Here is a 57,671-nt window from a genome sequence, read left to right as displayed (position 1 = left end):
CAAATCACCTGACGTAGACGGGTTGCATCCACTTCAATTGCTTTTGGCAAATCGCTTAAACGTTCTAAGTCAAAGCGTAACCCTTTTTGTTCTGCCATCAGAGCTGAGATGCTTTCAATCTCTGCGACGAAGTCTTCGAAGTTAAGTGGCGCAGGTAATAGTTCTAACTTACGGCGATCAAATTTATCCATATCGATAATATCGTTGAAGATATTACCTAGCGTAATCGCACTCACATTGATGGTCTGCATGTGTTTACGCTGCTCTTCTGTCAACGGACTATCTAGAAGCATACGACTTAAGCCTACAATGCCATTCAGCGGCGTTCGCAGCTCATGACTGATGGTTGAGATGAAGGTAGTTTTGTCGCGGCTTGCTTTCTCTAACGACTCTTCATGGCGCTTACGTTCAGTGATATCACGACCGAACCCAACGAGACCAAGGTGGCGGCCATCTTTGCTGTAAAATGGCACTTTACGCAGCTCAAAGTAATGCTTGCGACCATCTGGGTATTCGAGCCATTGCTCGTAAGTAATTGCTTGATTATCGGCAAAAACCTTTTGGTCAGTATCAACGATATGCTCGGCGATTTCTTTGCTATACACATCCCAAGGGCTTAATCCGACTAACTGGTGCTCTTTCTTGCCCGTTAGCTCTTCCATCGCGCGGTTACAGCCAGAAAAAACACCATCCGCATTGCGGTAGTAAATTAAGTCTGGTGAGGCATCAATAAATGAACGCAGTAATGCAGTACGTTCTGCCAACTCTAATTGAGTACGTTCGCGTTGGAACACCTCGTTTTCGAGGTCTTGCATCGCCTCTTCACGTGCTTCTTCCGCTTTAATACGCTCTTCAATTTCTTGGTTAAGCTTTTCAATGTTTTGTTGAAGTTGGTAATTCAACTCTTGATCTCGCGAACGCATGTCCTTCAGTTTGGACACCAGCTTAGTTAAACGCTGGCGAGACTCTTCTAGTTGATCGACAACCACAGAGAGGAAGTAAACCGCCCAAGGGGTGATCAATAGACCAAAAAACACCGAACGGACAATGTCGATATCATCTACTCGCCCTTTGAGAGCTAAAGTAATCCCTACCTGCACCACAACAGCTAATGCCACCAGCGCAAGGGCTAGCAAAATAGAGAAGCGAACAATCCCCAGTTTGACTAGCAAGTCGACATAATACTGGGCGAGGTTTTTCATGGGTTTCATTAACTACTCCATGGTGGTGGCTAGATTGCGCCATTCGATGATGAAAAACAGGTAAATGCACTCGACCTAACGCAATTTAGGTCTGTTTGATTAGTGAAAAACACACGGTGCGATCTGCGCTTGTGACACGAGATAGAAAGATAAACCAACGAGCACACAGGCTTCTGTAATTTTAACGTGTTTAATACGGTGATTTAAACAATCAGCTATCAACTTAGAGCAAGCGGTCACAAAGCGTTAGCAAGAACTGGGGTGAATACAGGTGCGATTACGTCCATCAGCTTTAGCTTGATATAACGCACTGTCAGCCATAGCGATGCCCATTTCGGGTTCATCACCATGCTGAGGAATGTAAGAGACCAGACCGATACTGACGGTAAGGCGTTCAGATGCTTCTGAACTGTCGTGTTCCATATCAAGCTGTAGAATTTTCTCATGAATACGCTGCGCTACGTTGCGCGCACCTTCCGTGGTGGTATTCGGCAAGATAAAACCAAACTCCTCGCCACCATAACGCGCAACACAATCCGAAGAACGATTGATGACTTGTGTAAACACGGTAGCGACACTGACTAACGCTTCATCACCTTGTTGGTGACCGTAACAGTCGTTGTAATCTTTGAAAAAGTCGATGTCACATAACATGATGGTGAGCGGCAGCTTTTCTCGAGCGTGGTGGTACCACAATACCTGCAGTTGTTCGTCGAAACGGCGTCGGTTCGATACTTGAGTTAAGCTATCCATAAAGCTCAATTTTTCTAACTCTAGGTTGGCTTTTTCCAACTTTTGTTCTGCAAGATAACGCTCAGAAATATCACGCGCCATGATCAGCACACCATTCGTTCCTGATGCTTTATCTTTAAAAGGCGATTTCACCACATCAAACCACGTACTTTTACCATCACTACTCACGACTTTATCTATGTATCGAACTGGCTCTAACTGGCGTAATGCTTCTAAGTCACTGTCTGCTAAGCGCGCGTACATCTCTTTAGGAATCACGTCTTGGAGGCGCTTACCTATCAGATCAGAAATTTTTGAAATGCCTAACGCCTTAACAAAAGGCTGATTACACGCTTGATAGACCATGTTCTCATTGAAAATACCAATAGAGTCCGGACTGGCATCCAGAATCGTTTGTAAGATAGTATCTCTTTGCGCTAGCGCCACCTCTGTATCTTTGCGACGCTCCATTTCATCTCGCAGATTCTGTTGCATCTTGTGCCATTCAGTCACGTCATGACTAATAGACAGCGTACCGATAAGCTCACCACTCGGCGAAACAAGAGAGTTTTGATTGACTTCCAATAAGCAACTTCGACCTTGTGGATCCGTTGTCCATTTACGTTCGCTTTTTCTAGTCATCTCACCCAAGGCCTTGGATGCGCAAGCTTCTTCCCTTCGCCCTTGCCAGAATTGATCAAATGCTCGATTGGTCGTTAATAGATTGCCTTGGCGGTCTTGGGTACAAATCAGCTCTGAAAGTGAGTCTAATGCCGAACGTGCGATGATTAACTGGGCAAGTTCTTGTTGCTGCTCTTGGTGAGTGGCTTGATATGGCTGAGCATAAAGAATCCAAACTCGATGATTGCGCAATAAACTCTTTCTGCCTGACAGCTCCACTTTAATAGATTCACTATCAGATAGTCGCCAGTCAAAAGCCTGCTGACGAAAATGACGACTAGAGAAGCGATCGAGAAACTGCTCAAGCTCATGAATATCGAATAAAGCAGGATACAAATACCCCGTTCCCAAAGAGCGAATGCCTAATAACTGCATCGCAGCCTGGTTAGATAGCAAGAGCTGAGCATGGCTAGTGTCCACCACTATGACTGGATAGGGAGAATCCGTTACTAGTTGCTTAAGTGACGTCTGAAAGTGCAAATAGATCAGTGCTAACGCGCACACGCCTGCGATTAACAACAAGACGACATAGCCATAACCGCCTTGACCACCCCAAAGCCAATTGAGTAACTGATCCATCGTTTAAACCTTCAAAGAACACTGGTTAAAATATATCAGTTATTTATTGAGCGATCTGCTATTAATTCCGGTTTAGTATAGATAAAGGTATTCCCCGTAAGACTCCCTTGAGCACCATGAGCACTGAGATCTCGACCAATTTCCGTCATCGCTAGCCAACGGTTTTCACACCACAGAGGCGATAATAACGTGGGCCTCCTGGCTGCTGATGAAACGCGATGATAAATCACATCTGGTGGTGTCATACGAATCATTTCACTGGCGATCGCAACATATTCTTCTAATTCAGGGGCTTCTAGCTTTCCAGCACGCCAAGCTTTCGCCATGGTGCTACCTTCGACAATATGCAAGCCATGTAACTTGATGCCATCCGTTCCCACGGCCAACACTTTTTGCAGCGTTTCAATATTTTCGGCGCGGGTTTCTTTGGGTAAACCCACAATTAAGTGAGTACAAACCTTGATTCCGAGTGTTCGAGCACGCTTAGTGATTTCGGCATAACACTCAAAGTCATGACCACGATTGATACGTTTGAGGGTGTCGTTGTTGGCGGTTTGAAGACCTAGTTCTAGCCAAATTTCATAACCTTGCTGTACATAGCCCGACAGTAAATCCAATACCGCATCAGGGACGCAATCAGGACGCGTCCCCACACAAAGACCAACCATGTCTGCAGCCTTTAGTGCTTCCTCATACATGTTTTTGAGAACTTGTACCTCGGCATAGGTACTGGTGTAGGCCTGAAAATAAGCGAGATACTTCTTCGCTCTGTGAATTTCACCTGCGCGATCTTTTAACTGTTCGTGAATGCTTTTTATCTGGACTTCTTCATCTGCAAACGAAGCCACATTGCAAAATGTACATCCTCCCCGCCCAATCGTGCCATCGCGGTTAGGGCAACTAAATCCACCGTGCAATGTTAACTTATGAACCTTTTCACCGTATCGACGCTGAAGATCTTGGCCGATTGTATTGACCAACTCATGTAACTGCATAAATTCTCACCAACAATAAATCGTAATCAATCTCACTACGATCTGTGTAAATAAATTACATCCCTGCAAGAAAAAACACACAATATTAATCAATTCAAACACCCATCATGCAGGTCAAAATCAATAAACTTGCATAATTAAAGACAAAAATCGTTCATGTTGCGTAAATGTTAAACTAAAAATGCATAATTAAACGAAAAAATTGGGTCACAACGCCGACTTTTTCATTGCATTCTGAAGTGACAAAATTGTAGGATACTTACACAACCCCGTTATTTTTGTGACTTTTATTACAAAGCACACTGCGGGATTTGTCGGTGTTATCCCACTCCTACCTATATAAATCACTAGATAGTGATAATAAATAAAGGGATACCACCAAGGATTGTTTTTCTCGCAAAACTTTTCCTGCGAGATACGGAAAGGAATCAAGACCGGTCAACCTAGATCGGTGGCGATAATAAATATAAAGGACAAGACGTAATCAATAGTCTAGGTAGTATTTGCTGCCCGGTACTTTTGCGTCGACATTGAACTGGAAGGATGTATCTATGGTAGATAGAGAGCAAAATCCACAGGGTCTGTACACTCCGGAACTGGAGCATGACGCTTGTGGTATCGGTTTTGTTGCTCACCTTAAAAACCGTAAATCTCATGAAGTAGTGACTCAAGCATTGGATATGCTGGCTCGCATGGAACACCGTGGTGGTCAAGGTTGTGACCCATGCAGCGGTGACGGTGCGGGTATCTTGCTACAAAAACCTCATGAATTCCTATTAGAAGAAGCCGTTAAGCTAGGCATTAAACTGCCTTCGTTTGAAAAGTATGGTGTTGGTGTCGTTCTTTTCCCGAAAGACGAATACAAACGCGAACAATGCCGTGACATTCTAGAACGCAACGCACAGCGTCTAGACCTTGAAGTTATCGGCTACCGCGTATTACCAACCGACAACTCCATGATTGGTGCCGACCCTCTAAGCACAGAGCCTCAATTTGAGCACGTGTTTATCTCCGGCGGCCCTGGCATCACGCCTGAAGAGCTAGAACGCAAACTGTACGTACTTCGTAATTACACCGTACGCGTTTGCCTAGAAAGCGTTTCGAACATTGGTGACGACTTCTACATTAACTCCATGTCTTACAAGACATTAGTGTACAAAGGTCAGTTAACGACCGAGCAAGTACCTCAGTACTTCCTCGATCTGCAAAACCCGACCATGGTGACTGCACTGGCACTGGTACACTCTCGTTTCTCTACCAACACCTTCCCGAAATGGCGTCTTGCACAGCCTTTCCGTTACATTGCCCACAACGGCGAAATCAATACAGTTCGCGGTAACTTGAACTGGATGAAAGCCCGTGAAGCAATCCTAGAATCAGACCTGTTCACTCAGGCTGAAATCGACATGCTTCTTCCAATCTGTCAGGAAGGCAGCTCGGATTCATCTAACTTTGACATGGCACTTGAGCTCCTAGTTCTGTCTGGTCGCAGCCTGCCACACGCATTGATGATGATGATTCCTGAAGCATGGCAAGAAAACAAAAACATGGATCCTAAACGTCGCGCGTTCTATCAGTACCATGCGAACATCATGGAACCATGGGATGGCCCGGCTTCCGTATGTTTTACTGATGGTGTTCAAGTTGGTGCGACACTAGACCGTAACGGTTTGCGCCCTTCTCGCTACACAGTGACCAAAGATAACTTCCTAGTGATGGCATCTGAATCTGGTGTTGTGGATATAGAACCAGAAAACGTTGAGTTCCGTGGTCGCCTACAGCCAGGTCGTATCTTCGTTGCAGACCTAGAACAAGGTCGAATCATCTCTGATGAAGAAGTGAAAGACACCATCGCAACGGCGCAGCCTTACGAGAAGTGGGTAGAAGAAAACCTACTGAGCTTGAAGAAGCTGCCAGATGCGAGCAACCAGTTCAGCCAACCTAAGCCAGAACACCTTCTACACCGCCAACAAGCGTTTGGCGTAAGCACTGAAGAAGTGAACGAAATCATCGTTCCAATGGCGAATGACGCGAAAGAACCATTATCAGCAATGGGTGCCGACTGGCCTCTTGCGGTTCTATCTCATCAGTCTCAGCACCTTTCAAACTACTTCAAGCAGCTGTTTGCACAAGTAACTAACCCACCGATCGACCCGATCCGTGAGCGCATGGTTATGTCGCTGAACACTTACTTGGGTAAAGACCAAAACCTTCTGACTGAAACACCACTTCACTGTCAGAAAGTAGAATTGGAATCGCCTGTTCTAGCCAACTCTGAGCTTGAAAAATTGCGTGCGATCGATAACGAGCACCTACAAGCGAAAACGTTGGATATCGTATTCCAAGCTAGTGAAGATCAAGGCAAACTTGAGCGTGCATTAAAACGTATCTGCCAATACGCAGAAGACGCGGTTATCGATGGTTATTCAATCATCCTACTCACTGACCGCGCAGTGAATTCAAACCACGCGGCGATCCCAGCAATGCTGGCAGTTGGCGCAGTACACCACCACTTGATCCGTAAAGGTCTACGTGCGAAGTGTGACATCGTGGTTGAAACTGGTGACGCGCGTGAAACGCACCACTTTGCAACGCTACTTGGTTACGGTGCGAATGCGGTTAACCCTTACCTAGTGATTGAAACCATCATTGAACTTCAACGTACGAAGAAGTTGGATCCAGAAGCGAACCCTCGCGATCTGTTCAACAACTACCGTAAAGCGATCAATGGCGGTCTTCTGAAGATCTTCTCGAAGATGGGCATCTCTACGCTACAGTCGTACCATGGTGCGCAAATCTTCGAAGCATTGGGTATCCACAAATCCGTGGTCGACAAATACTTCACAGGGACGGTTTCTCGTATCCAAGGTCTAACCCTTGATGATATCGCCAAAGAAGTACTTATCCGTCACCGCATCGGTTACCCACAACGCGAAATCCCAATTCAAATGCTGGATGTTGGTGGTGTTTACCAATGGAAACAGCGTGGTGAGAAGCACCTATTCAACCCAGAAACCATTTCTCTACTGCAAGAGTCTACGCGCAACAAGAACTACGATCAGTTCAAGCAATACGCGACTGCTGTAGATAAGCAAGGTGACAACGCGGTAACCCTGCGTAGCCAACTTGAGTTCATTAAGAACCCCGCTGGTTCTATCTCTATCGACGACGTCGAGCCAATTGAAAGCATCGTGAAACGCTTCGCGACGGGTGCAATGTCATTCGGTTCTATTTCTTACGAAGCACACTCCACACTAGCTGTTGCGATGAACCGTCTTGGCGCGAAATCGAACTCTGGTGAAGGTGGTGAAGACCCAATGCGTTTCGAGCGCAAAGAGAACGGCGATTGGGAACGCTCTGCAATCAAGCAGGTGGCTTCAGGTCGTTTCGGCGTAACCTCTTACTACCTAACTAACGCTGAAGAGCTGCAAATCAAAATGGCTCAAGGTGCGAAGCCAGGTGAAGGTGGTCAGCTACCAGGCGATAAAGTAGATGACTGGATCGGTGCAACACGTCACTCGACTCCGGGCGTTGGCCTTATCTCGCCACCACCACACCACGATATCTACTCAATCGAAGATTTGGCTCAGCTTATCTACGACTTGAAGAACGCGAACCGCGCGGGTCGTGTAAACGTGAAGCTGGTATCAGAAGCAGGCGTAGGTACGATCGCTTCTGGTGTAGCGAAAGCGAAAGCGGACGTTGTACTAATCGCAGGTTTCGACGGCGGTACTGGTGCATCACCAATGTCTTCAATCCGTCATACCGGTCTTCCTTGGGAACTTGGCTTGGCAGAAACGCACCAAACGCTACTAAAGAACGGTCTACGTAACCGTATCGTGGTTCAAGCGGATGGTCAGATGAAGACACCTCGCGACCTTGCAGTGGCAACACTACTCGGTGCAGAAGAATGGGGCGTGGCAACCGCAGCATTGGTGGTTGAAGGTTGTATCATGATGCGTAAGTGTCATAAGAACACCTGTCCTGTTGGTATCGCGACTCAAAACAAAACACTTCGCGAGCGCTTTGATGGTCGCGTAGAAGACGTCGTAACCTTCTTCCAATACATGGCACAAGGTCTACGTGAAATCATGGCTGAACTTGGCTTCCGCACTATCGATGAGATGGTCGGTCAAGGTCAGAAGCTGAAGATTCGCCAAGACATTTCTCACTGGAAATACAAGAACCTAGATCTGTCTCCTGTTCTCCACGTTGAGCAACCACGTGAAGCTGATGGTGTATTCAACCAAGCTCAACAGAACCACAACCTAGAAGAAGTGCTAGACCGTAAGCTGATTCAAGCAGCGATTCCTGCACTCGAGAAAGGCGAAGCGGTGAATGCCGAGTTCCCTATCGTTAACACGGACCGCTCTGCAGGTACCATGTTGTCGAACGAAATCTCGAAAGTGTACAAAGATGCCGGTCTACCTCAGCCAATGAACGTGAAGTTCAAAGGTTCTGCGGGTCAGTCATTCGGTGCATTCCTCGCTAAGGGCGTGAAGTTTGAAGTGGAAGGCGACGCGAACGACTACTGGGGTAAAGGCTTATCTGGCGGTACCTTAGTACTTTACCCAGATGCGAAATCAAGCATTGTCGCGGAAGACAACATCGTGGTTGGTAACGTGTGTTTCTACGGTGCAACTTCGGGTGAGTCTTTCATTCGCGGTATGGCTGGTGAACGTTTCTGTGTTCGTAACTCAGGCGCGAAAGTAGTAGTAGAAGGCGTCGGTGACCACGGTTGTGAATACATGACTGGCGGTGCAGCAATTATCCTTGGTTCAACAGGTCGTAACTTTGCCGCAGGTATGAGTGGCGGCGTGGCTTACGTATGGGATAAATCAGGTGACTTTGAGTCAAAACTGAACCCAGAATTAGTAGACCTAGATCCAATCGAGCAAGAAGACAGAGATCTATTACTCGACATGCTAACTAAGCATGTTCAATTCACAGGAAGTGAAGTCGCTCAGTCTTTCCTAGACAACTTTGAAGCAAGCCTAGCCTCTATGGTTAAGGTAATGCCGCGTGACTACAAAGCGGTTCTTCAAAAGCGTAAAGCTGAAGCACAGTCTCAAGGAAACGAAACTCAAGTGGAGGCCGTATAATGGGTAAGCCTACTGGATTTTTAGAGCATGGTCGTGAACTACCACAGAAAATCGACCCAGCTGAACGCATCAAGAACAACAAAGAGTTCGTTCTAAACGAGGAGTTTGGTGACAAGATCAATACTCAGGCTTCTCGTTGTATGGATTGTGGTGTGCCGTTTTGTCATAACGGCTGCCCTATCGGTAACATCGTCCCAGAGTTTAACGATGCGGTTTATCGTGATAGCTGGGAAGAAGCTTGGAACATTCTAAGCTCAACCAATAACTTCCCAGAGTTCACTGGTCGTGTTTGCCCTGCTCCGTGTGAAAGTGCTTGTGTACTTGGCATCAACCAAGACCCAATCACTATCTGTAACATCGAGAAAACCATCGTAGAAACGGCGTATCGTGAAGGGTACGCCAAACCAAAAACACCACGTTCTCGCACAGGCAAAACCGTTGCGATCATCGGTTCAGGTCCTGCTGGCCTTGCGGCAGCAGAGCAGCTAAACAGTGCAGGCCATACTGTGACGGTATTCGAGCGAGACGAGAAAGTGGGCGGTCTGCTGCGTTTTGGTATCCCAGACTTTAAACTGAGCATGGAAGTCATTGATCGCAAGATCAATCTAATGGCAGAAGCTGGCATTGAGTTTAAAGTAAACCAACACGTCGGTGTTGATGTAAATGCTCAGCAATTGCGTCAAGAGTTCGATGTGGTTCTACTAACCGGTGGCTCAACGGTTCCACGTGATTTGCCCGTTCCGGGTCGTGAACTAAAAGGCGTTCACTTCGCAATGGAATTCCTAGGTCAAAACAACCGTCGCGCCAATAACATGGACCTGAAAACGGAAGAAATTCACGCTGCGGGTAAACATGTTGTGGTTATCGGTGGTGGTGATACGGGTTCAGACTGTGTGGGAACATCAAACCGTCACGGCGCAGCAAGCGTAACTCAAGTGGAAATCATGCCGATTCCACCAGAGAAGCGCCCAGCCAATATGCCTTGGCCTCAATACCCAATGATCCTACGTACTTCGACCTCTCATGAAGAAGGTGTCGATCGTCACTGGAACATCCTGACCAAAGAGTTCATCGGCAATGACAAAGGTGAAGTCACAGGCCTTCGTCTTGCTGATATCGTTTGGCAAGATGCAAAACCAGGCGAGCGCCCAAGCTTCAAAGAAGTAGAAGGCAGCGAGCGTGTGATTCCATGTGATATGGCATTTCTAGCGATGGGCTTCCTACACCCTGAACCAACAGGCGTACTTGCTCAACTGGATATCGCACTAGACGATCGCGGTAACGTAGCAACTCAAGATTTTGCTACTAACCAAGAAGGCGTATTTGCTGCTGGTGATATGCGAACAGGCCAATCTTTGGTGGTTCGTTGTATCAATGAAGGCCGCGAATGTGCCCGTGCTATCGATGATTATCTAATGGGTAGCACAAACCTAGAAGCAAAAGCAGATTCACTGATGCTTTCTGCTTAACGAAGCAGTCATGCTTCTCTCTTTCAATTGCCTAATAGCCATCAGCAATATCGATGGCTATCGGTGAAGAAAGAAAACAATTCCTTCCAATCTTTCTATTTTGACCAGCATTTTATGCTGGTCTTTTTTATCTCCCACAGAATCAAATGTTACTTTTTTGTAACAATCAATTTTCTATCTATTTGAAATTATTAAACTATTTTAGCTTATTAAATGGTAAATCGTATATTCACGTGATGATCCACTAATAACTTGACCTTTTTTACAATAAGCTATAGCTTGTGAAGTTGATGAAAATAAAACACTCAAAAAATGTTAAATATTTCACAACTTTTACTGAATAATTATACATAAAGCTATAAAGATGACGCATAGTTAGTCATCGATATCAACGTAAGCAGTGTTGATATATCTGTCGGGATGACGGATAAGCAAAGGGAGAATTGCAATGGCTCTTTATGATCCAAGTCTTGAGAAAGACAACTGTGGATTTGGCTTGATCGCGCATATGGAAGGCGAACAAAGCCACAAGCTGGTACGTACAGCAATTTCTGCACTTGACCGCATGACTCACCGTGGTGGTATCGCCGCCGATGGTAAAACTGGTGATGGTTGTGGTCTTCTATTACAAAAGCCCGATTCCTATTTACGTCTTATTGCCGAAGAAAATGGTTTCAACCTTGGCAAGCAATACGCCGTAGGGATGATTTTCTTCAACCAAGATCCAGTCAAAGCTCAACTCGCTAAAGACATCGTCAACAAAGAACTGGCGCAAGAGACGCTAACTGTGGCTGGTTGGCGTGAAGTACCAACTAATTCAGAAGTACTCGGTCCAATTGCGGCCAACTCGCTTCCAAATATTCAGCAAGTCTTTGTCTCTGCACCGGCAGGTTGGCGCGAACGCGACATTGAACGTCGTCTCTACATCGCACGCCGTCGCATCGAGAAACAAATCACCGAAGATCCGGATTTCTACATCTGTAGCTTATCGACTCAAGTTTTGGTGTACAAAGGCCTATGCATGCCTGCGGACTTACCGCGCTTTTATCTTGATCTTGCCGATCTACGTATGGAATCTGCTATCTGTCTGTTCCACCAGCGTTTTTCTACCAACACTCAACCGCGTTGGCCATTAGCTCAACCGTTCCGCTACCTTGCTCATAATGGTGAGATCAATACCATTGAAGGTAACCGACAATGGGCACGCGCTCGTGCTTACAAGTTCTCGTCACCACTGCTGCCTGACCTACAAACTGCAGCACCGTTTGTGAACGAGACAGGCTCAGACTCGTCTAGCTTAGATAATATGCTAGATCTCTTTTTAGCTGGCGGCATGGATATCTTCCGTGCCATGCGTATGCTCGTACCGCCAGCATGGCAAAACCACCCGGATATGGATCCGGATTTGCGTGCGTTTTACGATTTCAACTCCAAACACATGGAACCATGGGATGGCCCAGCAGGTATCGTACTGTCCGATGGTCGTTATGCTGCTTGTAACCTAGACCGAAACGGTCTACGTCCTGCGCGTTATGTAATTACCAAAGACAAGCTGATCACTCTGGCATCTGAGGTAGGGATTTGGAATTACGCCCCAGATGAAGTTGCCAAAAAAGGTCGTGTAGGTCCGGGGGAATTGCTCGTCATCGACACTCGTAAAGGTAAGCTTTGGCAGTCTAGCGAGATCGATAATGACCTGAAATCTCGTCACCCTTATCGCGAATGGATGGAGAACAACGTTCGCAAACTAACACCGTTCTCTCAGCTACCTGAAGATCAAGTAGGTGAGCGCAGCTTTGATGAAGACTTGCTTAAGACTTATCAAAAGCAGTTTGCCATGAGCAATGAAGAAGTCGATCAAGTATTGCGTGTCCTCGGTGATATGGGGCAAGAAGCCGTCGGTTCGATGGGTGATGACACCCCGATGGCGGTTCTTTCTTCGAAAGAGCGCTTGGTGACTGATTACTTCCGTCAGAAGTTCGCGCAGGTCACCAACCCACCAATCGATCCGCTGCGTGAGAAACACGTCATGTCGCTAGCGACCAGCATCGGCCAGGAGATGAACGTCTTCTGTGAAACCGATGGCCACGCGCATCGTGTAACCTTTGATTCTCCAGTACTGCTCTATTCAGACATGCAGCAACTACTAGAGCTGAGTGACGATCATTACCGTAATACCATTCTCGATATCAACTACGACCCACAACAGAAAGATCTCAAACAAGCCATTGATGATCTGTGTGAGCAAGCAGAACAAGTGGTGCGTGAAGGCACGGTTCTAGTCGTGCTTTCAGATCGCGCTTTAGTCAAAGGCAAGCTGCCAATTCCTGCAGCAATGGCGGTCGGTGCGGTTCAAACTCGCTTGATCGATGCCAACTTACGTTGTGATGCCAACATTGTTGTTGAGACCGCAACAGCTCGTGACCCACACCAATTTGCTGTCTTGCTTGGCTTTGGTGCTACTGCGGTTTACCCATACCTTGCTTATGAAGCTTTAGGTAAACTGATTGATGATAAAGCACTAGAGAAAGACTACCGCGATGTGATGCAAAACTACCAATACGGCATCAACAAAGGCCTGTACAAGATCATGTCGAAAATGGGGATCTCAACCATCGCCTCTTACCGCTGCTCACAACTGTTTGAAGCAGTTGGCTTGAGCCAAGATGTGGTCGATCTGTGTTTTAAAGGCGTCACAACTCGAATTGAAGGCGCGAATTTTGACGACTTCCAGCAAGATCTTACAAACTTATCTCGTAAAGCATGGGCGAAACGCAAATCGATTGATCATGGCGGCTTGTTAAAGTACGTCCATGGAGGTGAGTATCATGCGTACAACCCGGATGTTGTCGGCACGCTGCAACAGGCCGTTAAATCTGGCGAAAGTAACGACTATCAGAGCTTTGCTAAGCAGGTAAATCAACGCCCTGTTGCCATGCTGCGTGACTTAATGTCGCTGAAAAAATCAGACTCACCGCTGCCACTTGAGCAAATAGAACCACGCACTGAACTGTTCAAACGCTTTGACTCTGCGGCAATGTCCATTGGCGCACTTAGCCCAGAAGCGCATGAAGCACTTGCAACGGCGATGAACCGTCTTGGTGGTTACTCTAACTCGGGTGAAGGCGGTGAAGATCCTCGCCGCTTCGGTACTGAGCGTAACTCACGTATCAAACAGATTGCTTCTGGCCGATTTGGTGTAACGCCTCATTACCTGACTAATGCGGATGTACTGCAAATCAAGGTGGCACAAGGTGCGAAACCGGGTGAAGGTGGACAGCTACCAGGACACAAAGTCACCGCAGAAATCGCAAAACTGCGTTATTCGGTACAAGGCGTGACTCTGATCTCCCCTCCTCCGCACCACGATATCTATTCGATTGAAGATTTGGCCCAGCTGATCTTCGACCTTAAACAAGTCAACCCAAATGCGCTGGTTTCGGTAAAACTCGTCTCCGAGCCAGGTGTCGGCACCATCGCAACGGGCGTAGCCAAGGCTTACGCTGATCTTATTACCATTTCGGGTTACGACGGTGGTACCGCAGCAAGCCCATTAACTTCGGTAAAATACGCTGGTAGCCCTTGGGAGTTGGGGTTGGCAGAGACACAACAAGCTCTGGTTGCTAATGGTCTGCGTCATAAGATCCGCTTACAGGTAGACGGTGGTCTAAAGACTGGTTTAGACGTAGTTAAAGCCGCAATTTTAGGTGCAGAAAGCTTCGGTTTTGGTACTGCGCCGATGGTCGCTATGGGTTGTAAGTTCCTACGAATTTGTCACCTCAACAACTGTGCAACTGGGGTTGCGACTCAAGACGAGACACTGCGTAAAGAATACTTCAAAGGTCTACCAGAAATGGTGATGAATTACTTCATCGGCTTGGCAGACGAAGTGCGCGGATTACTCGCCGAACTTGGCGTTGAAAAGCTGACGGACTTGATTGGTCGTACCGATTTACTTGAGGCGGTAGAGGGATTTACAGCGAAACAGACCAAGCTGGATCTATCCAATATTCTAGAAGCTCCAGTATCACCTGAGGGTCATCCGCTATTTTGGACAGAGCCAAACAAACCGTTTGATAAAGCTGAGCTCAACCAAAAGATCATTGATGATGCCATGCATGCGGTCGAAAACGGTCAATCGGCAAGTTTCTTCTACAATGTCATCAACACTGATCGTTCTGTTGGTGCACGCTTATCTGGCGAAATAGCAAAACGCTATGGCAACCAAGGATTGGCGGCTTCCCCTATCAAAATCTATCTTGACGGCACCGCAGGTCAGTCCTTTGGTGTTTGGAACGCAGGTGGTGTAGAGCTTTACCTCACGGGCGATGCGAACGACTACGTGGGCAAAGGCATGGCGGGTGGTAAAGTGGTTATCAAACCTCACCTTGGCACCGCATTTAAATGCAATGAAGCAACTATCATTGGTAACACCTGCCTGTACGGCGCGACCGGCGGTAAACTATTTGCAGCCGGTAAAGCAGGTGAGCGTTTCGGCGTACGAAACTCAGGTACGATAGCCGTCATTGAAGGTGCTGGCGATAACGCTTGTGAGTACATGACTGGCGGTATTGTTGCCATTCTTGGTGCGACAGGTGTGAACTTTGGCGCGGGTATGACTGGAGGCTTTGCCTATGTTCTGGATGAGAACCAAAGCTTTGAAGGTCGAGTTAATACTGAGTCTGTCGAAGCCATCTCATTGTCCGATCTTTACATCCACCAAGAACATTTGCGTGGCCTAATTGCGGAACACCTTGAAGAAACAGGGTCGAGTCATGCAGAAAATATTTTGGCGAACTTTGATGAATGGATTCCAAAGTTCTATTTGGTGAAACCACAAGCGGCAGATCTTCGCACGCTACTTGGTCACCAGAGCCGCAGTGCCGCAGAGCTGCGTGTTCAAGCACAGTAATCATGGAGGATGTTTGAATCATGAGCCAGAACGTTTATCAATTTATCGATGTGCAGCGTGTAGATCCTGCGAAAAAGCCTATCAAAGTTCGTAAGATCGAGTTCGTTGAAATCTATGAACCGTTCACTAAACAACAGGCGACTGCACAAGCGGATCGCTGCTTAGATTGTGGCAACCCATATTGTGAATGGAAATGCCCAGTCCACAACTACATCCCTCAATGGTTAAAACTTGCCAATGAAGGTCGTATTCTTGAAGCGGTTGAACTATCGCATCAAACCAATAGCCTACCGGAAGTATGTGGGCGCGTTTGTCCTCAAGACCGCCTATGTGAAGGTTCATGCACGCTTAATGATGACTTTGGTGCCGTCACCATCGGCAACATAGAAAAGTACATTACCGACAAAGCGTTTGAAATGGGCTGGAAGCCAGATATGTCCAAGGTGGAATGGACCGACAAAAAGGTTGCAATCATTGGAGCTGGCCCAGCTGGCTTGGCTGCCGCGGATATCCTAGTGCGCAATGGCGTTAAGCCAGTCGTGTTTGACCGCTACCCTGAAATTGGAGGCCTTCTGACCTTCGGTATTCCTTCATTCAAGCTTGAAAAAGGCGTGATGGAAAACCGCCGCCGTGTGTTCACTGAAATGGGCGTCGAGTTCCGCATGAACATGGAAGTAGGCAAAGATGTCCAAGTGCAAGAGCTACTTGATGAATACGATGCTGTTTTCTTGGGCGTTGGCACCTATAAATACATGCGTGCAGGTCTAGATAATGAAGATGCGCCGGGTGTGTATGACGCGCTGCCATTTTTAGTTTCGAACACCTACAAAGTCATGGGTCTTGAGAGTAACCAACCCTTTATCGATATGGCAGGAAAGAAAGTCGTCGTACTGGGTGGTGGTGATACCGCAATGGACTGCGTTCGTACCTCAATTCGCCAAGGTGCCTCCAACGTAGTTTGTGCTTATCGTCGTGATGAGGCCAACATGCCAGGCTCTCGTCGCGAGGTAAAAAACGCAAAGGAAGAAGGCGTGAAGTTCATGTTCAACCTTCAGCCTTTGGGAGTGGAAGTGGATGCGTCAGGCAAAGTCTCGGGGGTCAAAGTGGTGAAAACCGCACTTGGTGAACCTGATGAAGCAGGTCGCCGACGTCCAGAGCCCGTTGAAGGCAGCGAGCACGTTCTACCAGCAGACGTTGTTATCATGGCGTTTGGTTTCCAGCCGCACAAAATGGACTGGTTAGCACCGTTTGATGTCGATTTGGATCAATGGGGTCGTATCAAAGCCCCAGCGAAGCAAGAGTTCCAGTTCCAGACCAGCAACGAAAAGATCTTCGCGGGTGGCGATGCGGTACGAGGTTCTGATCTTGTCGTAACCGCAATTGATGAAGGACGAAAAGCGGCAGAAGGCATTCTCGATTACCTCGAAGTTTAATCACTGTTAACGTCTCAAAAAGGATCCTACTATTGGATCCTTTTTTCTTTTATTACATATAATTAAATTCCTATGATAAGGGATAAAACCAATGAAAAAAGCCGCTCTCCTTTCCATTACTTTGCTCGGCTTAACCGCTTGTAGCCAAGGAGTCAAAACCATGACGGATCGTTCTCAATCACCTTGTGGTGACAAACCAAACTGCGTCTCCACCCAAGACACGCGAGAAAAATACAACCTAACGCCATTCATCTTAGTGGATTCAGCGAACATCGACGCTATTGAGCAAGTTGCGCTTGAACTGCCAGGCGCGAAAACCGCGGTGAAAGAAAGCAACTACCTTCGTATCGAGTGCACATCTAAAATCATGCGCTTCGTGGATGACCTCGAACTAAAAATAGCAGGAGACCAACTGATTGTGCGCTCGGAATCTCGTGTGGGCTACTCTGACTTTGGCGTAAACAGAAAGCGCGCCGATCAATTACGAGAAAAGCTCACTCAAGCTAAGCTCATCAAATAGAAAACTGCCAACGGGGAGTGCTATACTCTCGGCCAACTAAAATATTTACCTAAAGAGAGTGTTATGAAAGTTGGTATCATCGGTGCGATGGAACAAGAAGTGACCATCCTGAAGCAAGCAATTACAAACTGCAAAACTGTAAATAAAGCAGGTTGTACGTTTTTCTCTGGTCAAATTAACGATGTTGAAGTCGTCGTACTACAATCGGGCATCGGTAAAGTTGCAGCGGCAGTGGGCACGACAATCCTTCTTGATGAATACCAACCAGACGTTGTGATTAACACAGGCTCTGCTGGCGGTTTCGATTCAAGCTTAAACCTTGGCGATGTAGTTATCTCTACAGAAGTTCGTCATCACGATGCAGACGTAACCGCTTTTGGTTATGAGATTGGCCAAATGGCCGGTCAACCAGCTGCATTCAAAGCGGATGACAAGCTAATGGACTTAGCCGAAAAAGCCCTAGCACAAATGGAAAACACTCATGCGGTTCGCGGCCTAATTTGTACTGGCGATGCGTTTGTTTGTACTGCTGAGCGTCAAGAGTTTATTCGTAAACACTTCCCGTCAGTTATCGCTGTAGAAATGGAAGCATCTGCTATCGCTCAAACTTGTCATCAATTCAACACTCCGTTTGTTGTTGTGCGTGCAATCTCTGATGTCGCTGATAAAGAATCACCAATGAGCTTTGATGAGTTCCTACCTCTAGCAGCAAAAAGCTCTTCCGAAATGGTATTCAAAATGCTGGAACTCATTAAGTAAACGACTCATTCATGGAAGAAGTTTTTCAGTCATTTTATGCCAACGGTGCGCTCCTTATAATGTGGGGCGCACTGATCTTGCACCTTCTAGTGCCAATCCCCCATTCAGCGCACCCCATCACTTTATGGCGAAAGCTAGCAGAACAGCTAGCCAACAAAGTGAACAATAATCACAATTACTCACAGAGTGTAATCTCAGGCAGTCTTGCATTAGGCTTGATGCTGTTTCCTTGCTTGATATTACTGATTGCAGTAAAGCCATTTGTTTGGCAAATCCCTTTATATGAACTGGTTCTATTGATCATTGCGCTAGACTGGCGTAACAGCGAAACGTTAACGAAACAGCTCGTCACAAGTATCTCTTCGGAAGACAAAGCTCAGTGTCGAGCATTACTGAGACCATATCTTAATCGCGATACTGGTAGCCTCTCGATCGTTGGCATAGGTAAAGCTGGCTCAGAAACCCTGATTATGGGATACAGCCGCAACGTGATCGGCGTGCTATTTTGGTACGCACTAACAGGTGGTATTGGTGCGTTAATGTATCGACTCACAACAGAATTAGCGCGAGTGTGGTCCCCTAGCCGACGCCAATATTTGCCCTTTGGTAAACCTGTGATTCAACTGGTTGCTACTCTGGATATTATTCCACTTCGTCTCTTTGCCATACTTTTAGCTGCCGGAAAGAATACAAGTAATGTGCTCTCTGGAATACTACAGCAAGCGAAGTCTTGGCCCTTACCAGGACCTAGCTGGGTGTTATGTACTATCGGACACAAACTACAACTATCCTTATGCGGCCCTGCTATCTATCAAGGTGTGCGTGCAGAGCGCGCAAAAATCGGTGGGCGCATTGCGCCATCGGCTATTCACCTTTCACAAATACATACGCTGCTCGTTTGGCGCGTCCTGGCTTGGATCGCAATACAAAGTTTGCTTTTAGGAATAATTTATCAAGGATTATGATGAATAAATTATGCTTCGCATTAACGCTGTTTGTTTCGACAGCGACCTTCGCTCAACCCGCTCAACGCATTATAAGTTTAGCTCCACATGCCACCGAAATTGCCTTTGCAGCAGGGCTAGGAGAGCAGCTTGTTGCTGTCAGCGAAATGAGCGATTATCCAGAACAGGCAAAGCAGCTAGAAAGAGTCTCAAATTATCAAGGAATTAAATTAGAGCGCATTATTGCTCTTCAGCCGGACTTAGTGATTGCTTGGCCAGCCGGAAACCCCGCTAAAGAGTTGGAGAAAATTAAACAGTTCGGTATTCCTATCTATTACTCCACTACAGGTTCATTAGAAGATATCGCCAATAATATCGAGCAACTCAGCCAATACAGCGAAACTCCACAAGTAGGAAAAAAGGCCGCTGAAGATTTTAGAACGCAGCTGAGTACACTAAAAGAACAGTACAACACGAACGAGAAAGTTAGTTACTTTTATCAGTTGAGTGAAAAGCCTATCATCACTGTCGCTGGAAAGAACTGGCCAAGTGAAGTCTTTACTTTTTGCGGTGGTGAGAACATTTTCGCCGCATCTAGCGCGCCTTATCCTCAAGTTAGCATCGAGCAAGTCATTACTCGCCAGCCAGAGGTTATTTTTACTTCTCGTCACGCAATGAGTAACGATGGTATGTGGGCTGAGTGGAGTAATGAGCTTCTTGCTCTTAAAAACAAACACATCTGGTCCCTAAACTCTGATTGGATTAACCGTCCGACACCACGCACATTGAACGCGATCAAGGAAGTGTGTGAGCACTTTAAAAGCGTTCGTCAAAAACGCTAACGATTTCGTGGCAAATACCGTACAATTTCCGCCCATTTTTTCTCACACTATTTAAAGGTACTAAGTAACATGGACTCCATGCTGCTTTATATGATCGATTTGTTCGGTACCGCTGTTTTCGCTATCTCTGGCGTATTACTCGCGGGCCGTTTAAAAATGGATCCATTCGGCGTTATCGTGCTCGGCAGTGTGACTGCTATAGGTGGCGGAACAATCCGAGACATGGCGCTTGGTGCCACTCCCGTATTTTGGATAACAGATACGACTTACTTATGGGTGATATTTGTTACGTGTCTACTAACCATGCTTGTTATTCGAAGACCCAAGCGACTCTCATGGTGGGTATTACCCGTTTGTGATGCCATCGGTCTCGCTGTATTTGTGGGAATAGGAGTAGAAAAGGCACTCGCCTACAATGCATCTGGGATGGTCGCGGTGATAATGGGGGTTATTACTGGCTGTGGCGGTGGCATTATACGAGACGTGCTGGCTCGCGAAGTTCCTATGGTATTAAGAAGTGAAGTCTATGCTACGGCATGTATTATTGGCGGCATCTTCCATACGATGGCGGTAAACATGGGTTATGACCACTCAACGGCTTTGCTCGCTGGTGTAATCTCAACGCTCATTATACGTCTCGGTGCGATTCGTTGGCATCTATCCCTGCCAACTTTCGCCATTAACCGTTAAACACCAACAACATCACTCATTATGGAGTCGACCAAGTGTCGGCTCCTCTCATTTATGCTCATTTGATTCGCCAATTCTTGGGCAATTCGCTAAATTATCTCAACCATTCCTAACTTTCATTAATCATTATGTTGCTTGAAGGTATTGAAACGTTACTTGTCCTCAGTAAAGAAAAAACCATGAGCCGCACGGGCAGTCAACTCTATATTAGTCAATCTGCCGTGAGTAAACGTATTTCAAATCTAGAGAAGAAGTTAGGAAAAAAATTGATAGAGCCAAATGGTCGGCACATAAAGCTGACCTCCGATGGCCTTGCTCTCATACACACAATAGAACCCACGTTCAATGAGTTAAGAGGAAAAATCTACGATCAACAACAAATAGAAGATACTTCTTTGATCAAGATAGACTGCTCTGAAACCTTAGTCGCTGGATACCTCAGCATGATCATGGCAGAACACTTTGCCCATGATCAGTACATACGAATATCGACCAATCATACGCCACGCATTATTGAGAATGTGAAATCAGGTAAAGCAACATTGGGATTTTGCGCTGGCTATCTACCACCTCATCATGGATTAATGAGCCTTCACCTCGCCGATGAACCTTTCTCAATTGTCAGTCGACATTCACTTTCACAACTACCTAAAGCTATTTTGACCAATGACCTAACTAACCCTGCCAACACATATCAACAAGCTATTTTATCCAAACACGGAATCGAACCTTTGATGGAAATGGATTCGTATACTGCGGCAGCACAACTGGCTTTGGGAGGTATGGCTCCCGCTTTAATCCCTAAATCTATCCTAACGACACTTAATATCGCACCTAAGTTCTGCTATGACTTTGAAGAGATAGATCAGTTAGTTCGACCAATACATATCTGCTTACGTCACAGCACATATCGTAGCGAGCGAGTTAAAGCACTGACAGAATCCATTGCTGATGTTGTTGCCAAAGAAGTTTCGTTGCCATAAGCATCGACATCACTATAACTAGAGGACGAATCCATTTTTGCCCTTTACTTACCACGACCTTCGCCCCTAACTGAGCACCAAGAAAACCGCCAACAGCCATAGTTAAGCCAAGCTTCCACACTGGCAACCCAGCTAAGATAAAAAAGAGTAGTGCCGCTATGTTTGACGTGAAATTGAGGATTTTGGTTCTAGCTGTGGCTTCGACCAAAGAAAAGTGACCTAGTGCAACAAAACAAACAGTAAAAATAGATCCAGTCCCAGGGCCAAAAAAGCCATCATAGAAGCCAATCCCGCCACCAATGCATAGCGCAAACATCGCTTCAGATAACTTTGGTTCTCCATCGATTTTTCTCGTACTTGGCGCGAGTAAAAAATAGAGGGAAATGGCTATCAAAAGAACAGGGATCAAACTGGTGAGTACGCTAGCATCAATAAACTGCACAGCCTCGGCACCGATCGCTGCACCAATAAAAGTACAGAGTATCGCGAAACGTATTTCCTTTAGGCTGACAATACCGTTACGCACGAAATACCAGCTAGCAGAGAAACTGCCAAACGAACTTTGTAACTTATTGGTTGCTAGAGCTTGAGTCGGACTCAACCCCGCAGCCAAAAGCGCAGGGAGCGTAATGAGCCCTCCCCCACCAGCCATCGCATCAATAAAGCCTGCGGCAGTCGCAACCAAAAATAAGGCCAACAAAATCTCAACCGTGATTTCCACTACACTTCCTTTTTGAAGAGGTATCAAAGAGGAAGAAACGGTAGCACTTATTCACAAAACTACCAATGGAAAGTCAAGACACCAATCTATTCCTAATTTTCATAGAATTAATGCTTAAACTTGACTCCAAACTTTTATATAAAATTTAGTTGTCAGAAAGAATTGAATCACTGTCACAAATCTATTCCTGATAATGAGATCAAACGCTTACCTTTAAATATAAAACTAGACGAATATGAAAGATCTGTTCAGCATGTAGAGTTTACATTGTCAGCGCTCAAGGCCCGATATCTGAGGAAAATACATGACTAGCAACTACCCTTTATCACGACATCAATCCTCAAAAAATAGTGCTAGTATAAGCACCTACCCACTTTATAAATCAAATCATCAACATCGAAATCAAGAAACCATTATCTTATCTATCGAGAGCTTCGATATCGTTGTCAAGAACAATGTAAAAGATAAAGCGAAATTAGAACGTTGGGAAAAGATAAAGGGAATGTTTGAAAATACAGCAAACTATTATGCTACAGGACAGGACTTAGTTTTTATAACCAACTTATCAAACTATTTGTACGGAAATAATAGCTCTGTTATCGTTAAAAATTATTCTGGAGCTCCACATATCATACTCACAGGCTCCCCTGCTATGCACTCAAAGCTTTCTGGATTAGGAAAATTTCTTCCCACTCCAACTGTGGCAAAGTTCGCTGTTGGACCAGAAGGGGCATTACAATCCATTAGAAGTGGGGGCATAATAACAATTATCTTAATATCCACATACAGAGTGATTGACTTTTTCCTCAATGACCGTCAAACCTTAGCCAAACTATTTGGTACTTTAGCTAGTGATATAATCACTATCGGGTTATCGTCAGCTGCAGCAGCTATATTTGTAAACTTTGCCGCAGCAGTGGGTGGCAGTGTTGTAACTTTAAGTGCTGGCCCATTATTAGGGGCTATTTTGATAAGCTCGGCTGTAGGTCTTTTATTGAATAGAGAAAATGATAAACGAGGTTTAACACAGAAGTTAATAGCCTCTATAGATATTTACTTAAAGCAAAGAGATATAGAAGCAAAGAGAAGAGCAAAAGAAGAATATAATGAGATTCAACGTAAAACTCAAAGTATGATTTTCTCGCAAGAAATACAGCGAGGTTTGTTACGATGAAAAAAGGGAGTTACGACCGAACGCAAGTGTTTTTTTATTTAATAATTTTATTAGCATCAGCAATATCACTGTTAATATATGGTTTTGATGGATTGTCAGAATTTTATCTTAACATCTATAATAATGAAAGTTATTCATCTTTTGATCAGGCTGATATTTTGATTATAGGCTCTAGTTTGATCTTATTTGAATGCTCTAGAATGTCCGTAAAAACATTAAAATCAAATAATTTCCTAACTAAAAGTGAGTTTAAAAGCTCTAGTAAGATATTCCTAACTATATCGGTAACTAGTTTTTTTCTTCTTTATCCCTCGCTACTAGCAGCAGATGTTTTTGCAAAAAGTAACGGATACTCTCTTGATACTGAAAAATCAACTTATAACTTAGTCTTAGAAAAAAGAACCTATCGAAGCACTCCATAGTTAGTATGTTTTTAAGCTCGACACTGCTTATTTTAACTTTTTCTAATTACCTATCTGCTTAAAGAGTTATGGTCGGCTTAATATCTCAGTCCTACAGCATTAATTTTGTTGCAGCAAGTGGTAGTACTATTTCTTCATCTTTGGGTACATCGCTTGCCATCATTAGCTTGATGATCTTCAAAAGCGAAGCATACCAGTCGTTCCTAGCACACTTTAATGCTCTTCATTTTAGAAAAACCTCGATATAAAAAAGCCCGCTCAAATGAGCGGGCAATGAGGTTGTCATGTAAGCCCTGATTAATGAGCTTACTGATTTTTATCTGTTACGCGTCTAGACTCGCTTTCACTTTAGCGTGTAACTCTTGAACCGAAGTTACTGACGCTTTTGCGTCTGCAGTATGAGACATACATGTAGCGAACGCTGCATTCAGTGTCGTTGTGTAGTTCACTTTTTCTGCCAGTGCACCACGGCGTAGAACTTTCGAATCTTCAATCGCTTGACGACCAGCAGCCGTGTTTACGATGTAGGTGTATTCGTTGTTCTTGATGCGGTCAAGAATGTGTGGACGACCTTCGTGTACTTTGTTTACCAAACGTGGGTTAATACCCGCTTCGCCCAGAATTACAGCAGTACCGTGTGTCGCATCCAACTGGTAACCCAGTTTCACTAACTTAGAAGCTAGGTCAACAACACGCTCTTTATCACCTTCACGTACAGACAGTAGCGCACGACCACCTTCAGGATAAACCGCACCACAACCTAGCTCTGCTTTCGCGTAAGCTTCTGCGAACGTTGCACCCACACCCATTACTTCACCTGTTGAGCGCATTTCAGGGCCCAATAGAGGGTCAACACCAGGGAATTTGTTGAACGGCAGAACCACTTCTTTCACTGAGTAGTAAGGAGGGATAATCTCTTTAGTAAAGCCTTGTGACTCTAGAGATTGACCCGCCATTACACGTGCAGCGATTTTCGCTAGAGGAGCGCCTGTCGCTTTCGATACGAATGGTACCGTACGAGCAGCACGAGGGTTCACTTCAATTAGATAAACGTCGTTATCTTTCACAGCAAACTGCGTGTTCATCAAACCGCGCACACCGAGTTCGAATGCTAACTTCTCAACTTGCTCACGCATCTTGTCTTGAATTTCCTGACTTAGCGTGTATGCAGGCAGTGAACATGCAGAGTCACCAGAGTGAACACCCGCTTGTTCGATGTGCTCCATGATACCGCCGATAACGACGCGTTCACCGTCACAGATAGCATCAATATCAACTTCGGTTGCATCATCCAAGAAACGGTCTAGCAGAACTGGAGACTCGTTCGATACGCTTACTGCTTCGTTGAAGTAGCGACGCAGGTCTTGCTCGTCGTACACGATTTCCATCGCACGACCACCGAGTACATAAGATGGACGAACAACTAATGGGAAGCCAATTTCTTTCGATTTCTCAACCGCTTGCTCCATCGTTGTTACTGTCGCGTTTTCTGGCTGAAGTAGACCTAAACGGTCAACAGCGGCTTGGAAGCGTTCACGGTCTTCCGCACGGTCGATAGCATCTGGGCTAGTACCAATGATTGGCACACCAGCCGCTTCTAGAGCACGAGCCAGTTTAAGTGGCGTTTGACCACCGTACTGAACAATCACACCTTTTGGTTTTTCAACGCGAGCGATAGACAGTACATCTTCCAGAGTTACTGGCTCGAAGTACAGACGATCAGACGTATCGTAGTCAGTAGATACCGTTTCTGGGTTACAGTTAACCATAATGGTTTCGTAACCGTCTTCACGCAGCGCAAGTGATGCATGGACACAACAGTAATCGAATTCGATACCTTGGCCGATACGGTTTGGACCGCCACCAAGAACCATGATCTTATCTTTGTCTGTTGGGTTTGCTTCACATTCTTCATCGTAAGATGAGTACATGTAAGCCGTGTCAGAAGAAAACTCTGCTGCACATGTATCCACACGTTTGTAAACCGGATGAATATCAAACTGCTCACGAGCACGGCGAATTTCACTTTCAGCGACACCAAGCAATTTAGACAAGCGAGCATCAGAGAAGCCTTTGCGTTTCATCTGACGAAGCACTTCTTTGGTCAAACCTGCGTAGCCGCCCGCCTTGACTTGTTCTTCGAGTTTTACAATTTCTTCGATTTGAACCAGGAACCAGCGGTCGATTTGAGTCAAGTTGAACACACCGTCGACTGACATACCCGCTCGGAATGCATCGGCGATGTACCAGATACGCTCTGCACCTGCTTCTTTAAGTTCGTGACGAATCTTAGTCAGTGCATCTGGCGCTTCCAGATCGACCATCTCATCAAAACCAGTTGCGCCAACTTCTAGGCCACGCAGTGCTTTATGAAGAGATTCTTGTTGGTTACGACCAATCGCCATTACCTCACCAACCGATTTCATCTGAGTTGTCAGACGATCGTTTGCACCAGCAAATTTCTCGAAGTTAAAGCGAGGGATCTTAGTTACGACGTAGTCGATAGTTGGTTCAAATGACGCGGGTGTTGCACCACCTGTGATGTCGTTTTGTAGTTCGTCTAGCGTAAAGCCAACAGCCAGTTTCGCGGCAATTTTCGCAATTGGGAAGCCTGTTGCTTTTGATGCTAGCGCAGAAGAGCGAGATACACGCGGGTTCATCTCGATGATGACCATACGACCATCTTTCGGGTTGATACCAAACTGTACGTTTGAACCACCTGTTTCAACACCGATTTCACGCAGAACAGCTAGCGATGCATTACGCATAAGCTGGTATTCTTTGTCAGTCAGTGTTTGTGCTGGAGCAACCGTGATTGAGTCGCCCGTATGGATGCCCATTGGGTCAAAGTTCTCGATTGAACATACGATGATACAGTTGTCCGCTTTGTCACGAACGACTTCCATTTCGTACTCTTTCCAACCGATTAGTGACTCATCGATAAGAAGTTCGTTGGTCGGAGATAAGTCCAGACCGCGACGACAGATTTCTTCGAACTCTTCTTTGTTGTACGCGATACCACCACCAGTGCCACCCATGGTGAACGATGGACGAATGATACAAGGGAAGCCAACCATATCTAAAACTTTGTAAGCTTCTTCCATGCTCTTCGCTGTATCTGCGCGAGGACACTCAAGGCCGATAGACTTCATCGCTTTATCAAAACGAGAACGGTCTTCCGCTTTGTCGATTGCATCAGCCGTTGCACCAATCATCTCTACGCCAAACTCTGCGAGAACGCCGTGCTTCTCTAAATCTAACGCACAGTTAAGTGCTGTCTGACCACCCATAGTTGGCAGAACTGCATCAGGACGTTCTTTCTCGATGATCTTGCGTACAACTTCCCACTGAATCGGCTCGATGTAAGTCGCATCTGCCATCTCTGGGTCAGTCATGATGGTTGCTGGGTTAGAGTTAACCAGGATAACTCGGTAGCCTTCTTCGCGAAGAGCTTTACACGCTTGTGCGCCAGAGTAGTCAAACTCACATGCCTGACCGATAACAATCGGACCAGCACCAAGAATTAGAATACTTTGAATGTCAGTACGTTTTGGCATTATCTACTACTCCGAATTAAGCGCTGTGTTTTTTGATTAGTTCGATAAAGTGGTCAAATAGCGGTGCCGCGTCATGTGGACCAGGGCTCGCTTCTGGGTGACCTTGGAAGCTAAATGCTGGCTTGTCTGTGCGGTGGATACCTTGCAAAGAGCCATCAAATAGCGATACGTGAGTAGCACGTAAGTTTTCCGGTAATGTTGCTTCATCTGCCGCAAAGCCGTGGTTTTGCGAAGTGATCATCACAACGTTACGCTCTAAATCTTTTACTGGGTGGTTTGCACCGTGGTGACCAAACTTCATTTTCACCGTTTGCGCACCTGATGCTAGCGCCAGAATTTGGTGACCTAGACAAATACCAAAAATTGGCAGGCCTTTTTCTAGGAACACTTTGGTTGCTTCAATCGCGTAAGTACATGGTTCTGGGTCACCAGGGCCGTTCGATAAGAATACGCCATCTGGATTTAGTGCCAGAACTTCTTCCGCTGACGTTTCTGCAGGTACAACCGTTAAGCGGCAGCCGCGGTCAACCAACATTCGTAAGATGTTGCGTTTTGCGCCAAAGTCGTAAGCGACAACGTGGTATGGCAGCTCGCTGTCATCTTTCGCCTCTGGAAGTCCACCTTCAAGCGTCCACGAACCTTGCTTCCATTGATACGCTTCTTTTGTTGTAACTTCTTTCGCAAGGTCCATTCCTTTTAAGCCTGGGAATTCTTTTGCTTTCGCTAGTGCCAAAGCTTCGTCTAGGTTGTTGCCCGCAACAATACAGCCGTTTTGAGCACCTTTTTCACGCAGGATACGAGTGAGCTTACGAGTATCGATATCAGCGATGCCAACGATATTTTGAGACTTAAGATAATCAGAGAGGGATTGTTCGTTACGGAAGTTAGAAGCGATTAGAGGAAGATCGCGAATCACAAGGCCTTGTGCATGAATGGAAGAGGATTCTTCATCTTCGGAAGTGGTTCCGGTATTGCCAATATGAGGATAAGTGAGAGTGACGATTTGCTGAGAATAGGAAGGATCAGTGAGGATTTCTTGATACCCCGTCATCGAGGTATTAAAAACGACTTCACCAACGGAAAGACCATCTGCCCCTATGGACACTCCGCGGAACACTGTCCCATCTTCTAGGACCAACAGTGCTAATTTACCCAAGACAACCTCCAGAATAAAAATGCAAAAAAAATAAATCAAACTGCAAACATGCCTTCCTTTACCTATAAAATCTACATAAATAGGTATTTCAGACAAATTGGCGGTATTCTAAAGTTGGACTCGAAACCTGTCAACCTACAATCAAAAATAAATGATTATTTTCTAGCGAGTAAGGTCATTTTGAATCAGTAAGGCCCAAAAAGATAACTTTTACATGCTATTACATAGAGAGGCATAGAGGTTTAATGAATTTTACAAATTTGAACTTTTTAGAGTTCACAAAAAAGTATGAGTTTTTCACGCAAACGTTCACCCAACAAAAAAGACATTAGTTTTTAGACATCAAAACCCAAAACACCCACAAAACAACCAAAACAACAACAAAAGTAAGCACCAAAATACTTTCTGTTAGAATCATTTCATTTACAACTAATTCTATAGATATAAAAAAGCCGGCTACCGCCGGCGAATAATTATGTATTTAGAGTTCATTCAATCCCAAAACATCTGTCATGGTATAAAAGCCCGCTGGTTTGGCACTCAACCAAACAGCGGCCTTGACGGCGCCATTAGCAAACGTCATACGATCGGTCGCTTTGTGCGTTATCTCCACTCGTTCCCCGATATCAGCAAACATGGCTGTGTGCTCACCGACAATATCGCCAGCGCGAATTGTAGCAAAGCCGATCTCATCTTTAGTACGTTCACCTGTGATACCTTCTCGCGCATAGACAGCTACATCATTCAGCTTGTTGCCCATCGCACCAGCAATGGCTTCGCCCATCCCGATAGCGGTACCAGAAGGAGCATCAACTTTATGACGATGATGTGCTTCGACAATCTCAACATCACAGTAGTCGCCCATCACTTTGGCTGCTTTCTCAAGAAGCTTAAATACTAGGTTCACACCAACAGAGTAGTTAGGAGCCATGACAACAGGCACTTGCTTAGCGGCTTCGTCAATCAGTTCACGCTCTGCATCACTGAAACCAGTCGTCCCAATCACAATACTCTTTCCATGCTTCTTACACAGTTCAAGATTCGCCAACGTACTTACTGGGGCAGTAAAATCGATGATTACATCAAAATTATCGACGTCTTTAGCAAGATCATCCGTTAAGAACACATCGAATTTGCCTTCACCACAAAGTTCACCGATATCGACACCGACAAGTGAGGACTCAGGTCGTTCTGATCCCGCGCTCACTGTCGCCTCTGGGTTAAGGTGTGAAGCTTTAACCAAATTACGGCCCATTCGGCCTGCTGCTCCTGCGATTGCAATACGAACCATTGCGCTTTCTCTCCTTCTCTGGATAACGAGGTTTGCTCTCGTTCTCTCGTTTCGCTTAATCTATTTAAACTAACAACATACCGTGGTTACCACAAGCAAGTTCATCAGGCTTAAGCGAACTCTTTTACGACACGCTCCAAGATAGGCACGTTCGCTTCAGGAAAGGCATAGTTACCCAATTCTCTTATCTCAACCCAGCAACCTTCTTGACCTTCTCGGCCGTAAGGCTCATTACTGAACTTAGATACCGTAATAAAATCAAACTTAAGTGATTTGTCTGGATAGTCATATTCCAAATGCTCGAAAAGGGCTTGCTCAGTAACTTCAATTCCTACTTCTTCTTCAAGTTCTCTTGCTAGAGCATGTTCAATACTTTCTCCTGACGCGACTTTCCCGCCGGGAAACTCCCAAAACCCGCCTTTATGCTTGTCGTCTGGACGCTTTGTAATAAAAATTTTTGATTTGTCTTGGTTAAAAATAATAGCCGCGACTATGTGAATTCTTTTCATAGGGGTTCCTAACTCTCAAGCCGTTACACTTCAACGGTCTTTGCATCTCTAAAACTATCCGATGCTATCAAAACTTATGAAATTCGACAGCCACAGAATTTGCTTAAAAAAAGAGCCGCCTAGGCGACTCTTTAAAAAATTATCTGACTAATACGTTAGTCGATCTTGCCGTGGCACTGTTTATACTTCTTACCACTACCACAAGGGCAAGGCTCATTGCGACCTACTTTACGTTCATCACGTACCATTGGCTGACTTGAGCCTTCTTCAGATTCTTCACCTTCAGAAAGAGGGTTTTGTGCTGCTGCGTGTTGCGCTTGAGCACGACGAGCGGCCTCTTCAGCTTGCGCACGACGTTGCTCTTCCATACGTTCAACTTCTTCTTGTTGCTGGACTCGAACGCGAGATAGAACAGTAATCACATCAGTTTTCAGCGCTTCTAGTAGACCTTCAAACAGTTCAAACGATTCACGCTTGTATTCCTGTTTCGGGTTCTTCTGCGCATAGCCGCGTAAGTGAATACCCTGACGCAAGTGATCCATTGCTGCCAAGTGCTCTTTCCAAAGCGTATCCAGAGTTTGAAGCATAACCGATTTCTCGAAGTTACGAAGCACTTGCGCACCCACCACTTCCTCTTTCTCTTTATACACTTCAACGGCTAGATTGATGATCTTCTCGCGTAGCGCCTCTTCGTAAAGCTTATCGTCTTCTTCAAGCCATTGCTTCACTGGCGCATCAAGATCGAAGTCTGCTTTCAAGCGCTCTTGCAGACCTTCAACGTCCCACATATCTTCTAGTGATTGTGGCGGGATGTACTCATCAATAACCGCTGTTAGCACATCTTCACGGTTTTGCTCGATCATACCGCTGATGTCTTCAACGTTCATCAATTCGTCGCGCAGCTCGTAGACAACCTTACGCTGATCGTTCGCCACATCATCGTATTCTAGTAGCTGCTTACGGATATCAAAGTTACGACCTTCCACTTTACGCTGTGCTTTTTCAATTGAGCGAGAAAGCATTTTCGATTCAATTGCTTCACCTTCTTCCATACCACTTTGGATAAGGCTCGCCATACGATCAGAAGTGAAAATACGTAACAAAGAGTCTTCCATAGATAGGTAGAAGCGAGATGAACCCGCATCTCCTTGACGACCAGAACGACCACGTAGCTGGTTATCAATACGGCGAGATTCGTGGCGCTCAGTACCAATGATGTGTAGACCACCAGCATCTAGTACTTGATCATGTACCACTTTCCACTCTGCTTTAATCGCATCGATTTGTTCTTGAGTTGGGTTCTCCAAAGCTTCCACTTTTGATTGCCAACTACCGCCAAGCACAATGTCCGTACCACGACCGGCCATGTTGGTCGCGATAGTTACCGCACCAGGCATACCCGCTTCAGCAACAATTTCCGCTTCCTTTTCATGGAATTTCGCATTCAGTACGTTGTGTTTGATCTTCGCTTTCTTCAATGCGTTAGAAAGAAGTTCTGATTTTTCAATCGATACTGTACCAACCAATGTTGGCTGACCTTTCGCAACGCGCTCTTTGATATCTTCAATGATTGCAGCAAACTTCTCAGCTTCGGTACGGTACACCACATCCGGCATATCGTTACGAATCATTGGTTTGTTGGTTGGGATAACCACCGTTTCCAAGCCATAAATAGATTGGAACTCAAACGCTTCAGTATCCGCAGTACCTGTCATACCAGACAGTTTTTCGTATAAGCGGAAGTAGTTCTGGAAGGTAATCGAAGCCAAAGTTTGGTTTTCGTTTTGAATCTTAACGCCTTCTTTCGCTTCTACTGCTTGGTGAAGACCTTCAGACCAACGACGACCTGGCATTGTACGACCAGTATGTTCATCAACAATTACTACTTCACCTTCGTCAGTAACGATGTAATCAACGTTGCGCTCAAACAACACATGAGCACGCAAAGCGGCATTCACGTGATGTAACATGCTGATGTTAGTCGGAGAGTAAAGTGTGTCACCCTCTTCCATAAGACCATTTTTCACCAACAGTTCTTCAACGTACTCTTGGCCCGTTTCTGTGAGGTATACTTGCTTTGATTTCTCATCAACAGTGTAGTGACCATCACCACGATATTCTTCAGAGTCTTCTTTGTCTTGCTTTTTAAGATGCGGGATCAAAAGGTTGATTCGGGTGTATAGCTCAGAGCTATCTTCAGCAGGACCAGAAATGATCAAAGGAGTACGAGCTTCATCAATTAGGATTGAGTCCACCTCATCGACAACTGCAAAGAAGCGATCACGCTGTACACGGTCTTCGCTACGGAAGGCCATATTGTCACGAAGGTAGTCAAAACCAAATTCATTGTTCGTTCCGTACAAGATGTCAGCTTGGTACGCTTCTTTTTTCTCTTGAGGAGGCATGTTTGGCACGTTTACGCCAACAGTCATACCTAAAAATTCAAATAGAGGGCGGTTTGTCTCTGCATCACGTTTAGCTAGATAATCGTTCACTGTTACAATATGAACGCCTTTACCAGCTAGGGCATTTAGGTAAGCAGGAAGCGTTGCCGTCAGCGTTTTACCTTCACCCGTACGCATTTCCGCGATTTGACCCGCATTTAGAACCATACCGCCGATAAGCTGGACGTCGAAGTGGCGCATACCGTAGACACGCTTAGATGCTTCACGAACCGTAGCAAAAGCTTCTGGAAGTAGTTTATCAAGAGTTTCACCCTTCTCTAGGCGCTCACGGAATTCAACCGTCTTTGCTTTTAACTCTTCATCACTTAGAGCCTCGAATGTTGGCTCATAGTTATTAATTTCTTTTACAATTTTTCTAAGGCGGCGCAGTGTTCGGTCGTTGCGACTGCCAATCACTTTTGTCAGTAGCTTAGTTATCATTTTTCGTGAATCTCTCTTTATTCAGACCGTTCCCGATCTACTCATAATGCCTTCAGTCTCTGCCAGTTTGGAACTAAGAATACTGAGATAAATCATTTATCAAAGATATTGAGTTCAAACATCCATATTTCAAGGCTAAGTTTTGAAACAATGTGGCTTAGTGTAAGGATTTTTAATCGATACAACCATAAATAGACGTATTTGTTTGAAGCACTCTGAAGTTTTTACTTAAAGTGGTGACTGATTAGCCGATATTGCATACCGCAATATGTGTAATCCATCCAGAGCAAACTTTGCTTTTTACCTTGCTACATTGTAAAACTGAAGCTAAAGACGTTAATGTAAACTATACCTTGATAGAAAGCTGCTCTAGAATAGCTATATCTCAACAAAATTAGATTTTACCTATGCGTGATCACCGTCCAACCTCGACTGAAGATGTTATTGCTGAGTCACAGTTCAAGCAGATTCAAGAACATGCTGGAGAAATCTTACAGCTTAACCAAGCTTTGCAAGAGGTCTTACCCACGGGGACGGCCGATCATTGCCGAGTAGCGAATGTTCGTAACGGCCATCTATTGATCGATGTCTCTAGTGCCGCGATCAAAATGAAGATCGATTACGATCGCCTCATGATCCTAAATAAACTTCGTACTCAAGGCTTTGCCAAGCTGATGAGCGTTGAAGTGAGGATCAATCCTTCACTATATCGAAACCGCTTTCAACAAGACGACAGACCTAAGCGTCCACCACTAACAGAATCTGCAGCAAAGTCATTAATGACGATTGCCGACATGGCGCCACCGAAAATTCAAGAGCGTTTAAAACGATTAGCCGATATGGCAGAAAAGGAAGATCGTAAGTGAACGTTATTTCAATATGCTGAAAGCTTGAATGTTATTGATAAATCCAGGATTAAAGCCAAATAGCAAAAAACCAGGCATAAGCCTGGTTTTTTATTAATTCTAATGCCAAGTATTTACGCAAGCACCATATTTGGTTCTGCGAATGCTACTGGTGAGCCGACTTCTTCTTCGAATGTAGTCCACTCCCACGCTTCCTGATCTGCAAGAACAGCACGTAACAGTTGGTTATTTAAACCGTGGCCAGATTTAAAGGCACGGAATTCACCAATGATTGGGTGGCCACACATGTAAAGGTCACCAATCGCATCCAACACTTTGTGAGTCACAAACTCATTTTCAAAGCGTAGACCTTCTTCATTAAGAATACGGTAATCATCCAAAACGATAGCATTGTCAAAACTACCACCCAAAACTAGGTTTTGAGATTGTAGATATTCGATATCACGCATAAAGCCAAACGTACGTGCTCGAGAAATCTCACGAACAAAGCCTTTTGACGAGAAATCAAACAGCAAACGTTGCTCGTCTGATTCAATCGCTGGGTGATTAAACTCAATTTCGAAGTCCATACGGAAGCCGTTAAATGGTACAAATTCTGCCCATTTATCACCATCTTCAAAACGAACTGGCTTTTTGATACGGATGAAGCGTTTTGGCGCATTTTGCGTTTCGATACCTGCTTGTTGTAGCAAGTATACAAATGGGCTTGCACTACCATCCATGATCGGAATTTCAGGTGCGTCTACTTCGACAACAATGTTATCGATGCCCATACCAGCAAGTGCCGCATTCAAGTGCTCAACAGTTGAAATACGCACACCTTCATCGTTTACCAATGCAGTACAAAGCATGGTGTCACGAACCGAAGCTGGATCAGCTGGAAAATCTACAGGTGGATTTACATCTGTACGACGGTAAATGATACCTGTATTTGCAGCAGCCGGGCGCAGAGTAAGTGTGACTTTACGACCAGAGTGGAGACCCACACCAGTTGTTTTCACTATTTCTTTCAGAGTACGTTGTCTGATCATCTGCTTGCCTCTCAAAAATTTGCTACAAAACACGGCCGTCTGTAACGTCGACCGTGAATGCTACCATAATTTTGAGCCATGTCAAATTTATGGGTTAAAGATTAATCAGCCTGACGACGCAAAAATGCCGGTATATCTAAATAACCACTTTCCTTTTCTTGCTTTGGAGCCGCAGAACTTTGGCTCGACGAAGCTGGAGAAGAAGGAGCAGTGTTTGTCGGCTGAGGAGTTACCTGTGGCTTCTCTTGCACTTGATTATTCTGCAAAGTCTGTGCCGGTTTTTCTTCAGCTTGCGTTGCCGCTGCTTGTTGCTGTGGTTGAGCTTGCGGCGTCGGTGCCACTTTAGCTTTACCACCCGCAACTAGCGTGATATCTGGCTTTTTCTCATTACCAATACCTGTCGCTACAACTGTTACGCGGATTTCGTCAGTCATATCAGGGTCTAGAGAAGTACCGATAACAACAGTCGCATTGTCAGAAGCGAATGCCTTCACTGTATTACCAACCGTCTCAAACTCGTCAAGACGCATATCCAGACCAGCAGTAATATTGACAAGAACACCACGAGCGCCCGCTAGATCGATGTCTTCCAGAAGTGGGCTAGAAATTGCCATTTCAGCCGCTTCTTCAGCACGGTCTTCACCTTTGGCGATGCCGCTACCCATCATTGCGTGACCCATTTCAGACATTACTGTTCTTACGTCCGCAAAGTCGACGTTGATCATGCCAGGGCGAGTAATTAGCTCAGCAATACCTTGAACGGCATTCTTAAGAACATCGTTAGCGCTTGCAAAAGCTTCTAGTAGTGTTACACCACGACCAAGTACTTTAAGTAGCTTTTCGTTTGGAATCGTGATCAAAGAGTCAACATGCTTAGAGAGCTCATCGATACCTTGCTCAGCAAATGCCAAACGCTTTTTACCTTCAAAACTAAACGGTTTAGTTACTACCGCTACTGTTAGAATGCCAAGCTCTTTAGCCACTTCAGCAATAACAGGCGCTGCACCAGTACCGGTACCGCCACCCATACCAGCTGCGATAAACACCATATCGGCGCCAGTCAGGGAATCTTTAATTCGATCTCTGTCTTCGAGAGCTGCGTCACGGCCAACCTGTGGATTAGCACCTGCACCCAGACCTTTAGTGATATCACCACCGATCTGAATAACATTGCCAACGCTTGTCTTACGAAGTGCTTGCGCATCAGTGTTGACGCTGATGAATTCCACACCTTCGATGGATTCACGCACCATGTGTTCAACGGCGTTACCACCGCCGCCACCAACCCCAACGACCTTGATTACTGCATCGTCAGACATTTCCATCATCGGTTCAAACATGTGTTGTCTCCGTTTATCCTGCAACTCAGGTTAAAACTCTTTTTGTATCCAGTTACGCAATTTATCGAAAAAGCCAGTTACAGATGAGCGTTTAGGTTCATTATAATCGCTATCGTCGCTAGACTGCATGTCTCTTGCGTAATGAAGTAATCCAACTGCCGTAGAATGGTACGGCTCTTTTACATAGTCAGTTAATCCGCTGACTTCGAGCGGTTTGCCGACCCTTACTTGATTGCGGAATACGCGTTCCGCACATTCTACCACTCCGTCCATTTGCGCAGCACCGCCGGTGAGTACAACTCCCGCAGCCAGATGGTGCTTGATACCCTCTTCGCGCAATTTTGCTTGTACAGAGTCGATAGTTTGGTTAACCAGTCCCATAAGCTCAGAGTAGCGTGGCTCAATCACTTCTGACAACGTTTGACGTTGCAGGCTACGTGATGGTCGTCCACCTACGCTTGGTACATTAACCGTGTCATCCTTACTGACCAGTTCACTCAAAGCACAGCCATATTTGACTTTTATTTCTTCAGCATCGCTCACTGGCGTGCCAAAAGCAAAAGCAATATCACTGGTTACAGCATTTCCTGCGTACGAAAATACTTCTGTGTGACGTAACGCACCGCCAGTCCAGATGGCCACATCCATCGTGCCGGCGCCAATATCAACCACACAAACTCCAAGCTCTCTTTCATCCTCGGTGATTACTGCATTGCTAGCAGCAAGCCCAGAAAATACGAGTTGTTCTACTTTAAGGCCGCAGCGTTCTACCGCCTTAATAATGTTGCGTGCCATGTCATTATGGCATGAGATAAGGTGGACACTCACTTCCATTCTTACCCCAGATAAACCAAGCGGATTTTTGATTCCCTCTTGGTAATCAATGGTGAACTCTTGCGGGATCACATGAAGAATTCGCTGTTCATCACCGATTTTAATCGATTTTGCGGTATGGATAGCGCGATCCATGTCTTCTTGAGACACCTCTTCATCAGAAATCGTGCCCATACCTTTTTCAATTCGGCTTGCGATATGCTTACCAGACAACGAAATGAAGACTCGGCTGATCTGGCACTCTGCCATTAATTCAGCTTGATCAATTGCACGTTGTACTGATTTTACAACCGACTCCAAATCATTCACGCCACCTTTATCCATGCCGCGTGAGGGGCTACTACCTGCGCCAATAATATTAATTTGACCGTCTGGTAAAACCTCACCCACTAGAGCCGATACGGTTGCAGTGCCTATATCAAGACCAACAATAATGTTGTCATCAGCGGCCTTAGTCATCTGTACTCTCTTCTAACTCTTGTTCAGGAAACCAACCAACTGCGGCTCCTGTATCGTACCTAAGATCGATATAACTGATTCTTTGCGTGTCACTGCCAAGCTTGTTATAGAGCTTAAAAAAGCGCTCTATACGCTCAAGAAGAGACTCTTTACCGAGCTCTAATCGAATACCGTTATCAAGGATGATTTGCCAAGCTCGTCGCTCGTTTAATACCAGAGACGATATCGCTAAACCCAATTGCTGAAACTTAGGACTCAAATCACGGTAAGTCTGTAAGACTTCCGGCCCGCTATCTTTGGGTCCGTACAGCTTCACTTTTTCTTCTTGCAACAGAGCAACATCTCCATCAAAAACGAACCCGTTTTTATCTAACAGTTCGTTGCCATTCCAAATGGCTTCTGGTTGATGCTCCGTCAAAAAAACTTTTACTGTATCCGGCCACTGCTTTCGGATTGCGGCATGCGCTACCCATGGCAGAGCTTCGACACTTTGCTGTAATACATCAATATCCTGGGACATAAATGTACCGATGTGATCAATTCGACTAAATGCAGCCTGCACATCGTCAGCTTGGACATACTCCAGTTTCCCCTGAAGTACTATTTTGGAGAGAGGTAACCTTTGGTCATCCCACATCCAACTGATCGCCGCGTACAAAACAGAACTAATTAAAGTCACAACCACAACGAAAAATAACGCACCCAAAATTTTTTCTTGGCGACCACGGTTGTTACCCGTGTTTGGTCGCTCGTCATTCAGTGCAATATTCAACAACGTCTTCGTTTCCTGACTTTTGTCGTGTACTTTTTACCCATATAATTACGCAGAGGTAAAAGTCTTGACTTTAACCTTGGGATTATACTGAGCTCTTGTAAACTATCAAACACTGATAGCAATAAATCACAATGATATTGACGCAAAATCGAGATCTGAGTCTTTATCTGTCCTTCGCATCAACAATATGTGTCAGCCAAGCATCTTGTTTATATTCAATTTAAGACCTGCCAGCTGTTTCGCCACTTTACCAATATCACCCGCACCTTGCGTTAAGATTAGGTCGCCGTCTTGTATAACGTTAGCTAAAACTGAAGGTAATTGCTCGATTTCTGGAACAAAAATCGGATCTACCTTGCCTCGGCTGCGAATTGTGCGACATAAAGCGCGCCCATCAGCACCTGCAATCGGCTTTTCACCCGCTGCGTAAACATCCAGCATGATCAATACATCCACCTGTTCAAGCACATTCGCGAAATCATCGTATAAATCACGAGTACGGCTATAACGGTGCGGTTGGAAAATCATCACCAAACGCTTGTCTTGCCAACCACTGCGTGCTGCATTAATGGTTACATCCACTTCTGTTGGATGATGGCCGTAATCATCAACAAGCATTGCATGGCCGTTGCCAGTATCAAACTCGCCAAGGTGATCAAAACGTCTTCCCGTACCTTGCGTACCAGCCATTGCCTTTAGGATCGCATCGTCTTCAATATCATCTTCAGTAGCAACCGCAATCGCAGCAGACGCATTCAATGCATTGTGACGACCTGGAATATTCAGCGTGATATCTAAGTTAGCTCGCCCTTTACGTACTACCGTAAATTTGCCTTGCTGTCCCTCTTGACGATAATCTTCAATACGTACGTCGGCATCTTCAGAAAAACCGTAAGTTATCACTTGACGACTAATACGTGGGATTAACTCTCGAACCACTGGATCATCAATGCAAACAATTGCTTGGCCGTAAAACGGTAGATTATGAAGGAAATCGATGAAGGTTTGCTTTAAGGTTTCAAAGTCACCACCATAGGTATCCATATGATCGGCTTCGATATTGGTAACAATGCTCACCATTGGTTGCAAGTGCAGGAATGACGCGTCACTTTCATCTGCCTCTGCAATTAGAATACGACTCGAGCCTAGACGCGCATTTGTACCTGCGCTTTTCACCAAACCGCCATTCACAAACGTTGGATCAAGACCGGCTTCAGAATAGATTTGAGTAACAAGAGCGGTCGTCGTGGTTTTACCGTGTGTACCCGCAACGGCAATACCGTGACGGAATCGCATCAATTCAGCCAACATCTCTGCGCGGCGTACAATAGGGATACGTAATTCACGTGCCGCCATCACTTCTGGGTTTTCTTCGTTGATCGCCGTTGACACAACAACCACACTGGCTTTTTCTACATTACTGGCTTGATGACCAATAAATACCGTCGCACCTTTTGATACCAAACGCTCTGTCACAGCGTTCTCTGATAGATCAGAACCTGTGATTTGGTAGCCTTCGTTCAACAGCACTTCTGCAATGCCGCTCATGCCCGCACCACCAATACCGATGAAGTGGATGGATTTCACGCGGCGCATCTCTGGCACCATTGCGCGAATCTGAGCTAAGTCTTGTGTATGTTGGATTGTCATCAATTCTATTCTCAATAATTCGGTTAACGCTTTTCGGTCAAAGCGACAATGGCTTGTGCGACAACTCGGTCAGCATTCAATTTTGCAGCGCCACGCGCTTGCTCAGCCATTGTAAGTAAAGCTTGGCGATCCAATTGTTGGATCTGCTGAGTCAGAGACTCAACGGTTAAATCTGGTTGTTCAATCATTTTCGCCGCGCCGCAATCCACCAAGTGGTCTGCATTAAGTGCTTGCTGGCGGTCTTTGTGCATGAATGGAACAAAAATAGCGCCTACACCTGCCGCCGAGACTTCAGAAACAGTTAACGCTCCAGAGCGACAAACTAAAAGGTCAGCCCATGCGTAAGCTTCTGCCACGTCATCAATGAATTCCATTACTTCTGCATTTACCACACCATTAGCTTGGTATGCTGCATTCACTTCTTCGGCGGCACCTTTGCCCGCTTGATGACGAATACAGTAATCTTCGCCCAATTTCGACATCACTTCTGGCAGAGTTTGGTTAAGAATACGTGCGCCTTGGCTGCCACCCATCACCAAAATGCGAATTGGACCTTGGCGCTCTTGCATGCGCTCAGTTGGCGCTGCTAATTGAGTCACGTCTTCACGAACTGGGTTCCCAACCACTTCGGCATTTGGAAAAGCGCCGGGGAAAGCCTGAAAAACCTTCTTAGCGATTTTTGATAACCATTGGTTCGTTAAACCTGCTACTGCATTTTGCTCATGCAGAACAACAGGAATGCCACTCATCCAAGCGGCAATACCACCAGGGCCACTCACATAACCGCCCATGCCAAGCACTGCGTCTGGCTGCCAGCGTTTCATGTGAGCACGAGCCTGCATGATGGCATTGATAATTTGAAATGGTGCCGCAAGAAGACGCTTAACGCCTTGACCTCGTAGACCTTTTACTTTGATAAAATCGATTTCAATGCCATGTTTTGGCACTAAATCCGCTTCCATCCTATCCGCGGTGCCTAACCAGCGAATCTCCCAGCCTTGTTCTTGTAACTGCTTCGCTACCGCAAGACCTGGGAACACGTGACCGCCAGTACCACCAGCCATCACCATCAAACGTTTATTTTGTTTCATTAGCTTGTTGTTCTGATTGTTGTTGCTCGCGTTTCAAGCGGCATTCGTAATCGATACGCAGTAATATGGACACTGCGACGGACATAATTATTAGACTAGAACCACCATAACTGATGAGTGGAAGTGTTAAACCTTTAGTTGGAACAATACCGGCGGCGGCTCCAACATTAACCAAGGTTTGAAACGCAAACCAAATACCAATTCCGAAAGCCAGATAACCTCCGAACATTTCGCCTTCTTCAAATGCACGCTTGCCGATGTAAACCGCTTTTAGCACCAAGCTAAAAATCAGCATTAAGACCAGCACTACGCCTACGAAACCAAGCTCTTCAGCAAGTACGGCAAACACAAAGTCGGTATGCGCTTCCGGTAGATATTCCAGTTTTTGAATTGAATTACCGAGACCTTGTCCGAACCATTCACCACGACCAAACGCCATCAAAGACTGAGTCAACTGATAGCCACTACCAAACGGGTCTTCCCACGGGTCAAGGAAGGAGGTTACACGTCGCATACGGTATGGCTCGACGAGAATCAAACCAACGACAGCACCGATACCTGCCACCATCAAGGCGAGAAACTGGGTTAGTTTTGCACCTGCGATAAAAAGCATGCCAAACAGCGTGACCAGCATCACGACCACCGTCCCCAAGTCTGGCTGACCAAGTAGTAATACTGCGAAGAAGGCAAACACCATGATTGGCTTCATAAAGCCACCAAAGAACGTTTGTCGTACTTCGTCTTGCTTTCGAACTAAGTAACCAGACATGAAGATAAACAGCGATAGCTTCGCGACCTCCGCTGGCTGAAGGTTAAACAGCCCGAGGGGAATCCAACGAGACGCACCATTAACCGACTTACCCGCCAAAAGCACGATGATCAACAGTGCGAAAGAAGCCCAAAGTAAGTAATGGCTCTTCTTAAACCACTCTTGCAAAGGCACTTGCAAAATAACAGCGGAGGTCCCTAACGCCAGCACGAGAAACGTCGCATGACGAAACATAAAGTGGAACGGCTGTTCCGTTAATCGAGAGCTGATTGGAAATGATGCAGAGGTTACCATGACCAAACCAGTCAACATCAAACCCAGTGCAATCCACACTAACTGACGATCAAACATCGCCTCTGGGGCTGGATGCTTGAGCCAATTGCCAATACTGCGTTTAACGTTACCTAAACCCACGAAGTGTGTAACCTTTAATTATGCATATTTCTGAGCAAGAGCAGCGAAAGCATCACCTCTTGCCATAAAGTTGTCGAATTGATCAAAGCTAGCACATGCAGGAGACAGCATCACCATATCACCTGGTTTTAACTGCGAAGATACTTGTTGAATCACATCTTCCATAGTGTCGAAACGTATTGCAGATTCATGCAGTGGCATAAATTCATCGCCATCAGCGCCAAAGCAACACAGTTGCAAGTTAAGCGTCGCGAAGATCGGTTTTAATGGCGAGAAGTCAGCACCTTTGCCAACACCACCAACGAGTAAGTAGAGCTTGCCTGTCGATTCCAAACCAGATAGCGCAGCCATAGTGCTGGCAATATTAGTTGCTTTAGAGTCATTCACCCATTTGACGCCTTGATTATCCGCAACCACCTGGCATCGGTGTGTCAGTCCTGTGTAATTTTTAAGTGCATTCAATGCGTTGTGATAGTTTACGTCCGCAGCTTTTAATAGCGCTAAAGCAACCAGAGCGTTAGATAAGTTGTGCTTACCAACCAACTTAAGCTCATCACTTGCGACAACTCGTTGACCGTGATCGAGCAGCCAAGTACGGTTGCCATCCACCTCGAGACCAAAGTCCTGATTGTCGCTGCCAAATGTCACCAATGGCATCTCTGCGTCTGGGAAGGTTTCTTGATCATCACGGTTCACGACTGCAAGAGCAGCATGGTTAAAAATACGCAACTTAGCTTGTCGATAGTCAGACATGCCTTGATAACGATCCATATGATCTTCAGAAAGATTCAGAAACGCAGCGGCTTTGAGCTTTAAGCTTGACGTCGTTTCTAACTGGAAGCTCGAGAGTTCGAGTACATATAGGTCTGCGTCTTGTTCTAACAAATCCAGTGCAGGCACACCGATGTTACCACCAACGCCAACATCCAAACCTGCAGCCTTAGCCATCACACCCGTGAGGTCGGTTACTGTGCTCTTACCGTTTGAGCCCGTAATCGCAATCACCGGTTTCTGCACCGCCCAAGCGAATAACTCGATATCACCTACTACGGCCGTACCTTTTGCTAATACGGCTTGGATCTCTGGTGTCGCTAGCGCAATACCAGGGTTGGTCACGATAAGATCCGCGTCAGAAAGCCAGTCTGTATTCCAACCACCACTATGCAGTTGAACACTTTCCGGCAAGCGCTCTGCACCTGGAGGGTTTACACGAGTATCAATGACTTTGACCACAAGTTGTGGCTGATTTTTTCTTAGGTGTTTAACGACAGAGAGCCCGGTAATACCGAGCCCTACGACGACAACACTATGTATGTTTTGCCAACGTTCCATATTTGATCACACTGTAAATCTTGTTCTTGGAAAGCGCGATTAACGCACTTTCAATGTCGCAAGACCAATCAGAACAAGAACCATAGAAATAATCCAGAAGCGCACGATTACGCGAGGTTCTGGCCAACCTTTCAATTCGTAGTGGTGGTGAATTGGTGCCATACGGAAAATGCGCTGACCACGTAATTTGTAAGAACCTACCTGCAGGATGACTGATAGCGTTTCCATTACAAATACGCCACCCATGATCACCAACACCAACTCTTGACGAACTAGAACAGCAATGGTGCCCAATGCACCGCCAAGCGCTAGTGAGCCCACATCGCCCATGAACACTTGTGCTGGGTACGTGTTAAACCACAAGAAACCAAGGCCTGCACCTACGATTGCTGTACATACGACAACTAACTCAGAAGCATGTGGTAAGTATGGTATATGAAGGTATTCAGAGAAGTTAACGTTACCGGTCGCCCATGCAATAACCGCGAAGCCTGCTGCAACAAGAACCGTTGGCATGATTGCCAAACCGTCTAGACCATCAGTCAGGTTGACCGCGTTACTTGTACCTACAATGACAAAGTAAGTCAGAATGATATACATCAAACCAAGCTGCGGCATGATGTCTTTAAAGAATGGCACCACTAGCTGAGTTGCTGCTGTGTCTTTACCGTAAGCATACAATGCGAAAGCGACGACAAACGCGATCAACGACTGCCAGAAGTACTTCCAACGCGCGATCAAGCCATCGGTATTTTTGCGTACCACTTTACGATAATCATCAACAAATCCGACCGCACCGTAGCCAAGTAAGACTGTCAGTACCGCCCATACGTAAGGGTTGGATAAGTCTGTCCATAGCAAAATCGTGATTGAGATGGCCGCTAAGATCATGATACCGCCCATTGTTGGGGTACCACGCTTACTAAAGTGAGATTCAGGACCTTCGTTACGCACTACCTGACCAATTTGCAGCATTTGCAAACGCTTGATCATGATTGGTCCCATCCATAATGACAGACCTAGAGCGGTTAATACGCTTAGGATTGCTCGAAAAGACAAGTATTCAAACAATCGGAAAAAAGACAGGTATGGCTGTAGCAGCTCGGCAAGCCAAATAATCATTAATAATACTCCTTCAAAGCAGCAGCGACTTCAAACATACGTGCACCGTTCGCTCCTTTCACCAATATCGTATGGTTTTCAGGAACGGCTTGGTCTAGATGCTGCTTGATGTATTCAATCATCTCTTGGTGCGTCTCAAAATGAATGCCTTGGCAAAGATCACTGATCACCTTGGCGTCTGCACCATATGTGAGAACATGTTCAAATTTTTGTGGGGCAGCATGTTCCCCGACTTGACGATGAAGTGCAAGACTTTCCTCGCCCAATTCCGCCATATTACCTAAAATCAGCCAGCGTTGACCTGGGAAAGCGGCCAATAAATCAACTGCCGCTTTCATGGCTGGCACGCTCGCGTTGTAGCTGTCGTCAATCAATTTTATCTTTTCGCTCAGCGCTTCAACCTCGACGCGACCTTTCACTTTGTTCAAATGTTTAAGGCCAGCGCGAACCTCTTCTAATGTGGCGCCCATTTGTAACGCAATAATAGAAGCAGCGATGGCATTCGCAACGTTGTGTTGACCTATAATACCCAGAGACAGTTCAATTTCTTGTGAGCTTGCTGCGATATGTAAGTCAAAGCTTGCTTCACCTGCGGCGTTCAATACGATGTTAGAAGCGAAGAAGTCTGCATCAGTATTACTTTGTGAAAAAGTAATGACTTTCTTATCTGCTAACACTTCATCCCACTTGGCTTCACCATTGCTGTCTAGGTTAACAATCGCAATACCACCAGCTGAAAGGCCTTGGTAGATTTCACCTTTGGCTTGTTTCACGCCATCGATAGAACCAAAGCCTTCAAGGTGAGCGGCTGCTACATTGTTCACTAACGCGATATCTGGTTTTACTAACTGAGTCGTGTAAGCAATTTCACCGATATGGTTAGCACCAAGCTCAATCACGGCATAATCATCATCCTGCTGTGAGCGTAATAATGTCAACGGAACACCAATATCATTATTGAAGTTACCCGCCGTGAATAGCACTTTGCCTTTCAATTGCAGGATACTCGCAACCATTTCTTTTACGGTCGTTTTACCGCAACTTCCGGTGATCGCAACGGTAGGTGTTTGGCATGCTTGATGCACCCAAGAAGCAAATTCACCCAATGCAAGTTTGGTATCCGACACCACAATTTGCGGCACATTCACATCTAAGCGTTTTTCCACGAGTAAAGCACCGGCACCTGCATCTACCGCTTGTTGGCAAAAGTTGTGCGCATCAAAGCGTTCCCCTACTAACGCCACAAATAGAGCCCCACGATCAATCGTTCGTGTATCAGTAGAAACCGCGTCAATAAGTAGATCGTCGCCGAATCGCTCGCCACGTGTGATGTCTGCAATTTGAGATAACGTTACTTTGATCATGAGGTCAATCCTAAAAGTTGCATTGCGGACTCGCGGTCGGAGTAATGAATCGTTTCGCCATTACGAATCTGATAATCTTCATGACCCTTCCCAGCTAACAAGATAATGTCGTTTGGCGAAGCATTTTCAATGGCATAAGACAGTGCTTTGAAGCGGTCATGCTGAACAATCGCTTCAGCAGGTTTTGACAGCCCAGCTAACATGTCTTTCACAATCTGAACCGGGTCTTCGCTGCGTGGGTTATCGTCAGTCAACACCACTCTGTCGCCTAGACGCTCTGCAATTTCCGCCATCATTGGGCGCTTACCTGCATCGCGATCGCCACCGCAGCCAAAAATAGCCCACAGCTGGCCTTCACAATGAACTCGTAAAGCTTGCAGCGCTTTTTCTAAAGCATCAGGAGTATGGGCATAATCAACCACGACTTTGGCACGATCCTCAGTTTGGAATAACTCCATTCGGCCGAGTACAGGTTGCAGTTGACCTGCGGTTTCGAGTAACGCTTGTTTCTCTTTACCTAAGCTTAATAAGGTCGCAAAAGCGAGCATTAAGTTGGTTGCATTAAACTCACCAATCAATGGCGCGTGCAATTCACCTGAGCCAAATTTACCATCGAACTTAATAGTAATCCCTGACTCCGCGTAACTGACTTCCGTCGCCCAAATTGCGCTTTCAAATTCAGTGTTCGGTTTGAGCGAAACAGCGACCGCATTACTTAACTGCGACGCCCATTGATGACCTACTTCATCATCAACATTGATAATGGCACGTTCACATTGGTGTTGCGTGAACAACCCAAGCTTTGCATTGGCATACTCTTCCATCGTGCCATGGTAATCAAGATGGTCACGACTTAAGTTAGTAAACACGCCCGCCGCAAATGATAATGCTTTGACACGACCTTGCGTCAGGCCATGGGAAGATACTTCTAGCGCGGTGTATGTGGCTTGTTGATTTGCGAGAGAGGAGAGCGTTTTCTGAATTTCAACGGCATTCCCCGTTGTATTCGCAGCTTGTTGCAAGTTATTGAGGAAGCCATTTCCTGTTGTTCCCATTACCGCCGCTTTATGATCAAGCAGTTCTAGCCATTGCGCTATTAACTGGGTAATGGTGGTTTTGCCGTTGGTGCCGGTGACACCAATCAAATCCATATCAGGGTAAGCATAGATCTTTCCAGCAATTGCGGATAAACGTTGGTCCAACCTATCAATGTAAATGACGGGAACATCATCAATGATTTCCACCGTACCATGTGTTTTGACATCGCAGGCTTGCGCCAGGGCTGCATTTGCACCTTGCTCAATTGCAGAGGCAATGAATTTACGCCCATCCACAACATGGCCAATCACTGCTACAAACGTGGTTCCAGGTTGAACTCTTCGGCTGTCGAGCTCCAATTCAGAAACAAGAACGGACGATAAGCTAGGGCAATCCACCCAAGGGGAAAGCAGCACGTCCATACTGATGGCTTTAGTCATATTTGTTCTCCGAGCTTTGGCTCAGGTTTTCTTAATTTTGTTTGCTCAGTAAACCACAGGGCTTACTGTTGGAATTTGTTTTCGTCAGGTGCAACATTGAGTATTTGTAGCGCGCCTTTCATGATTTCAGAGAAGACAGGAGACGCTACCGAACCACCATAATAGTCATCGCCTTGAGGCTCATTTACGATCACTACTAAAGCAATTCGCGGATCGCTAACCGGAGCAAGCCCAGCCGTGTAGGTGATGTACTCATCGCTGTACCCACCAGCAGAAGCTTTACGTGATGTACCCGTTTTCGCTCCCACTCGATAACCAGGAACTGCCGCTCTGCGAGCCGAGCCCCCTTTTTGAGTTACGGTTTCCAACATGTCTAATACTTGACGCGCATACTTCGCACTCACCACTTGACGTGACATGTCATGATCATTGCTTTCAATAATATGAATAGGCTCGTATTTGCCAAGGTTTCCAAGCGTCGCATAAGCATGGGCTAGCTGGATTGGTGTAATTGATAGACCGTAACCAAACGCAATCGTGGCGCGCTCAATTGGCGACCAACGAGTTCGTGTAGGAAAAATACCCGTCACTTCCCCAACTAGGTTTAGGCCAGAAAGCTCACCAAAACCCACTGAACTGTACAGCCCAAGAAGCGCCTCTACCGGCATTTGCATTGCTAGCTTCGTCACACCGATATTACTCGACTTTTTAAGGATCGTGGTCAAGCTCGCTTTGCCTACGCGAGAGACATCTCTGACTCGACTACCACCTAAGCGTAGGACACCATTACCGGTATCTACGATGGTATCTTTATCGGCTATCCCATTTTCTAAGGCGGCTAAAATAACGAAAGGCTTAATGGTCGAACCGGGCTCCATTGAGTCCGTGATCACTCGGTTACGCATTTGATAGCTTTGCCAATCGCTACGATTGTTAGGGTTGTAAGAAGGAGCATTAACCATGGCCAATACGGCGCCCGTTTTTACATCCAACATGACAACAGAACCTGAAGTAGCGCGGTGGTCCGCAACGGCTTGCTTAATCGCACGATACGCAATCGCCTGTAGGCGCTGATCGATGGTTAGCTGAAGTGATTTACCTTCTTGCTTGTCTTGCCAAGCAATGTTTTCCACAACACGACCATAGCGATCTTTACGAATAGTTTTCTTACCCGCCGCGCCAGTGAGCCACTCATCGTAGCTACGCTCCACACCTTCTAGGCCATGCCCGTCAATGCCTGTTACACCGACTAAGTGAGCACTAACCTCACCTGCAGGATAATAACGACGAGATTCCGACTTAAGGCCAACACCTGGCAGCTTTAGCTCACGAATATAGTTCGCCATGGCCGGACTGACCTGGCGCTGCAAGTAGATAAAGCGACGTTTTTCATTGCGCTTAATTTTGTCTATTAACCCTTGTCGGTCAATACCAAGAACATCCGCTAATGCATGCCAACTTTTGGTCTGGCTTAACGCGTTTTCTTTAAATATAGTGGCAGGATCTGCCCAAACCGCCTCAACCGGCACACTGACAGCAAGCGGCTCACCATTTCGATCCGAAATAATACCGCGAGCAGAAGGAATGGATTTAACACGAACCGAACGTAGGTCACCTTGTTTAATCAGGTTATCTGGCTCAATGATTTGGATGTAGGCTACGCGTGCCACCAAAAGGGCAAATGCACAAAAAACAAAAAACAGTAATAGATGGAAGCGCCAACGAATCAAGAAAGATTCTTCGACCGCCACTTTCACTGCTTTGTTATCGGTTTTCTTATCCCCCGTAGCCGCTTTCTCTTTTGCTACAGGTTTACGCTTATTGGCTTGTTTCGTGTTGGATTTTTTTCTAATCATTTGAGCGTGACAACCACTTCTTTATCGCCATCAGGTCGTTTCATTTCAAGTTCTTTTTTGGCAAGGTCTTGAACACGACTGTGTTCCGCGAGGGCAGTTTCTTCCAACATTAAGTTACGCCATTCGCTATCTAACCGTTCTCGTTCAACCAACGTGTGATCTTTCTCAGTGATCGCTTGACGCGCATGGTGGGTAGCAAATACCACTCCCATTGCCGATGCCACGATCAATAGCAACAACAGTAATGGCCAGCGACCAACAGTGAGGAGATCTGTTGCAATCAACTTAGCAAGATTAGGAGTGGGTTTCGTCATAATAATTAAAGCTTTTCCGCAATTCTTAACACAGAGCTGCGCGAGCGAGGGTTCATTTCAATTTCTTGTTTGCTTGGCTTGATCGCTTTGCTCACCGCTTTCATATTCGCACTACCAAGAGCACGAATTTGCTCTTCCGTCATTGGAATACCGTGTGGCACTTCAGGCCCTTTGCTCTCTTTACGGATAAAACGTTTGACCATACGATCTTCCAGAGAGTGGAAGCTAATCACAGATAAACGGCCTTCAGGAGCCAGAATGCTCGCCGCGCCTTTAAGTGCCGTATCAATTTCTTCTAACTCACTGTTGATGTAAATACGAAAAGCCTGGAAAGCACGAGTCGCAGGGTGTTTTTTCTCTTTAAAACTTTTCGGTGCGGCATCTGAAATCAATTTTGCCAGCTGACCTGTGCGAACCATTGGCTCATTTTCTTCATCTTCACGGTAGGCAACAATCGCTTTTGCAATACGGCGCGCATGTTTATCTTCCCCAAACTCGCGAATGACCCAAGTGATATCATCGAGGTCTGCTTCCATCAACCATTGAGATACTGGAACACCTGATGTCGGGTCCATACGCATATCTAGCGGACCGTCTTTCATAAAGCTAAAGCCACGCTCTGCGTCGTCTAACTGAGGAGAAGAAACGCCTAAATCCAGCAGAACACCATCCACTTTTCCAACTAGCCCATACTCTTCAGCATACTCAGCAATACCAGAAAATGGGCCATGAATAATGGTGAAGCGAGGGTCATTGATTTTGCCTGCCTCAGCGATCGCTTGAGGGTCACGGTCGATACTGTACAGTCGGCCATTTTCACCGAGTTTAGATAGAATTGTCCGGCTGTGACCGCCACGGCCAAATGTTCCATCAATATAGACGCCGTCTGGTTTGATAGCTAAGCCATCAATGGATTCATTTAATAACACGGAAATATGTTGGAAGGTTTCGGTCATAGCTTTCTCGTTGAATGATCTTGAAGCGATTCTTTAGTGTACTGATTTCCTACATCATCGCCACCACAAGTCTAAAGTTAGACGTGATTTACGCCAAGTTTATTGGTAATGACATAGTTTGCGTCAATTAAATGCAAAAAACCCATCACTACCGAAGTAGAGATGGGTCTCGAATAGGTGGAGCCGACACATAAGCCGGGTTCTGTTCCGCTTGCGCGGCGGTAGCCATTCGTCTAGGCCAGCAATCACTCACTGGCTCGAGCAACCTACCCGCCTCCTTACGCGAGCAACGCAATGTGGAGGCCTATTTGGTCTTGCTTCAGGTGGAGTTTACCCTGCTACGAACTATTGCTAGTCGTCCGGTGCGCTCTTACCGCACCCTTTCACCCTTACCTGTACCCTTACGGGCCATCGGCGGTCTTCTCTCTGCTGCACTTGTCGTAGGCTTGCGCCCCCCAGGCGTTACCTGGCACCTTGCTCTATGAAGCCCGGACTTTCCTCCCCTTTGTCAGTCTCCCGAAGGACGTCAACGTCAGTCTCCCAAAGGGACTTCGACGTCAGTCTCCCGAAGGACATCAACAAAGCAGCGACTACCCAGTCAGCTCCGAGGGCGGATTGTATAGAGTTCTCACTTCAGAGTCTAGTTAGATCACAGATATGATGAAATGAATGCACTAAGTGATGACTTTTTAGTCAACGTGCCAAAAATAGATAATAAAAAGGCCGATGCCTAAACATCAGCCCTCATTGACCATTTATCTCGCTAGCGGCACTTAGTCTAAGTTTTCTAAGCCCCATTTATATAGCGCATTCTTCTTCAAGTTATGTATTTCTGCCACCAAAGCAGCTGCTTTTTTCAAAGGCAGCTCTTTGGTCAAAATCCCTAACGTGCGTAAAGCATCTTCAGGTAGTGAGTCGTCTGTTGTTTCACGATGGCCATGTACCAACAATACCATTTCACCACGCTGTTGGTTATCGTCACTTTTCACCCATTCAATCAGCTCACCTAACGGCATGCCTTGAATGGTTTCAAAGGTTTTTGTTAGCTCTCTTGCCAACACAACTTCTCTATCTGGGCCAAGAACGTCTAACATGTCTTGTAGAGAGTCTAAAATACGGTGCGGTGACTCGTAAAAAATACACGTACGCTCTACCGAAGCAATCTCTAGGAATTTATCCTTACGACCTTTGCTTTTCGGTGGTAAAAAACCTTCGAAGCTAAAGCGATCCGATGGCAAGCCAGAGGCACTTAACGCCGTAATGACCGCACAGGCACCTGGAAGAGGCACAACTCTAACGCCCGCTTGACGACATTTTGTCACCAAATGGTATCCTGGGTCGCTGATAAGTGGCGTACCAGCGTCAGAAACTAATGCGATAGACTGACCGGAAAGCAGCTTTTCTACCAAAACTTGTGCTTTTTGCTGCTCATTGTGGTCATGTAGAGCAAAAGTTTTGGTTTGAATATTGAAGTGAGACAGTAATTTGCCCGTATGTCGAGTATCCTCAGCGGCAATGATGTCCACAGTCGACAGAATTTCGATAGCACGTTGGGTGATATCCGCTAAATTTCCGATTGGAGTCGGTACGATATAGAGAGTTGGCCCCTCATTCGGCAACTTATTTTTATCTGTCATTTGTTTACCATCACTTCAACGATTAATATAGAGACAATTTTGTACAAAATTATAGAGAACTCACGGCAATGATTAACCATAAGAGACTCAGTGTACCACGCATACTTACTCCTGTTGCACTAGCAATTACGCTCGCCGCCTGTTCTTCAGGTCCAAGACAGCCTGATGGCGTTGATGTAACACTTGAGCCTACTCAGTCTGTTCAGAACTATATGATCCAAGCTGATAGCACGGAAGGCAGTTTACAAAATGACTGGTTGATCATGGCAACCAAAGCCGCGATTCAAGCAAACCAGTTTGATCAAGCAGAAATGTTGATCAAGCGCCTGGCTCGTCAACAGTTAACCGAAGTTCAGCAAGCAGAGTGGCAACTAGCGCGTGCGACCATACAGCAAAAACAGGGTAATTACTCTCAGTTGCTGCAATTGTTGAATTTTAAACCTTGGTGGAAGTTGCCAAATGAGCAATGGAAAGACTATTACTTGATGCGTGCCGACGCTTATCAAGGTCTTAACCAAGCGTTTGAGGCAAACCGCCAACTGGTTGCATTTGGCCAATATGCATCGTCCGCGGAGCAGAGAGAGATTTCTAGCCGTATTTGGATGAACTTTGGCAGCTACTCCGAGTACGAACTGACCTCATTAGAAACAGAGCCAAATGAAGATGTTTTAGATGGTTGGCTACAACTCGCTATTTATGCGAAAACGCTGTCGGGCAACTTATCCCAACTAAAAAATACCCTAGAACGCTGGTTAAACGAGAACCCATCGCACCCAGCCGCTATCTACACACCAGAAGAGATTCAAAACATTCTCTCTCTAGACATTGTTAAACCAAACAACACCGCTTTGTTACTGCCGCTTACTGGTAAATTCTCGCCACAAGCGCAATTAATTCGTGATGGTTTTGTGTTTGCGATGATGAATGATCGTAACCGTGATCCAAGCGCTACCCTCACGGTAATAGACACTAATGCGTATAACGCCGACCAAATTAAACAACGTTTGATCAATGAAAACATCGACTTTGTTGTTGGTCCCCTAGAAAAAGAAAACGTTGAGCTATTGCACACAACCATGGATGGCTCAGAAAATGGTCCTACGATTCCAGCCCTTGCGCTAAATATTCCCGAAGATGTGCAACCAGATAGCAATATTTGCTACTTGGCATTATCACCAGAACAAGAAGCCGCACAGGCAGCGAAACACTTGTTCAGCGAAGGCTATAACTTCCCTCTGATTCTGGCACCAAAGGGCAGCTTTGGTGAGCGTGTAACTGAAGCTTTCAACAAAGAATGGCGCAAGTACAGCTCTAATAAAGTCGCAGCAAGTTATTTTGGCGACAAGCGCCAACTTCAAAAAGACATCAATGAAGTATTTGGTCTGCAAGAAAGCAAACAACGTATTGCTCAGATGCAATCACTAATGCGTATCAAGCTTGAAACACAGCCACGTAGCCGTCGTGATGTCGATGCGGTTTATATTGTTGCTAGAAGCACGGAACTGACTTTGATCAAGCCGTTTATTGAGGTAGCGATTAACCCAGACGCCAAAGCACCACAAATTTTCTCTAGCTCGCGTAGCAACAGTGGCGGCGCGACTTACGAAGATCTAACAGGCATCATCTACAGCGATATCCCATTACTGATTGACCCAGACCCTAGCGTGACCGCTGAAATGAACGAGCTGTGGTCAGAGCAATCTAACATGGAAAAGCGTTTGAAAGCACTGGGTATGGATGCGTATAAATTGATTGGGGAGCTGCCACAAATGAAGGTCGTTCCGGGCTACTCAGTTGGCGGCCAAACCGGTATTTTAAGTATCGACAATAATTGTGTTGTACAGCGTGAGCTAAGCTGGGCTGAGCGTGGGGCTCTTTAGTAAGCGCCAAATCGGAAATCAATATGAAGCTCTGGCGAAGCAGTATTTACAACGCCAGGGCTTAAACTTTATTGAACAAAATTTTCTGACTAAGGTCGGTGAGATTGATTTAATCTTCCAACAAGGTGAAACTATTGTGTTTGTTGAAGTCAAATACCGTAAGAACAATCACTTTGGCTCGGCAGCAGAAATGGTGACGCACGCTAAAATGCGCAAGCTAGTCAAAACCGCACAAGTTTGGCTTAGCCAACAAAAGCGCTTAAAACACAATATCGATTATCGATTTGATGTCATCGCCATTCATGATAATGGGCGAGATATCAACTGGATAGAAAACGCAATCTCTGAAGGATAAGCGATGCTAGATAGCATTAAAGACAGCTTTACAGAAAGTATTCAAATTCAAATCGCAGCAGCAGAGGCGCTGCCTGATGCCATTACTCATGCAGCTCAAGCGATGGTGTCGAGCCTGCTTAATGGCAATAAAATTTTATGTTGTGGTAATGGCGGCAGTGCTTCAAACGCTCAACAATTTGTTTCTTGTCTTTTAAACCGTTTTGAAACTGAGCGTCCTAGCCTACCAGCAATGGCCTTAACCGCCGATAATACCACCCTAACCGCAGTGGCCAACGATTACCACTACCAGGAAATCTTCTCAAAACAGGTACGAGCGTTTGGTCAACCAGGCGACATTTTGCTTGCCATGTCAACTAGCGGTAACAGTAAAAATATTATCAAAGCGATGGAAGCAGCCGTAACTCGAGACATGACGATTATCGCGCTAACAGGAAAAGATGGCGGAGAGATGGCAGGACTGCTCGGTGAGAACGACGTCGAAATTCGTATTCCATCACACCGCACTGCACGTATTCACGAAGTACATATGGTAACACTCCATTGTCTTTGTGATCTTATTGACCAGGTGCTTTTCCCTGCTCACGAAGAGTAACCAAGACTGAGAATCAGAATTATGATACGTAGCCTCGTTATCTTATTAACAGCATTGAGTTTAAGTGGTTGCGCAGGTTTGTTTATCGCAGGTGCAGCAACCACAGCGAATATTGTCACGGACACACGCACGACAAAACAAATCTGGCAGGACAATAACATTGAATTCGAAGTTGCGGCGATCGGCAATAAAGCACCGTTTAAAGGTGAAGTGCGTGTCGTTGCCAGTTCATATAATGGGACTGTAGTCCTTATGGGACAAGCTCCGACACAAGACCTTATCCTTGCTTTAGAGCGAAGAGCTAGAGAAGTTAGTGGTGTAAAAGTCATACACAATCAAATCAAACAAAAAGAGCCACTCACTGTTACCCAGATTAGCAATGACAGCTGGATCACAACCAAAGTAAAGTCAGCTTTGCTTACTGATTCTGAACTTAATGGTGTTAAGGTTAAAGTGATCACCGAAGATGGCGATGTTTTTCTGTTTGGTTATGTCACACCAAAACAAGGCGATCGAGCGACAGAAATCGCGCGTAATATCTCAGGCGTAAAACAAGTCATTAAAGGGTTCCAATACGGCGAAATGGAGCCTGTTGAAGTGGACTTACCGAATGACGGTGTACAAACAATAGAAAGTGAGGTAAGCACAGAAAATGAAGAGAACGTCGAAGTCTTTACGATTAGTGAGTAATTTCCAAAGTCTGGCTTGAAATCATCTTCAACAAGTTAAAAAGAAAAAAGCAGCGTTACGCTGCTTTTTTATTATTTAATCACTCTTAAGCTTGGTTTGCCTTTTGGTCGAGGAGCATCGTCCTCTTCGGCATCTGAATCAGAAACTAACTCAGAAGGCTCATCGCTAACCGTTGTGAACGATGGGGATGATTCTTCCTCGGTCATCGCTTCTTCTTCGATGTGAGTGTACGCTTCTTCTGGTTCAAACATAGTACCAGCACCATTCTCACGTGCATAAATAGCTTGAACAGCATACACAGGCACGATCACTGAGTGCGGACGACCGCTAAAGCGAGCATGGAAGGTAATCGCATCATTACCTAACTCAAGATTACCCACTGCACGTGGCGCAATATTCAAAATAATTTGACCATCTTGAATAAATTCAACCGGGACACGCACCCCTGGCATTGTTGCATCCACAACCAAGTGAGGAGTCAAGTCATTGTCTACTAACCAGTCGTAAAATGCGCGAAGCATATACGGGCGGCGAGCAGTCATTTTTGCAATATCCATAACGTGTTTTAAATCGCTTAGCGAACTAGGCGCATTTCACGTTCAGCTTCAGTCAAAGAAGCAAGGAACGAATCACGTTCAAATACGCGGTTCATGTATACCTTGATTTCTTTTGAACCAGGGCCAACAAGATCGATACCAAGTTGAGGCAAACGCCACAATAGTGGAGCTAGGTAACAATCGATCAAGCTGAATTCTTCGCTCATGAAGTACTCATATTCAGCAAAAATTGGCGCTAACGTCAGAAGATCATTACGCAGCTTTGTGCGTGCTTTTTCTGATTCTTCCGCATTACCTTTCATCACTTTTTCAGCGAGTGAATACCAGTTGCGTTCGATACGGTACATCATCAAGCGGCTGTTGCCACGAGCAACAGGGTAAACCGGCATTAGAGGTGGATGAGGGAAACGCTCGTCCAAGTACTCCATGATGATTTTTGAATCGTAAAGAGCTAGCTCACGGTCAACAAGAGTTGGCACTGATTTATATGGGTTTAGCTCAACAAGCTCAGCAGGAAGGTTTGCTTCGTCAACAAGCTCAACTTCAACACTTACGCCTTTTTCAGCTAGTACAATGCGAACCTGATGGCTATACAAATCTGATGCACTTGAGAAAAGAGTCATCACAGAACGTTTATTGGCAGCTACAGCCATGGAGCCCTCCAGTACACTTACAAGTAAATTACCACCTTCTAAAGAAGGTGGCTTTGTGTGAGCCCCCTAAAAGGGGGCCTTTGTTTAGTCCAGCGC

The 57,671-nt window shown here is 45.7% G+C and carries 43 protein-coding genes and 1 other RNA gene (1 of these 44 running past the window's edge); 17 read left to right on the top strand and 27 right to left on the bottom strand.

Going from position 1 to position 57,671, the window contains the following annotated elements:
- The 3 genes from arcB to R7Q38_RS16750 all read right to left on the bottom strand — a co-directional run.
- Window positions 1–1,211 carry the 5' portion of an aerobic respiration two-component sensor histidine kinase ArcB gene (gene arcB, locus R7Q38_RS16760; protein ID WP_005381826.1) on the bottom strand. Its footprint begins 1,144 nt before the window's first position, so only the first 1,211 of its 2,355 coding nucleotides appear in the window; the start codon lies at window positions 1,209–1,211; its stop codon lies beyond the left edge, outside the window.
- Between the two features lie 237 nt (window positions 1,212–1,448).
- On the bottom strand, window positions 1,449–3,194 hold the full coding sequence (locus R7Q38_RS16755; RefSeq protein ID WP_005381828.1) for a GGDEF domain-containing protein: 1,746 nt from the start codon (window positions 3,192–3,194) through the stop codon (window positions 1,449–1,451).
- A 35-nt stretch (window positions 3,195–3,229) separates the two neighbouring features.
- Entirely contained in the window at window positions 3,230–4,189 is a 960-nt protein-coding gene (locus tag R7Q38_RS16750; RefSeq protein WP_017633631.1) for a TIGR01212 family radical SAM protein, read from the bottom strand.
- A 551-nt stretch (window positions 4,190–4,740) separates the two neighbouring features.
- On the opposite strand from R7Q38_RS16750, the gene gltB (R7Q38_RS16745) reads away from it, so the two are divergent.
- The 10 genes from gltB (R7Q38_RS16745) (at window position 4,741) to R7Q38_RS16700 (ending at window position 21,843) form a co-directional block, all read left to right on the top strand.
- Entirely contained in the window at window positions 4,741–9,291 is a 4,551-nt protein-coding gene (gene gltB, locus R7Q38_RS16745) for a glutamate synthase large subunit (protein ID WP_064353629.1), read from the top strand.
- Entirely contained in the window at window positions 9,291–10,760 is a 1,470-nt protein-coding gene (locus R7Q38_RS16740; protein ID WP_213871849.1) for a glutamate synthase subunit beta, read from the top strand. The genes gltB (R7Q38_RS16745) and R7Q38_RS16740 overlap by 1 nt, the downstream gene beginning before the upstream one ends.
- A 448-nt stretch (window positions 10,761–11,208) precedes the next feature.
- Complete coding sequence (gene gltB, locus R7Q38_RS16735) at window positions 11,209–15,672, top strand: glutamate synthase large subunit (protein ID WP_213898494.1); 4,464 nt, start codon at window positions 11,209–11,211, stop codon at window positions 15,670–15,672.
- A gap of 20 nt (window positions 15,673–15,692) precedes the next feature.
- A complete protein-coding gene (locus tag R7Q38_RS16730; protein WP_239939293.1) occupies window positions 15,693–17,105 on the top strand; it encodes an FAD-dependent oxidoreductase in 1,413 nt (470 codons plus the stop codon).
- A gap of 91 nt (window positions 17,106–17,196) precedes the next feature.
- Window positions 17,197–17,625, top strand: a complete 429-nt coding sequence (locus tag R7Q38_RS16725; RefSeq protein WP_017633627.1) for a DUF1499 domain-containing protein — start codon at window positions 17,197–17,199, stop codon at window positions 17,623–17,625.
- A 63-nt stretch (window positions 17,626–17,688) separates the two neighbouring features.
- Window positions 17,689–18,384 (top strand): 5'-methylthioadenosine/S-adenosylhomocysteine nucleosidase, encoded by a 696-nt coding sequence (gene mtnN, locus R7Q38_RS16720; RefSeq protein ID WP_005381837.1) that lies wholly within the window; start codon window positions 17,689–17,691, stop codon window positions 18,382–18,384.
- Between the two features lie 11 nt (window positions 18,385–18,395).
- Window positions 18,396–19,349 (top strand): cobalamin biosynthesis family protein, encoded by a 954-nt coding sequence (locus R7Q38_RS16715; protein WP_239939288.1) that lies wholly within the window; start codon window positions 18,396–18,398, stop codon window positions 19,347–19,349.
- Window positions 19,349–20,170 carry a vitamin B12 ABC transporter substrate-binding protein BtuF gene (btuF, locus tag R7Q38_RS16710; protein WP_017633625.1) on the top strand — a complete coding sequence of 274 codons (822 nt, stop codon included), beginning with the start codon at window positions 19,349–19,351 and terminating at the stop codon, window positions 20,168–20,170. The genes R7Q38_RS16715 and btuF overlap by 1 nt, the downstream gene beginning before the upstream one ends.
- Window positions 20,171–20,239: 69 nt before the next feature.
- Window positions 20,240–20,860 (top strand): TRIC cation channel family protein, encoded by a 621-nt coding sequence (locus R7Q38_RS16705; protein ID WP_005387377.1) that lies wholly within the window; start codon window positions 20,240–20,242, stop codon window positions 20,858–20,860.
- A gap of 128 nt (window positions 20,861–20,988) precedes the next feature.
- Window positions 20,989–21,843: a LysR family transcriptional regulator gene (locus tag R7Q38_RS16700; protein ID WP_213868514.1), complete on the top strand. Its 855-nt coding sequence runs from the start codon at window positions 20,989–20,991 to the stop codon at window positions 21,841–21,843.
- Here the strand turns inward: R7Q38_RS16700 and R7Q38_RS16695 are convergent.
- Window positions 21,785–22,564, bottom strand: coding sequence for a TSUP family transporter (locus R7Q38_RS16695; RefSeq protein WP_213868516.1), 780 nt, complete (start codon window positions 22,562–22,564; stop codon window positions 21,785–21,787). The genes R7Q38_RS16700 and R7Q38_RS16695 overlap by 59 nt on opposite strands.
- Window positions 22,565–22,868: 304 nt before the next feature.
- On the opposite strand from R7Q38_RS16695, the gene R7Q38_RS16690 reads away from it, so the two are divergent.
- Entirely contained in the window at window positions 22,869–23,738 is an 870-nt protein-coding gene (locus R7Q38_RS16690) for a hypothetical protein (protein WP_167415012.1), read from the top strand.
- Entirely contained in the window at window positions 23,735–24,160 is a 426-nt protein-coding gene (locus R7Q38_RS16685) for a hypothetical protein (protein ID WP_167415011.1), read from the top strand. The genes R7Q38_RS16690 and R7Q38_RS16685 overlap by 4 nt, the downstream gene beginning before the upstream one ends.
- A 323-nt stretch (window positions 24,161–24,483) precedes the next feature.
- Here the strand turns inward: R7Q38_RS16685 and carB are convergent, their stop codons facing one another.
- From carB to secA, 5 genes are all read right to left on the bottom strand, one after another.
- Entirely contained in the window at window positions 24,484–27,717 is a 3,234-nt protein-coding gene (carB, locus tag R7Q38_RS16680) for a carbamoyl-phosphate synthase large subunit (RefSeq protein ID WP_005381854.1), read from the bottom strand.
- Between the two features lie 16 nt (window positions 27,718–27,733).
- The gene (gene carA, locus R7Q38_RS16675) at window positions 27,734–28,873 is read right to left on the bottom strand and encodes a glutamine-hydrolyzing carbamoyl-phosphate synthase small subunit (protein WP_017821483.1); all 1,140 of its coding nucleotides are present in this window, start codon (window positions 28,871–28,873) and stop codon (window positions 27,734–27,736) included.
- Window positions 28,874–29,354: 481 nt separating this feature from the next.
- Window positions 29,355–30,164: a 4-hydroxy-tetrahydrodipicolinate reductase gene (dapB, locus tag R7Q38_RS16670; protein WP_005381860.1), complete on the bottom strand. Its 810-nt coding sequence runs from the start codon at window positions 30,162–30,164 to the stop codon at window positions 29,355–29,357.
- A 110-nt stretch (window positions 30,165–30,274) separates the two neighbouring features.
- Window positions 30,275–30,673 (bottom strand): 8-oxo-dGTP diphosphatase MutT, encoded by a 399-nt coding sequence (gene mutT / locus R7Q38_RS16665; protein ID WP_239938444.1) that lies wholly within the window; start codon window positions 30,671–30,673, stop codon window positions 30,275–30,277.
- 155 nt (window positions 30,674–30,828) lie between these two features.
- Window positions 30,829–33,558, bottom strand: a complete 2,730-nt coding sequence (secA, locus tag R7Q38_RS16660; protein WP_047102008.1) for a preprotein translocase subunit SecA — start codon at window positions 33,556–33,558, stop codon at window positions 30,829–30,831.
- A gap of 407 nt (window positions 33,559–33,965) precedes the next feature.
- On the opposite strand from secA, the gene R7Q38_RS16655 reads away from it, so the two are divergent.
- Window positions 33,966–34,424 (top strand): DUF721 domain-containing protein, encoded by a 459-nt coding sequence (locus R7Q38_RS16655; RefSeq protein WP_033906094.1) that lies wholly within the window; start codon window positions 33,966–33,968, stop codon window positions 34,422–34,424.
- Between the two features lie 113 nt (window positions 34,425–34,537).
- Here R7Q38_RS16655 and lpxC read toward each other — a convergent pair whose 3' ends face one another.
- The 16 genes from lpxC to rsmI form a co-directional block, all read right to left on the bottom strand.
- On the bottom strand, window positions 34,538–35,455 hold the full coding sequence (gene lpxC, locus R7Q38_RS16650) for a UDP-3-O-acyl-N-acetylglucosamine deacetylase (RefSeq protein ID WP_005381871.1): 918 nt from the start codon (window positions 35,453–35,455) through the stop codon (window positions 34,538–34,540).
- Between the two features lie 101 nt (window positions 35,456–35,556).
- Complete coding sequence (ftsZ, locus tag R7Q38_RS16645; protein WP_017633617.1) at window positions 35,557–36,795, bottom strand: cell division protein FtsZ; 1,239 nt, start codon at window positions 36,793–36,795, stop codon at window positions 35,557–35,559.
- Window positions 36,796–36,825: 30 nt separating this feature from the next.
- Window positions 36,826–38,088 carry a cell division protein FtsA gene (gene ftsA / locus R7Q38_RS16640; RefSeq protein ID WP_005372946.1) on the bottom strand — a complete coding sequence of 421 codons (1,263 nt, stop codon included), beginning with the start codon at window positions 38,086–38,088 and terminating at the stop codon, window positions 36,826–36,828.
- Entirely contained in the window at window positions 38,081–38,863 is a 783-nt protein-coding gene (locus R7Q38_RS16635) for a cell division protein FtsQ/DivIB (RefSeq protein WP_005387393.1), read from the bottom strand. The genes ftsA and R7Q38_RS16635 overlap by 8 nt, the downstream gene beginning before the upstream one ends.
- 192 nt (window positions 38,864–39,055) lie before the next feature.
- Window positions 39,056–40,513 (bottom strand): UDP-N-acetylmuramate--L-alanine ligase, encoded by a 1,458-nt coding sequence (gene murC, locus R7Q38_RS16630; protein ID WP_005387395.1) that lies wholly within the window; start codon window positions 40,511–40,513, stop codon window positions 39,056–39,058.
- A 23-nt stretch (window positions 40,514–40,536) separates the two neighbouring features.
- On the bottom strand, window positions 40,537–41,604 hold the full coding sequence (gene murG / locus R7Q38_RS16625; protein WP_158159555.1) for an undecaprenyldiphospho-muramoylpentapeptide beta-N-acetylglucosaminyltransferase: 1,068 nt from the start codon (window positions 41,602–41,604) through the stop codon (window positions 40,537–40,539).
- Window positions 41,591–42,787, bottom strand: a complete 1,197-nt coding sequence (gene ftsW / locus R7Q38_RS16620; protein WP_005372933.1) for a cell division protein FtsW — start codon at window positions 42,785–42,787, stop codon at window positions 41,591–41,593. The genes murG and ftsW overlap by 14 nt, the downstream gene beginning before the upstream one ends.
- Window positions 42,788–42,805: 18 nt before the next feature.
- Window positions 42,806–44,119, bottom strand: coding sequence for a UDP-N-acetylmuramoyl-L-alanine--D-glutamate ligase (gene murD / locus R7Q38_RS16615; RefSeq protein ID WP_017633614.1), 1,314 nt, complete (start codon window positions 44,117–44,119; stop codon window positions 42,806–42,808).
- A gap of 39 nt (window positions 44,120–44,158) precedes the next feature.
- Window positions 44,159–45,241, bottom strand: coding sequence for a phospho-N-acetylmuramoyl-pentapeptide-transferase (gene mraY, locus R7Q38_RS16610; RefSeq protein ID WP_005372931.1), 1,083 nt, complete (start codon window positions 45,239–45,241; stop codon window positions 44,159–44,161).
- Window positions 45,241–46,605: a UDP-N-acetylmuramoyl-tripeptide--D-alanyl-D-alanine ligase gene (locus R7Q38_RS16605; RefSeq protein WP_017821486.1), complete on the bottom strand. Its 1,365-nt coding sequence runs from the start codon at window positions 46,603–46,605 to the stop codon at window positions 45,241–45,243. The genes mraY and R7Q38_RS16605 overlap by 1 nt, the downstream gene beginning before the upstream one ends.
- The gene (gene murE / locus R7Q38_RS16600) at window positions 46,602–48,083 is read right to left on the bottom strand and encodes a UDP-N-acetylmuramoyl-L-alanyl-D-glutamate--2,6-diaminopimelate ligase (RefSeq protein ID WP_239938443.1); all 1,482 of its coding nucleotides are present in this window, start codon (window positions 48,081–48,083) and stop codon (window positions 46,602–46,604) included. Before murE ends, R7Q38_RS16605 begins: the two co-directional genes overlap by 4 nt.
- A gap of 62 nt (window positions 48,084–48,145) precedes the next feature.
- On the bottom strand, window positions 48,146–49,939 hold the full coding sequence (locus R7Q38_RS16595) for a penicillin-binding transpeptidase domain-containing protein (protein ID WP_086046525.1): 1,794 nt from the start codon (window positions 49,937–49,939) through the stop codon (window positions 48,146–48,148).
- Window positions 49,936–50,253 (bottom strand): cell division protein FtsL, encoded by a 318-nt coding sequence (gene ftsL, locus R7Q38_RS16590; RefSeq protein WP_005387405.1) that lies wholly within the window; start codon window positions 50,251–50,253, stop codon window positions 49,936–49,938. The genes R7Q38_RS16595 and ftsL overlap by 4 nt, the downstream gene beginning before the upstream one ends.
- Before the next feature lie 5 nt (window positions 50,254–50,258).
- A complete protein-coding gene (rsmH, locus tag R7Q38_RS16585) occupies window positions 50,259–51,209 on the bottom strand; it encodes a 16S rRNA (cytosine(1402)-N(4))-methyltransferase RsmH (RefSeq protein WP_005372918.1) in 951 nt (316 codons plus the stop codon).
- A gap of 175 nt (window positions 51,210–51,384) precedes the next feature.
- Window positions 51,385–51,815: RNase P RNA component class A (rnpB, locus tag R7Q38_RS16580), an RNA gene on the bottom strand.
- Window positions 51,816–51,982: 167 nt separating this feature from the next.
- On the bottom strand, window positions 51,983–52,846 hold the full coding sequence (gene rsmI, locus R7Q38_RS16575) for a 16S rRNA (cytidine(1402)-2'-O)-methyltransferase (protein ID WP_005372907.1): 864 nt from the start codon (window positions 52,844–52,846) through the stop codon (window positions 51,983–51,985).
- Window positions 52,847–52,914: 68 nt separating this feature from the next.
- On the opposite strand from rsmI, the gene R7Q38_RS16570 reads away from it, so the two are divergent.
- From R7Q38_RS16570 to R7Q38_RS16555, 4 genes are read left to right on the top strand one after another with little or no spacing between them, the layout of a single operon-like run.
- A complete protein-coding gene (locus tag R7Q38_RS16570; protein WP_005372905.1) occupies window positions 52,915–54,726 on the top strand; it encodes a penicillin-binding protein activator in 1,812 nt (603 codons plus the stop codon).
- Entirely contained in the window at window positions 54,713–55,081 is a 369-nt protein-coding gene (locus R7Q38_RS16565) for a YraN family protein (RefSeq protein WP_005372903.1), read from the top strand. Before R7Q38_RS16570 ends, R7Q38_RS16565 begins: the two co-directional genes overlap by 14 nt.
- A 3-nt stretch (window positions 55,082–55,084) precedes the next feature.
- Complete coding sequence (locus R7Q38_RS16560) at window positions 55,085–55,675, top strand: phosphoheptose isomerase (RefSeq protein ID WP_005372901.1); 591 nt, start codon at window positions 55,085–55,087, stop codon at window positions 55,673–55,675.
- Window positions 55,676–55,696: 21 nt separating this feature from the next.
- A complete protein-coding gene (locus R7Q38_RS16555) occupies window positions 55,697–56,365 on the top strand; it encodes a BON domain-containing protein (protein ID WP_137281705.1) in 669 nt (222 codons plus the stop codon).
- Between the two features lie 71 nt (window positions 56,366–56,436).
- Here R7Q38_RS16555 and sspB read toward each other — a convergent pair whose 3' ends face one another.
- On the bottom strand, window positions 56,437–56,922 hold the full coding sequence (gene sspB, locus R7Q38_RS16550; protein WP_005387408.1) for a ClpXP protease specificity-enhancing factor: 486 nt from the start codon (window positions 56,920–56,922) through the stop codon (window positions 56,437–56,439).
- Between the two features lie 17 nt (window positions 56,923–56,939).
- The gene (gene sspA / locus R7Q38_RS16545) at window positions 56,940–57,575 is read right to left on the bottom strand and encodes a stringent starvation protein SspA (protein WP_005372897.1); all 636 of its coding nucleotides are present in this window, start codon (window positions 57,573–57,575) and stop codon (window positions 56,940–56,942) included.
- Window positions 57,576–57,671: the final 96 nt, after the last annotated feature.

The organism is Vibrio sp. Vb0598, from assembly GCF_033338935.1.
GTDB classification, from domain to species: Bacteria; Pseudomonadota; Gammaproteobacteria; order Enterobacterales; family Vibrionaceae; genus Vibrio; species Vibrio alginolyticus.
This window is presented reverse-complemented; position numbering and strand designations above follow the sequence as displayed.

Bases quoted from the DNA above. Each gene is read 5' to 3' on its own strand.
- R7Q38_RS16755 (WP_005381828.1), bottom strand. From the start codon at position 3,194: ATGGATCAGTTACTCAATTGGCTTTGGGGTGGTCAAGGCGGTTATGGC.
- R7Q38_RS16750 (WP_017633631.1), bottom strand. From the start codon at position 4,189: ATGCAGTTACATGAGTTGGTCAATACAATCGGCCAAGATCTTCAGCGT.
- gltB (WP_064353629.1), top strand. From the start codon at position 4,741: ATGGTAGATAGAGAGCAAAATCCACAGGGTCTGTACACTCCGGAACTG.
- R7Q38_RS16740 (WP_213871849.1), top strand. From the start codon at position 9,291: ATGGGTAAGCCTACTGGATTTTTAGAGCATGGTCGTGAACTACCACAG.
- gltB (WP_213898494.1), top strand. From the start codon at position 11,209: ATGGCTCTTTATGATCCAAGTCTTGAGAAAGACAACTGTGGATTTGGC.
- R7Q38_RS16730 (WP_239939293.1), top strand. From the start codon at position 15,693: ATGAGCCAGAACGTTTATCAATTTATCGATGTGCAGCGTGTAGATCCT.
- R7Q38_RS16725 (WP_017633627.1), top strand. From the start codon at position 17,197: ATGAAAAAAGCCGCTCTCCTTTCCATTACTTTGCTCGGCTTAACCGCT.
- mtnN (WP_005381837.1), top strand. From the start codon at position 17,689: ATGAAAGTTGGTATCATCGGTGCGATGGAACAAGAAGTGACCATCCTG.
- R7Q38_RS16715 (WP_239939288.1), top strand. From the start codon at position 18,396: ATGGAAGAAGTTTTTCAGTCATTTTATGCCAACGGTGCGCTCCTTATA.
- btuF (WP_017633625.1), top strand. From the start codon at position 19,349: ATGAATAAATTATGCTTCGCATTAACGCTGTTTGTTTCGACAGCGACC.
- R7Q38_RS16705 (WP_005387377.1), top strand. From the start codon at position 20,240: ATGGACTCCATGCTGCTTTATATGATCGATTTGTTCGGTACCGCTGTT.
- R7Q38_RS16700 (WP_213868514.1), top strand. From the start codon at position 20,989: ATGTTGCTTGAAGGTATTGAAACGTTACTTGTCCTCAGTAAAGAAAAA.
- R7Q38_RS16690 (WP_167415012.1), top strand. From the start codon at position 22,869: ATGACTAGCAACTACCCTTTATCACGACATCAATCCTCAAAAAATAGT.
- R7Q38_RS16685 (WP_167415011.1), top strand. From the start codon at position 23,735: ATGAAAAAAGGGAGTTACGACCGAACGCAAGTGTTTTTTTATTTAATA.
- carB (WP_005381854.1), bottom strand. From the start codon at position 27,717: ATGCCAAAACGTACTGACATTCAAAGTATTCTAATTCTTGGTGCTGGT.
- dapB (WP_005381860.1), bottom strand. From the start codon at position 30,164: ATGGTTCGTATTGCAATCGCAGGAGCAGCAGGCCGAATGGGCCGTAAT.
- mutT (WP_239938444.1), bottom strand. From the start codon at position 30,673: ATGAAAAGAATTCACATAGTCGCGGCTATTATTTTTAACCAAGACAAA.
- secA (WP_047102008.1), bottom strand. From the start codon at position 33,558: ATGATAACTAAGCTACTGACAAAAGTGATTGGCAGTCGCAACGACCGA.
- R7Q38_RS16655 (WP_033906094.1), top strand. From the start codon at position 33,966: ATGCGTGATCACCGTCCAACCTCGACTGAAGATGTTATTGCTGAGTCA.
- lpxC (WP_005381871.1), bottom strand. From the start codon at position 35,455: ATGATCAGACAACGTACTCTGAAAGAAATAGTGAAAACAACTGGTGTG.
- ftsZ (WP_017633617.1), bottom strand. From the start codon at position 36,795: ATGTTTGAACCGATGATGGAAATGTCTGACGATGCAGTAATCAAGGTC.
- ftsA (WP_005372946.1), bottom strand. From the start codon at position 38,088: ATGACTAAGGCCGCTGATGACAACATTATTGTTGGTCTTGATATAGGC.
- murC (WP_005387395.1), bottom strand. From the start codon at position 40,513: ATGACAATCCAACATACACAAGACTTAGCTCAGATTCGCGCAATGGTG.
- murG (WP_158159555.1), bottom strand. From the start codon at position 41,604: ATGAAACAAAATAAACGTTTGATGGTGATGGCTGGTGGTACTGGCGGT.
- murD (WP_017633614.1), bottom strand. From the start codon at position 44,119: ATGGAACGTTGGCAAAACATACATAGTGTTGTCGTCGTAGGGCTCGGT.
- mraY (WP_005372931.1), bottom strand. From the start codon at position 45,241: ATGATTATTTGGCTTGCCGAGCTGCTACAGCCATACCTGTCTTTTTTC.
- R7Q38_RS16605 (WP_017821486.1), bottom strand. From the start codon at position 46,605: ATGATCAAAGTAACGTTATCTCAAATTGCAGACATCACACGTGGCGAG.
- murE (WP_239938443.1), bottom strand. From the start codon at position 48,083: ATGACTAAAGCCATCAGTATGGACGTGCTGCTTTCCCCTTGGGTGGAT.
- R7Q38_RS16595 (WP_086046525.1), bottom strand. From the start codon at position 49,939: ATGATTAGAAAAAAATCCAACACGAAACAAGCCAATAAGCGTAAACCT.
- ftsL (WP_005387405.1), bottom strand. From the start codon at position 50,253: ATGACGAAACCCACTCCTAATCTTGCTAAGTTGATTGCAACAGATCTC.
- rsmH (WP_005372918.1), bottom strand. From the start codon at position 51,209: ATGACCGAAACCTTCCAACATATTTCCGTGTTATTAAATGAATCCATT.
- rsmI (WP_005372907.1), bottom strand. From the start codon at position 52,846: ATGACAGATAAAAATAAGTTGCCGAATGAGGGGCCAACTCTCTATATC.
- R7Q38_RS16570 (WP_005372905.1), top strand. From the start codon at position 52,915: ATGATTAACCATAAGAGACTCAGTGTACCACGCATACTTACTCCTGTT.
- R7Q38_RS16560 (WP_005372901.1), top strand. From the start codon at position 55,085: ATGCTAGATAGCATTAAAGACAGCTTTACAGAAAGTATTCAAATTCAA.
- R7Q38_RS16555 (WP_137281705.1), top strand. From the start codon at position 55,697: ATGATACGTAGCCTCGTTATCTTATTAACAGCATTGAGTTTAAGTGGT.
- sspB (WP_005387408.1), bottom strand. From the start codon at position 56,922: ATGGATATTGCAAAAATGACTGCTCGCCGCCCGTATATGCTTCGCGCA.
- sspA (WP_005372897.1), bottom strand. From the start codon at position 57,575: ATGGCTGTAGCTGCCAATAAACGTTCTGTGATGACTCTTTTCTCAAGT.